49 protein-coding genes (2 of these 49 running past the window's edge) are annotated in these 57,671 nt (G+C 70.7%); 20 read left to right on the top strand and 29 right to left on the bottom strand.

Features of this window, described 5'->3' with window-relative positions:
* The 8 genes from IEY82_RS07620 to IEY82_RS07585 all read right to left on the bottom strand — a co-directional run.
* Window positions 1–1,063, bottom strand: the 5' portion of a protein-coding gene (locus tag IEY82_RS07620; RefSeq protein ID WP_189123297.1) for a serine/threonine-protein kinase. The gene continues 713 nt to the left of window position 1, outside the view; 1,063 of the gene's 1,776 nt are visible here — the first part of the coding sequence; it begins with the start codon at window positions 1,061–1,063; its stop codon lies off the left edge, out of view.
* Between the two features lie 16 nt (window positions 1,064–1,079).
* Window positions 1,080–3,188: a serine/threonine-protein kinase gene (locus IEY82_RS07615; protein WP_189123296.1), complete on the bottom strand. Its 2,109-nt coding sequence runs from the start codon at window positions 3,186–3,188 to the stop codon at window positions 1,080–1,082.
* A 141-nt stretch (window positions 3,189–3,329) separates the two neighbouring features.
* Window positions 3,330–3,845 carry a YbaK/EbsC family protein gene (locus IEY82_RS07610; protein WP_189123295.1) on the bottom strand — a complete coding sequence of 172 codons (516 nt, stop codon included), beginning with the start codon at window positions 3,843–3,845 and terminating at the stop codon, window positions 3,330–3,332.
* Between the two features lie 61 nt (window positions 3,846–3,906).
* Window positions 3,907–5,457 carry a flavin monoamine oxidase family protein gene (locus IEY82_RS07605; RefSeq protein ID WP_189123589.1) on the bottom strand — a complete coding sequence of 517 codons (1,551 nt, stop codon included), beginning with the start codon at window positions 5,455–5,457 and terminating at the stop codon, window positions 3,907–3,909.
* Between the two features lie 21 nt (window positions 5,458–5,478).
* A complete protein-coding gene (locus IEY82_RS07600; protein WP_225262377.1) occupies window positions 5,479–6,336 on the bottom strand; it encodes a M55 family metallopeptidase in 858 nt (285 codons plus the stop codon).
* A gap of 16 nt (window positions 6,337–6,352) precedes the next feature.
* Window positions 6,353–7,558 carry a DUF6395 domain-containing protein gene (locus tag IEY82_RS07595; RefSeq protein ID WP_189123294.1) on the bottom strand — a complete coding sequence of 402 codons (1,206 nt, stop codon included), beginning with the start codon at window positions 7,556–7,558 and terminating at the stop codon, window positions 6,353–6,355.
* Window positions 7,549–7,932, bottom strand: coding sequence for a hypothetical protein (locus IEY82_RS07590; RefSeq protein WP_189123293.1), 384 nt, complete (start codon window positions 7,930–7,932; stop codon window positions 7,549–7,551). Before IEY82_RS07590 ends, IEY82_RS07595 begins: the two co-directional genes overlap by 10 nt.
* Before the next feature lie 147 nt (window positions 7,933–8,079).
* Window positions 8,080–8,853: an enoyl-CoA hydratase/isomerase family protein gene (locus tag IEY82_RS07585; RefSeq protein ID WP_189123292.1), complete on the bottom strand. Its 774-nt coding sequence runs from the start codon at window positions 8,851–8,853 to the stop codon at window positions 8,080–8,082.
* A 211-nt stretch (window positions 8,854–9,064) separates the two neighbouring features.
* Between IEY82_RS07585 and IEY82_RS07580 the strand changes: the two genes are divergently transcribed.
* Complete coding sequence (locus IEY82_RS07580) at window positions 9,065–10,990, top strand: N-acetylmuramoyl-L-alanine amidase (RefSeq protein ID WP_189123291.1); 1,926 nt, start codon at window positions 9,065–9,067, stop codon at window positions 10,988–10,990.
* Here the strand turns inward: IEY82_RS07580 and IEY82_RS07575 are convergent.
* Window positions 10,953–11,849, bottom strand: a complete 897-nt coding sequence (locus IEY82_RS07575; RefSeq protein WP_189123290.1) for a MurR/RpiR family transcriptional regulator — start codon at window positions 11,847–11,849, stop codon at window positions 10,953–10,955. The two genes, IEY82_RS07580 and IEY82_RS07575, sit on opposite strands and share 38 nt — an antisense overlap.
* A gap of 59 nt (window positions 11,850–11,908) precedes the next feature.
* Window positions 11,909–14,491: an alpha-glucan family phosphorylase gene (glgP, locus tag IEY82_RS07570; RefSeq protein ID WP_189123289.1), complete on the bottom strand. Its 2,583-nt coding sequence runs from the start codon at window positions 14,489–14,491 to the stop codon at window positions 11,909–11,911.
* A 238-nt stretch (window positions 14,492–14,729) separates the two neighbouring features.
* Between glgP and IEY82_RS07565 the strand changes: the two genes are divergently transcribed.
* The 6 genes from IEY82_RS07565 to IEY82_RS07540 all read left to right on the top strand — a co-directional run bounded on the left by IEY82_RS07565 (window position 14,730) and on the right by IEY82_RS07540 (window position 26,538).
* Window positions 14,730–16,853, top strand: a complete 2,124-nt coding sequence (locus tag IEY82_RS07565) for an alpha-1,4-glucan--maltose-1-phosphate maltosyltransferase (RefSeq protein WP_189123288.1) — start codon at window positions 14,730–14,732, stop codon at window positions 16,851–16,853.
* 71 nt (window positions 16,854–16,924) lie between these two features.
* Window positions 16,925–18,625 (top strand): maltose alpha-D-glucosyltransferase, encoded by a 1,701-nt coding sequence (gene treS, locus IEY82_RS07560; RefSeq protein ID WP_189123287.1) that lies wholly within the window; start codon window positions 16,925–16,927, stop codon window positions 18,623–18,625.
* A 3-nt stretch (window positions 18,626–18,628) separates the two neighbouring features.
* A complete protein-coding gene (locus tag IEY82_RS07555; protein ID WP_189123286.1) occupies window positions 18,629–19,960 on the top strand; it encodes a maltokinase N-terminal cap-like domain-containing protein in 1,332 nt (443 codons plus the stop codon).
* Window positions 19,961–20,116: 156 nt separating this feature from the next.
* Window positions 20,117–22,312: a 1,4-alpha-glucan branching protein GlgB gene (gene glgB / locus IEY82_RS07550; protein WP_189123587.1), complete on the top strand. Its 2,196-nt coding sequence runs from the start codon at window positions 20,117–20,119 to the stop codon at window positions 22,310–22,312.
* A gap of 85 nt (window positions 22,313–22,397) precedes the next feature.
* Complete coding sequence (locus tag IEY82_RS07545) at window positions 22,398–24,263, top strand: S8 family peptidase (protein ID WP_189123285.1); 1,866 nt, start codon at window positions 22,398–22,400, stop codon at window positions 24,261–24,263.
* 304 nt (window positions 24,264–24,567) lie between these two features.
* The gene (locus IEY82_RS07540; protein ID WP_189123284.1) at window positions 24,568–26,538 is read left to right on the top strand and encodes a S8 family peptidase; all 1,971 of its coding nucleotides are present in this window, start codon (window positions 24,568–24,570) and stop codon (window positions 26,536–26,538) included.
* 60 nt (window positions 26,539–26,598) lie between these two features.
* Here the strand turns inward: IEY82_RS07540 and IEY82_RS07535 are convergent, their stop codons facing one another.
* The gene (locus IEY82_RS07535) at window positions 26,599–28,047 is read right to left on the bottom strand and encodes an AAA family ATPase (protein ID WP_189123283.1); all 1,449 of its coding nucleotides are present in this window, start codon (window positions 28,045–28,047) and stop codon (window positions 26,599–26,601) included.
* 84 nt (window positions 28,048–28,131) lie between these two features.
* Here IEY82_RS07535 and sppA point away from each other — a divergent pair, with 84 nt between their 5' ends.
* Window positions 28,132–29,829, top strand: coding sequence for a signal peptide peptidase SppA (gene sppA, locus IEY82_RS07530; RefSeq protein WP_189123282.1), 1,698 nt, complete (start codon window positions 28,132–28,134; stop codon window positions 29,827–29,829).
* A 5-nt stretch (window positions 29,830–29,834) separates the two neighbouring features.
* Here the strand turns inward: sppA and IEY82_RS07525 are convergent, their stop codons facing one another.
* The 7 genes from IEY82_RS07525 to IEY82_RS07495 all read right to left on the bottom strand — a co-directional run bounded on the left by IEY82_RS07525 (window position 29,835) and on the right by IEY82_RS07495 (window position 34,493).
* Entirely contained in the window at window positions 29,835–30,248 is a 414-nt protein-coding gene (locus IEY82_RS07525) for a type II toxin-antitoxin system VapC family toxin (protein WP_189123281.1), read from the bottom strand.
* Window positions 30,245–30,556 carry a type II toxin-antitoxin system Phd/YefM family antitoxin gene (locus tag IEY82_RS07520; protein ID WP_189123280.1) on the bottom strand — a complete coding sequence of 104 codons (312 nt, stop codon included), beginning with the start codon at window positions 30,554–30,556 and terminating at the stop codon, window positions 30,245–30,247. The genes IEY82_RS07525 and IEY82_RS07520 overlap by 4 nt, the downstream gene beginning before the upstream one ends.
* A gap of 79 nt (window positions 30,557–30,635) precedes the next feature.
* Complete coding sequence (locus IEY82_RS07515; RefSeq protein WP_225262375.1) at window positions 30,636–31,118, bottom strand: flavin reductase family protein; 483 nt, start codon at window positions 31,116–31,118, stop codon at window positions 30,636–30,638.
* Between the two features lie 40 nt (window positions 31,119–31,158).
* Window positions 31,159–32,085, bottom strand: coding sequence for an ABC transporter substrate-binding protein (locus IEY82_RS07510; RefSeq protein ID WP_189123279.1), 927 nt, complete (start codon window positions 32,083–32,085; stop codon window positions 31,159–31,161).
* Complete coding sequence (locus IEY82_RS07505; protein ID WP_189123278.1) at window positions 32,085–32,771, bottom strand: ABC transporter permease; 687 nt, start codon at window positions 32,769–32,771, stop codon at window positions 32,085–32,087. Before IEY82_RS07505 ends, IEY82_RS07510 begins: the two co-directional genes overlap by 1 nt.
* The gene (locus IEY82_RS07500) at window positions 32,768–33,442 is read right to left on the bottom strand and encodes an ABC transporter permease (RefSeq protein WP_189123277.1); all 675 of its coding nucleotides are present in this window, start codon (window positions 33,440–33,442) and stop codon (window positions 32,768–32,770) included. The genes IEY82_RS07505 and IEY82_RS07500 overlap by 4 nt, the downstream gene beginning before the upstream one ends.
* Complete coding sequence (locus IEY82_RS07495; protein ID WP_189123276.1) at window positions 33,435–34,493, bottom strand: ABC transporter ATP-binding protein; 1,059 nt, start codon at window positions 34,491–34,493, stop codon at window positions 33,435–33,437. Before IEY82_RS07495 ends, IEY82_RS07500 begins: the two co-directional genes overlap by 8 nt.
* Before the next feature lie 265 nt (window positions 34,494–34,758).
* On the opposite strand from IEY82_RS07495, the gene IEY82_RS07490 reads away from it, so the two are divergent.
* Window positions 34,759–36,198 carry a sigma-70 family RNA polymerase sigma factor gene (locus tag IEY82_RS07490; protein ID WP_189123275.1) on the top strand — a complete coding sequence of 480 codons (1,440 nt, stop codon included), beginning with the start codon at window positions 34,759–34,761 and terminating at the stop codon, window positions 36,196–36,198.
* A 56-nt stretch (window positions 36,199–36,254) separates the two neighbouring features.
* Here the strand turns inward: IEY82_RS07490 and IEY82_RS07485 are convergent, their stop codons facing one another.
* Entirely contained in the window at window positions 36,255–37,409 is a 1,155-nt protein-coding gene (locus IEY82_RS07485) for an acyl-CoA dehydrogenase family protein (RefSeq protein WP_189123274.1), read from the bottom strand.
* Window positions 37,409–38,374, bottom strand: coding sequence for an acyl-CoA dehydrogenase family protein (locus tag IEY82_RS07480; protein ID WP_189123273.1), 966 nt, complete (start codon window positions 38,372–38,374; stop codon window positions 37,409–37,411). The genes IEY82_RS07485 and IEY82_RS07480 overlap by 1 nt, the downstream gene beginning before the upstream one ends.
* 321 nt (window positions 38,375–38,695) lie before the next feature.
* Between IEY82_RS07480 and IEY82_RS07475 the strand changes: the two genes are divergently transcribed.
* The 10 genes from IEY82_RS07475 to IEY82_RS07430 all read left to right on the top strand — a co-directional run bounded on the left by IEY82_RS07475 (window position 38,696) and on the right by IEY82_RS07430 (window position 48,876).
* Entirely contained in the window at window positions 38,696–39,292 is a 597-nt protein-coding gene (locus IEY82_RS07475) for a TetR family transcriptional regulator (RefSeq protein WP_189123585.1), read from the top strand.
* 54 nt (window positions 39,293–39,346) lie between these two features.
* Window positions 39,347–40,285 carry an NADP-dependent oxidoreductase gene (locus tag IEY82_RS07470; protein WP_189123584.1) on the top strand — a complete coding sequence of 313 codons (939 nt, stop codon included), beginning with the start codon at window positions 39,347–39,349 and terminating at the stop codon, window positions 40,283–40,285.
* A 134-nt stretch (window positions 40,286–40,419) separates the two neighbouring features.
* The gene (locus IEY82_RS07465; RefSeq protein WP_189123272.1) at window positions 40,420–41,415 is read left to right on the top strand and encodes a sigma-70 family RNA polymerase sigma factor; all 996 of its coding nucleotides are present in this window, start codon (window positions 40,420–40,422) and stop codon (window positions 41,413–41,415) included.
* Window positions 41,416–41,458: 43 nt separating this feature from the next.
* Window positions 41,459–42,577 (top strand): steroid 3-ketoacyl-CoA thiolase, encoded by a 1,119-nt coding sequence (locus tag IEY82_RS07460; protein ID WP_189123271.1) that lies wholly within the window; start codon window positions 41,459–41,461, stop codon window positions 42,575–42,577.
* Between the two features lie 76 nt (window positions 42,578–42,653).
* On the top strand, window positions 42,654–43,682 hold the full coding sequence (locus IEY82_RS07455) for an MBL fold metallo-hydrolase (protein ID WP_189123270.1): 1,029 nt from the start codon (window positions 42,654–42,656) through the stop codon (window positions 43,680–43,682).
* A 25-nt stretch (window positions 43,683–43,707) separates the two neighbouring features.
* Window positions 43,708–44,382 carry a FadR/GntR family transcriptional regulator gene (locus IEY82_RS07450; protein ID WP_189123269.1) on the top strand — a complete coding sequence of 225 codons (675 nt, stop codon included), beginning with the start codon at window positions 43,708–43,710 and terminating at the stop codon, window positions 44,380–44,382.
* Window positions 44,383–44,409: 27 nt separating this feature from the next.
* The gene (locus tag IEY82_RS07445; RefSeq protein WP_189123268.1) at window positions 44,410–45,396 is read left to right on the top strand and encodes a DNA polymerase ligase N-terminal domain-containing protein; all 987 of its coding nucleotides are present in this window, start codon (window positions 44,410–44,412) and stop codon (window positions 45,394–45,396) included.
* A gap of 131 nt (window positions 45,397–45,527) precedes the next feature.
* Window positions 45,528–45,962, top strand: a complete 435-nt coding sequence (locus tag IEY82_RS07440; protein ID WP_189123267.1) for a Fur family transcriptional regulator — start codon at window positions 45,528–45,530, stop codon at window positions 45,960–45,962.
* A gap of 29 nt (window positions 45,963–45,991) precedes the next feature.
* Window positions 45,992–48,223 (top strand): catalase/peroxidase HPI, encoded by a 2,232-nt coding sequence (gene katG, locus IEY82_RS07435; protein WP_189123266.1) that lies wholly within the window; start codon window positions 45,992–45,994, stop codon window positions 48,221–48,223.
* Between the two features lie 200 nt (window positions 48,224–48,423).
* Window positions 48,424–48,876 (top strand): GNAT family N-acetyltransferase, encoded by a 453-nt coding sequence (locus tag IEY82_RS07430; protein WP_189123265.1) that lies wholly within the window; start codon window positions 48,424–48,426, stop codon window positions 48,874–48,876.
* Between the two features lie 252 nt (window positions 48,877–49,128).
* On the opposite strand, the gene IEY82_RS07425 is transcribed toward IEY82_RS07430, so the two are convergent.
* From IEY82_RS07425 to IEY82_RS07390, 8 genes are all read right to left on the bottom strand, one after another.
* Window positions 49,129–50,064, bottom strand: coding sequence for an aldo/keto reductase (locus IEY82_RS07425; RefSeq protein ID WP_189123264.1), 936 nt, complete (start codon window positions 50,062–50,064; stop codon window positions 49,129–49,131).
* Window positions 50,061–50,366, bottom strand: a complete 306-nt coding sequence (locus tag IEY82_RS07420) for an L-rhamnose mutarotase (RefSeq protein ID WP_189123263.1) — start codon at window positions 50,364–50,366, stop codon at window positions 50,061–50,063. The genes IEY82_RS07425 and IEY82_RS07420 overlap by 4 nt, the downstream gene beginning before the upstream one ends.
* Complete coding sequence (locus tag IEY82_RS07415) at window positions 50,366–51,355, bottom strand: ABC transporter permease (protein ID WP_225262374.1); 990 nt, start codon at window positions 51,353–51,355, stop codon at window positions 50,366–50,368. Before IEY82_RS07415 ends, IEY82_RS07420 begins: the two co-directional genes overlap by 1 nt.
* Complete coding sequence (locus IEY82_RS07410) at window positions 51,352–52,779, bottom strand: sugar ABC transporter ATP-binding protein (protein ID WP_225262372.1); 1,428 nt, start codon at window positions 52,777–52,779, stop codon at window positions 51,352–51,354. Before IEY82_RS07410 ends, IEY82_RS07415 begins: the two co-directional genes overlap by 4 nt.
* A gap of 50 nt (window positions 52,780–52,829) precedes the next feature.
* A complete protein-coding gene (locus IEY82_RS07405) occupies window positions 52,830–53,855 on the bottom strand; it encodes a sugar ABC transporter substrate-binding protein (protein WP_189123261.1) in 1,026 nt (341 codons plus the stop codon).
* A 65-nt stretch (window positions 53,856–53,920) separates the two neighbouring features.
* Complete coding sequence (locus IEY82_RS07400) at window positions 53,921–54,655, bottom strand: SDR family NAD(P)-dependent oxidoreductase (protein ID WP_189123260.1); 735 nt, start codon at window positions 54,653–54,655, stop codon at window positions 53,921–53,923.
* A complete protein-coding gene (locus IEY82_RS07395) occupies window positions 54,652–55,947 on the bottom strand; it encodes an L-fuconate dehydratase (protein ID WP_189123259.1) in 1,296 nt (431 codons plus the stop codon). Before IEY82_RS07395 ends, IEY82_RS07400 begins: the two co-directional genes overlap by 4 nt.
* Window positions 55,944–56,789: a fumarylacetoacetate hydrolase family protein gene (locus IEY82_RS07390; RefSeq protein ID WP_189123258.1), complete on the bottom strand. Its 846-nt coding sequence runs from the start codon at window positions 56,787–56,789 to the stop codon at window positions 55,944–55,946. The genes IEY82_RS07395 and IEY82_RS07390 overlap by 4 nt, the downstream gene beginning before the upstream one ends.
* 401 nt (window positions 56,790–57,190) lie before the next feature.
* Between IEY82_RS07390 and IEY82_RS07385 the strand changes: the two genes are divergently transcribed.
* The gene (locus tag IEY82_RS07385; protein WP_189123257.1) at window positions 57,191–57,643 is read left to right on the top strand and encodes a hypothetical protein; all 453 of its coding nucleotides are present in this window, start codon (window positions 57,191–57,193) and stop codon (window positions 57,641–57,643) included.
* Between the two features lie 4 nt (window positions 57,644–57,647).
* Here IEY82_RS07385 and IEY82_RS07380 read toward each other — a convergent pair whose 3' ends face one another.
* Window positions 57,648–57,671, bottom strand: the end of a protein-coding gene (locus IEY82_RS07380) for a response regulator (RefSeq protein ID WP_189123256.1). It continues 645 nt past the right edge of the window; only the last 24 of its 669 coding nucleotides appear in the window; the start codon falls outside the window, past its right edge; its stop codon occupies window positions 57,648–57,650.

Genomic DNA, 57,671 nt, shown 5'->3' with positions numbered 1-57,671 from the left:
GGGCCTGCGGCGCCGGCGCGGGCGGCGGGCGGTAGCCGGGCTGCGGCGCCGGGTAGCCCGCGACCCGCTGGTCGGGGCGTGGCGCGGGCGGCCGGGCCGGCATCGGCGCCGGGACGTAGGGCGGCGGCCGTTCCTCCCGCGGCCTCGGCCGGTCGTACTCGACGGGCGGCAGCAGGTCGGAGAACGTCTCCATGGCGCGGGTCCGCGCCGGCAGCTTCTTGGTGCCGTCGGGCGGGGTCTCGTGGAACGAGGTGACCGACGGGTCGAGCGCCCTGGCCATCCGGAGCAGCTCCTGGGCGCTGGGCCGGGCGGCCGGCTCGACGTCGAGCGCGCGGGAGAGCCACCCGCGCAGCCAGGCCGGCGCCTTGTCGAGCTGGGCGCGGCCTTCCATGATGTTGAAGCAGACCGCCTCGAACGTGCCGGTGCCGAACGGCGGCGCGCCCGTCGCGGCGAAGAACACCGTCGAGGCCAGCGCGTGCACGTCGGCCGCCTGGGTGATCTCCGAGTCGCGGATGATCTCGGGCGCCAGGTAGCCGGGCGTGCCGACGAACATCCCCGTCTGGGTCAGCCGGGTGGCGTTGACCAGGTGCGCGATGCCGAAGTCGATGACCAGCGGCTCGCCGTCGACCAGCATGACGTTGGACGGCTTGAAGTCGCGGTGGATCACCTCCGCGGCGTGGATCGCGACCAGCGCCTGGCACAGCCCCTGGGCCAGCCTGATGATCTCGCGCGCCTGCAGCGTGCCGTCGGTCAGCACGGTCTCCTCGAGCGTGCGGCCGGGGGCGAAGCGGGTCACGACGTAGGGCTGGCCGCCGACGAGCTCGGCGTCGAGCACCTCGGCCACGTGCGGGCTGCGCACCCGGCGCATGGTCTCGACCTCGCGCGTCAGCCGGTCGCGAGCCTTGAGGTCGGCGGCGACGTGTGGGTGCAGCACCTTGACGGCGACCTCGCGGCCCTCGGAGTCGAGGCCGAGGTGGACGACTCCCATGCCGCCCTCGCCGATCTTGCGGACCAGGCGATAGGGGCCGAGCCGTTCTGGCGCCTGGGTGTTGCCGGTGCTCATCGCCACCTTCCCCGCGTCATCCCCCGGTGTCCCCCTTCAGTCCGTTGAGTTGCTGCACCACAGGCCCGACGTCCAGCGGAGTCCATACGGCCCTCCTCGCGTTGTCCCCGAACGTGCCGTAGGCGAAGACCAGCGAGAGGGCGGCCACCGCCGCCAGAACTCCCGCGAGCACCATCGCACCTGTTCTCGAGGGTACGAGCGATGACAACGTTCTGCGCATCTGCCTGCCCGGCCCCTCCACTCCCGGGCCCGCGCAGATGGTCCACAGCGCTACCGCGGCCCCCCAGGCCAGAGCATTGTACGGGTCGGTGCCGAGGACCACGGTGAGCAGCAGCGTCACCGGCAGGCCGAGGATGAGCGCGTAGAGGACCAGGGCGAGCGTGATGCCGGCCGACTTGGCCAGCGCCCGCGGGTGGGCGAACACCCGCACCACGTCGAGGGCCGCGGCGCCGGTCGGGCGACTCGCGTTGAGGCCGGTCTGGGCCAGGTCGGCGGCGCGCAGCAGCACCGCGACGGGGATCGCCAGCACGGCCACCAGGATCGGCGCCATGACCGCGGCGACGAGCATGATGATCAGCAGCATCGCGCCCGCCACCCCGTAGGCCCTGGACCGCTGCAGGGTCTGCCCGGGGCGCACGCCCGGGATGAACGGCTCGCGCTTGGTCCGCGGGTCGGGTGGATACTGCGGCTGCGCCGGGATGTAGGGAGGCGGCGGCTGCTGGAGCGGACGCTGCGCGGGCTGCTGCGACACGGGGTTGCCCCGGCCGTAGTCGGGCAGGTCGGGCCGGACGCGCCGGGTGGGCAGGTCGAGCGGGTCGGGCGCGTCGGGTCGTACCCGACGGGTGGGCACGTCGGGCGAGTCGGGCGTGTCAGGTCGAACCCGACGGGTGGGCACGTCGGCCTCCGGCGGGAGCGGCTGGTGCCCGTGGCTGTTGACCTGCGACGGGACCTGCCACGGCTGCGACGGGCCGCTCTCGCGCTGCACCTGCCGCAGCTCCTCGGGCGTGACCCGGCGGGTCGGCCACGGATCGCCGCCGCTCTGCTCGTGCAACAGCGAGATGTACGGCTGGTCCGGCGGCCCCTGGCCGGGACCCGGCTGGGCCGGGCGCTGCTGGTCGGAGACGGGCGGGCCCTGGTTGAGCAGGCTCTGCGGAGGGGTCAGGCTGGGCGGCGGCGGCGTGAAGCGCCCGTCGTGGCCGTCGACGAGCTGCCTCGGCGTCATCGGCGGCGTCGAGATGTCGTAGGCCGGCTTGTCCACGAGCGACTGCGGCGCCGGCGGCTCGGGCCGGTCGGGGCGTGGCACGGTGGAGATCTCGTCGGGCACGCCGCTCTGCGGCTGGGGCAGCATCCGGGCGGTCTGCTCGGCCAGCTCCGCCGCCTTGGGACGCTTGGCCGGGTTGCGCTGGAAGGCGGCCTTGAGCAGCGGCTGCAGGGCCAGGGGAGCCGCGCTGACGTCGGCCTTGCCCGCGGTGATGTTGTAGAAGATCATCTCCAGCGTGCCCTTGCCGAAGGGCGGCTGGCCGGTGCCGGCGTAGAGCAGGGTGCCCGCCCAGGCGTGGATGTCGACCTCGGGCCCGGCCTCCTGCCCCTCGATGATCTCGGGGGCGAGGTAGCCGGGGGTGCCGATGAACATGCCGGTCTGGGTCAGCCGGGTCGCGTCGACCGCCTGGGCGATGCCGAAGTCGATGAGAACGGGATCGCCGTCGAGGATGAGCACGTTGCCCGGCTTGAGGTCGCGGTGGATGACGCCGACGGAGTGGACGGCGGCCAGCGCCGTCGCCACGCCATGCGCGATCTTGACCAGCGCCGGGAGGTCGAGCGGGCCGTCGTCCTTGATGATCTCGTCGAGCGGACGTCCGGGGACGTAACGCGTGACGATGTACGGGCGGTGACCCGTCACGTCGGCGTCGAGCACCTCGGCGATGTATTTGCTGCGGACCCGGCGCATGGTCTCGACCTCGCGCGAGAGCCGCCGCCTGGCGACCTCGTCACCGGCGACCTCCGCGCGCAGGACCTTGACCGCCACCTGCCGGCCCTGAGGGTCGACGGCCAGGTGGACGACACCCATGCCGCCTTCGCCGAGCCGCCTGAGCAGCCGGTAAGGGCCGAGTCGGTCATCGTTCATGGCATGAAGCACCATATCGGCTTAATCCCCGCCCACGAGATGAACCATGAGGCCACATTCCCACTCGTACAACGTTCAGATCGGGTTCAACGGTTTCCCGATCCACGGTCTCAAATTGGCCACGACTCCGAGCTCCGGCGCTCAGGTCGCGAGGGTCAGCACCTCCGCGCCCTTCAGCCGCGCCAGCGCGGCGCCGGAGACGGCGAGCTTGGATCGCCGCAGGCCGCTGCCGATGACCACCCTGGCGTGCTCGGCGACGTCGGTGTCGACGAGGATCGGCCAGTCGCCGGGCAGGCCGATCGGGGTGATGCCGCCGTATTCCATGCCGGTGAGCTCCACGGCCCGCTCCATCGGGGCGAAGCTCGTCTTGCGCGCGTCGAGATGCCGGCGCACCACGCCGTTGACGTCGACCCGCATCGTGGCCAGCACCATGCAGGCGGCGTAGCGCGTCTCGCCGCCCCGCCTGGCCGCGACGACCACGCAGTTGGCCGACTCGTCGAGGCCGACGCCGTAGCGTTCGCAGAACGCCGCCGTGTCGGCCAGCCCGGGGTCGATCTCGGCCACCTCCACGGTGTCGTCGAGCAGGCCGATGGCCTGTGCCACCGGCTCGGCCAGCAGGTCGGCCCGCTCGGTCGCGGGCCCCCAGTGCAACGTCATCCCATCTCCTCGATCGCTCTCCCAGGACCCTACGCCGGTCACGGGAGCGGCGGGCACGACGTCACGACGAGCGCATCACCCGTTCGTGCAGCTGGGTGACGGCACTGCGAGCCGACTCCATGGATCCCGCCTGCCAGGCGATCAGGTGGGTGAGCCAGTCGCCCGCGAAGTAGACCCTGCCGCTGGGACGTTGCAGAAGAGTGAAGGACGAATCAACGGCCGGCCAGCGCACCCAGCCGCCCTGGATGTGCTCCTGGCGATCCCAGGCGATCGAGACGCTCGACAGCAGGCCGGTGCGGTACTTCTCGCCGTGGATCTTCTTGCCCTGGGTGAGGGCGCGGTGCCTGCGGTCCTCCGGGGTGAGCGCGCCGTACAGCTCGGCGTGCTCGGCGGTGTTGTAGTAGCCGACCAGCAGGCCGCGCTCGGCGTGGTAGTCGTGGGACGGATACCAGATGTGCGTGATGTCGAGGTCGGTCTCGGTGACGCCGCCGTAGATCCGGTCCTCGAGCTCCCACCAGCGGGTGCCGTACTCCAGGCCGATCTTGCCGGTGGCGGCCGGCACGGGCGTCTTGAGCGCGGCGGTGATCTGGGTGCCCAGGTTGTGCGGGATCCGGGCGAGCAGGTGGGGCGGGAGGGTGGCGACGCAGTAGTCGGCCTTGATCCGGCCGCCGTCCCAGGTGACCTCGACGCCGTCGTCCAGCGTGGTGATGCCGGTGACGCGGGCGCCGGTCCTGATCCGGTCCTGGCCCACGGCCTCGGCCAGCCTGGTGACGATCGCGTCCATGCCACCGACCGGCTGGAACATCGGGGTGGCCTGCTCGTGGCCGAAGTCGTTGGTGATCGCGCGGCCGGTGCCGGCGGCGAGGACCTCCCGCAGGGAGCCGGGCAGGGCGATGGGGGTGCCGGTGTCGAGCGCCGGATATTTCACGAAACCGCGCCGGGGCGAGCCTTCGTAGTCGTGCTTGGGGCCGAGGTCGCCGAACCTGCGCAGGAAGTCGAGGAGCCGTTCCTGGTCGTCCTTGGTCAGCTTCCGGTCCAGCGCGCCGACATCTGTCGCTTTGGCGAGCAATTCGGCGACATATCCGTACATGTCGGCTCGGGCGGTACGGGCCCGCACGGTCCGGCCGTTCGTGTGCACGTACGCCTGCGCGTTGTTGTTGACGAACGTCTCGATCGGGATGCCCAGCTCCCGGCAGTAGTCCATGGCGAGCATCCACGGCGCGAGCCGCGCCGGGCCGGCGTTGAAGTACACGCCCTCCCCGAACGTGACCTCCTGCGCCGGGCCGTTCAGCTCGGTCAGCCGGTCGCCGCCGCGCAGCGTCAGGTTGCGGCCTCCGGCCTTGGCCCTCGCCTCCAGCAGCGTGCAGTCGTAGCCGGCCTTGCCCAGCTCGTAGGCCGCGGTCAGCCCGGCCACGCCGGCGCCGAGGACCACGACCGTGGCCGCTCCCCTGCCGCGCAGCGAGAAGTCACCCGGCCTGGGCGGGTCGAACGTCTTGTCCTGCTCGGCCGGCGCCAGGCCGAGGGCGCCCATGGCGGCGTACATCGCGCCCGCGCCGCCGACCGCCCCGATCCCGACGAGCAGCCCACGCCGGGTCAGCACAGCCCCTTCCATCACCGCATCTCCCGTCGCCCGTCAGCCGTAGGGACCGCTGCCACAGGCGACCTGGCCGCCGATCGTGGCGAAGATCCCGAACAGCGCCATGATCTGGGTGAAGTCGTCGGTGGTGAACTCGATGTGCCGGGCTCCGACCGCCTGCACGCCGGGGACGAGCGCCACGGCGGCCGCGATGGCGGTCGAGTTCCACTCCACCCCCAGCGTGTACGGCGGAGCCAACCGGTAGGGCGTGAAGTCGGTCAACCGGTTGAGCGCCCTGACCATGCCCTCACGGATGCGGCCCTGGGCGACGCTCGGCGGCAGCAGCTCGGCCGAGAACTTGTCGATCCCCTTCTTGACCGCCACGGTCTCGACGTCGCCGAGCAGCTCGCGCGCCTCCTCGCCGACGGCCTCGTCCCCGGTCACCAGCACGACCGGCACCCCGTGGAAGCCGGCGCAGGCCGCGACCAGCCGGGTCTCGCCGCACACCTCGCCGTTCAGGTAGACGTTCTGGATCTCCTTGCCCATCCAGGTGTGGTTGAGCACGCCGTGCGGCACGCCCGCGCGGGCGTGGTAGCCCACGAAGCCCGCCGCCTGGAACGAGCCGTCGACGCCCTGGGCCATCCGCTGGGCCTTGCCGGGGCCGCGGATCAGGGTGGCGCGCGGGTCGAGCAGGTCGATCCGCAGGTTCTTGGTCGAGCCGTGCGCGTCGTTGACCAGCACCGTGCCCGCCCCGGCGAGGAACGCGCCCTCGACGGCGGCGTTGGCGTCGGCGGTCATGAGCTCGCAGCCCCGGTCGTAGCCGCGCTTGCCGGCGTGCATCTCCTCGGGGTCGGTGAGCCCGGTCACGCCCTCCATGTCGACCGACAGGTAGACCTTCACCGTCGCCGCTCCCATCGCCAACGCTCCCCCGTCACGAGCCCCACGTCTCCACCCGGCGCCTCTCGTCGTCCGTCATGAAGCCGACGTTCGACGCCATGAACGCCGCCGCCTGGTCGCGCCACGCGGCCGGGATCTCGTCGATCGCGGGCGGGTAGCAGTGGTCGAGCCAACGGGTGGACTCCTCGCTGACGTCGAAGTACTCGAGCGTCTTGGCGAACAGGGTGCCCTCGATGCCGGGCACCCGCGCGAGGCCGTACTCGATCATCTCCTGGCCGCCGTAGGGCGGCGGCTTGAACCACTTGCGGGCCAGCGCGCGGTCGGCGGTGATGGGCGTGTCGAGCGGGCGGCGCTCGACGGCGGCCTGGATCAGCTCCTTGTACAGGCACTTGCCGCAGTCGCGGCACGGGCCGTCGGTGCCGCGCAGGCACCAGCGGACGTGCTCCTTGAGGTCGGAGCCGAGCGCCAGCCGCATGGTGACGGCCTCGCTCACCCCGCCGACCGGCAGCACGATGTGCAGCCCGGCGGCCGCGAACAGCCGCCCCCACTTCCCGTGCGGCGCCCACAGGTCGTTGTCGGGCGTGTAGCGGTGCAGGTAGCGGCCACCGCCGAGCCAGCGCGACCCCATCTCGTAACCGAACCCGAGCCCGCCCAGGTCGAGCCGGTCGGCCAGGAGCAGCGCGCCGGCCGCCACGGCGTGGTGCTCGGGGTAGCCGGGCCGGGGCTCGGCCAGGGTGTACTCCAGGTCGGACTCGACGATCGTGAGCTCCCGGCCGGTCCGCCGGGCCAGCTTGGCGAGCACGTCGGAGCGGTAGTGCGGCCACCGGTTGGGCACCCGGCGGTGCGGCACCCGCCGGAAGTGCACGAACGGCGCCTCGGGATAGACGCTCGCGGCGGCCACCGAGTCGGCCCCGCCGCTGTAGGAGATGGCCAGCCTGGCTCCGTCCGGCCGGGGCTCGGCGCCCACGGGACCGGCCTCGATCCCCCAGCCGTCGTGCAGGGCGGCGGCCACCTCGGCCGAGACGGCCCGGTCGAAGGTGATCCGCCTGCGGGTCCAGGGGGCCACGACGGTCCACGCGGCGACGGCGAACAGGTCGGGGTGCGCGTCGTCCGGGGCGCCGGAGATGACGCACGAGTTGGTCGCCAGCTTGACGGGGTGCCCGTCGGAGGCGTGGCCGGTGATCTCGTCCTCGGCGCCGAGCCGGAACGTCAGCTCGCCGCCCGCCCACGTCACACGCACGGCCGCTCCTGCGACAGGCGGGCGCCCTGCTCGGCCGGGCCGGCGGGCGTGAGGCGGGACCGGAGGTCGTCGATGGCCTGCCAGACGAGGACCTCGTTCTGCAGGACGCCGTCCAGGGCCTTGGCGGTCTCCTGGGCGAGGCGGTGCGTGTCGTCGATTCTGGCCTTGTCGGCGACGGGACCGGCGGGGCGCGCCTTGGCGTTGCGCAGGCGTTCGACCTCGGCCTGCAGGGTCACCATTTCGCGGCGGAGGGTCTGGACCTCCCAGAGAGCGTCCCTGATGTCCTGGCGATGATCAGCGATGGAGATGTAGCGAGAGTCGAACCATGTACGGACGGCCTTGCGCAGCCGAGCGGGGACCAGGACGCTCATCATGAGACGCCACGATAGTGGCAAACTCCGCTTTGTAATGACGCAGTCCCCGGACGGCAACCAAGCGCTATAAATCCCGTCATCTCACGCTGTTATGCACCGTCGTTATGCACCGTCCGCCCGGGGATCGCGAGCCGTCCGGCCCGGCCCTCAGCGGCCGGTGAACGTGGGCTTGGTCTTCTCCGCGAAGGCGGTCATGCCGATCTTGGCGTCGTCGGTGGCGAAGAGGCCGGAGAACTGGAGGCGCTCGATCTCCAGCCCGGTGTCGAGGTCGGCCTCCAGGCCCCGGTCCACCGCCTGCTTGGCCGCGCGCAGGGCCACCGCGGGCCCGCCGGCGAAGGTGGCCGCCCACTCCAGGGCGGCCTTGTGGACCTCGGCGTCGGGCACCACGCGGTCGACCAGGCCGATGGCGAGCGCCTCGGCCGCGGCGACGTGGCGGCCGCTGAAGATGAGGTCCTTGGCCCGGGCCGGGCCGATCAGGCGGGGCAGCCGCTGGGTGCCGCCCGCGCCGGGGATGATGCCGAGCTGGATCTCCGGCTGGCCGAGCTTGGCCGACTCGCCGGCCAGGCGGAAGTCGGCGCACAGGGCGAGCTCGCAGCCGCCGCCCAGCGCGTAGCCGGTGATGGCGGCGATGACCGGCTTGCCGATGCGGGCCACGGCGGTGAAGCAGTCCTGGAGGGTGCGGGAGTGGAGCGACATGTCGGCGTAGGACATGCCGGCCATCTCCTTGATGTCGGCCCCCGCCGCGAAGACGCGCTCGCCGCCGTAGACGACCACCGCGCGCACGCCGGGATCGGCGTCGACCTCGCGCGCCGCCTCTCCGATCTCCCGCTGGACCTGAGCGTTGAGAGCGTTCATCTTCGGACGATCGAGCCTGATGGTGGCGATCTGGTCAACTGTCTCTACGCGTACGAACTCACCCATGGTCGGAACATTACAAGAGCGCCTCGACGCCGGGCCCGCGGCGTGCCGGACCCCTCGGACCGGCGCGCGCCGGCGGCCGGACACGAGCGAGGTCAGGTGTCCGCCACGGGGCGTCAACTGCTGAAAAAAACCTTCGTAAAGGTCTCGTCGAGGAAGGAAAATGTTGAGACGCTGACTGCTGTCACGCCCCCCAGCAGTCAAGGAGCGGTACATGCGCAGAGCGTTGACGATCGCGGTTGTCGCCTGCCTCCCCTTAGTCAGCCTCACCGCCGTGACCTCCGCGGCGCGGGCCGCCGAGCCCGGCGACCGGCAGCAGGCGTTCGCGGCCGCGGCCGAGGAGTTCAAGGTGCCGGAGAGCGTGCTGCTCGGCGTCTCCTACCTGGAGTCACGCTGGGACGCGCACGCCGGGCAGCCGAGCAACAACGCCGGCTTCGGCCCCATGCACCTGACCGACGCGGCGGCCTACACCGGGTCCAACCACCACGGCCCGGACGAGGAGGATCCGCGCGGCGACGACGGCCGCCCGGCGGCCGGGCCCGCCGCGACCCCCGCCCCGGCGGAGCTCCCCGCCTCGCTGCGGACCATGGAGAAGGCCGCCGAGCTCACCGGCGAGACGCGCGAGAGGCTGCGCTCGGACGCCGCCGCCAACATCAGGGGCGGCGCGGCGCTGCTCGCCGACCACCAGAAGGCGCTCGGCGCGCCGCTGAGCGACGATCCGGGCGAGTGGTACGGCGCCGTCGCCCGATACTCGGGCGCCGAGGAGGCCGAGGCGGCCAAGGCGTTCGCCGACGAGGTCTACGCCACGATCGAGGCCGGCGAGGAGCGGGTCACCGACGACGGGCAGCGGGTCAGGCTGGCTCCCGTCCCCGGCCTCGGCAGGGTCGAGAAGTGGCTGGAGAGGCTGGGCCTGCGTCACACCCGCCGGGACGGCGTGGAGTGCCCCCCGACGATCTCCTGCGAGTGGATCCCGGCGGGCTACGCGGAGCTGCCGGGCGGCGGCTACGGCAACCACGACCTGGCCGACCGGCCGACGTCCCAGAAGATCGACTACATCGTGATCCACGACATGGAGGGCTACTTCGGCCCGTCGATCGGCCTGGTGCGCGACCCCGCCTACCGGGCCAGCTGGCACTACTCGCTGCGCTCCACCGACGGGCACATCGCCCAGCACATCAAGACCAGGCACGTGGGCTGGCAGGCCGGCAACTGGTACATCAACGCCAAGTCCGTCGGCCTGGAGCACGAGGGATTCCTGGCCGAGGGTCACACCTGGTACACCGAGGCGATGTACCGCACGTCGGCCAAGCTCGTGCGCTACCTGGCGCTGCGCCACGGCGTGCCGCTCGACCGGGCGCACATCATCGGCCACGACAACGTGCCCGGCACCCTCCCCAGCACGGTCCGCGGCATGCACGAGGACCCGGGCCCGTTCTGGGACTGGGCGCACTACATGAAGCTGCTCGGCGCGCCGCTGCACCCGTTCGGCGGCCCGAACTCCGGCAGCGTCATGATCAGGCCCGACTTCGCCACCAACAAGCCGTACTTCTACGGCTGCGACCGGCAGAACCCGGAGGCCGCCTGCCCGCCGCTCCCCGCGCACACCGTGTGGCTGCGCACCGAGCCGCACGCCGACGCGCCGCTGGTCAAGGACATCGGCAAGCACCCCACGGGCGAGTCCCTCTACAGCGTGTACGACCACAGCGCGCGGGCCAGCACCGGGCAGCGCTTCGCGGTGGCCGACCGCCAGGGCGACTGGACGGCGATCTGGTATCTCGGCCAGAAGGCGTGGTTCCACAACCCGGCCGCCGCGCCGACCGCCATCCCGTCGACGGGGCTCGTGGTGACGCCCAAGCCCGGCCTGGAGACGGTCCCGGTCTACGGCAGGGCCTACCCGGAGGAGGAGGCCTATCCCGAGGGCATCCCCTACCAGGCGGTCACCCCGCTGCAGTACACGTTCGCGGCGGGCGAGAAGTACACGCTGTCCGGACCGGCGGCGGCGGAGTACTACCGGGCCGTCACCTTCGACCCGGCCGGCCACACCGTGGTCCGGGGCGAGACGAGGTATCTGCAGATCCAGTTCGGGCACCGGATCATGTTCGTCAAGGCTGACGACGTGCGGGTGACGCTCGCCGGGTGAACTCCTTGACGGCGCGCCTGGTGCTCTGCAGCGCCTCCTGGGAGGAGTCGAACGTGCGCTGGGCGACGCCGACGAACACGCAGTCGACCACGAGGAGCTGGCTGATGCGGCTGGCCAGGGCGCCGGGACGGAACTCCGTCTCGCGCCCGGCCGAGATCAGCACGTGCTCGGCCAGCTCCGCGATGGACGAGCGGGGGTTGTTGGTGATCGCGACCGTGGTCGCGCCGGCCTCCCCCGCCCTCGTCAGCGGCTCGATCACGTCGGGCGTCTCGCCCGACGTGCTGATGCCGATCGCCACGTCGCCGGACCTGAGCAGCACGGCGCTGGTCAGCGCCAGGTGGGCGTCCTGGAAGGCGTGGCTGGACAGCCCGATGCGCAGCAGCTTCTGGGCGACGTCCTCGGCGACCAGGCCGGAGGCGCCCACTCCGTAGGCGTCGATCCGCCTGGCCGCGGTGATGGCGTCGACGACCAGGCCGAGCCGCTCGGAGGTGAGCTGGGCGACCGTGTCGTTGATGGCCTCGGACTCGGCCCTGGCGACCTTCTGGATGACCTCGGACAGCGGGTCGTCGGGGGCCAGGTCGCCCGGCACCAGCCGGTCGGGCTGAGCCGCCGCCGCGGCCAGCGCCAGCCGGAGCTGCGGATAGCCGGCGAAGCCGAGCAGCCTGGCCGTCCGCACGATCGTGGCCTCGCTGGTGCCGGACGCGGCGGACAGCTCGGTGATGGTGCTCCGCGCCACCGTCGCGGGATCTTCGAGGATCAGGCGGGCGACGGTCTGCGCGGCGGGCGTCAATGACGGCAGCACACCTCGGACCGTGGCCACCAGATTGTCGGCCCGCAGGCCGTTGCCGCTGTCGTCCACGCTTTCGATTATGCCGTTCCGTCAAGCTCGGTCACGCAGGGCGAGATCGTCCGGCGTGATCACCGCAACGTGCCGTTGGTCATCCCGGCCGGCTCCTCGGGCACGACGATCAGCCCCAGCTCGGCGGGCGAGGCCGCGATCTCGTGGAACGGCACCGCGCGCACCGTGTAGCCGAACGCTCCCGTGCGGTCGAGCGGGACCGTCCCCGAGTAGTGGGCCCGCCCGTCGTCGTCGACGTCGTCGGCCGCCAGCGTGAGGTAACCCGGACACAGCAGCTCGTCGTGCGGCCCGACCCTGCCGTAGGCCACCTGGACCAGCACGTCGCCGGGCTCCAGGTCGCCGAGCGCGATGGTGGCGCGCAGCTCCAGGTCGGCGCCCACCTCGGGGGCGTCGCCGACGCCCGAGGTCTCCACGTGCTCCACCCGCACGCCCGGCCACGCCTTGGTGACGCGCAGCCGCCACGCGGCGAACGCCTTGGCGGCGGCGTAGGAGTCGGCCGACAGCAGGCGGGCCGCCTTGGCGGCCGGAGTGTAGAGGTCGACGACGTAGTCGCGGAGCATCCGGGTGGCCAGCACCTTGGGCCCGAGAGAGGTCAGCGTGTGCTTGACCATCTCCAGCCACCGGCGCGGCAGCCCGTCGGCGGCCCGGTCGTAGAACCTGTCGGCCACCTCGTGCTCGATCAGGTCGTAGAGCCCGGCCGCCTCCAGCTCGTCACGCCGGTCGGGATCGACCACCCCGTCCGCGGTGGGGATGGCCCAGCCGTTGGTGCCGTCGTACCACTCGTCCCACCAGCCGTCGCGGATGGACAGGTTGAGGCCGCCGTTGAGCGCCGACTTCATGCCCGAGGTGCCGGACGCCTCCAGCGGGCGGAGCGGGTTGTTGAGCCAGACGTCGCACCCCTGGACCATGAACTGGGCGAGGGCCATGTCGTAGTCGGGCAGGAAGACGATGCGGTGGCGGACGTCGGCCTGGTCGGTGAACGTGACGATCTGCTGGATCAGCTTCTTGCCGCCCTCGTCGGCGGGGTGCGCCTTGCCCGCGATCACGATCTGAACGGGCTTGTCGGCGTCGAGCAGCAGGCTCCGCAGCCGGTCGGCGTCGCTCAGCATCAGCGTGAGCCGCTTGTAGGACGGCACCCGCCGGGCGAACCCGATGGTCAGCACGCCGGGATCGAGCACGTCGTCGATCCAGCCGAGCTCGGCGTCGGAGGCGCCGCGGGCGCGCCAGGAGGCGCGCAGCCGGGCCCTGGCCGCTTCGACCAGCCGGTGGCGGAACGTGCGCCTGATGTCCCAGATGTCGGCGTCGGAGACCTTCTGGATGCCCTCCCAGCCGCGCGCCCGCTCGATCAGCGACGGCAGCTCGCGCCCGGCCAGCTCCATCAGCTCGCGGCCGACCCAGGTGGGCGCGTGGACGCCGTTGGTGATCGAGCCGATCGGCACCTCGTCCAGGTCGAACCCCGGCCAGAGGTCCTTGAACATCTCGCGGCTGACCTCGCCGTGCAGCTCGGACACGCCGTTGACGCGCTGGGCCAGGCGCATGCCCATGACGGCCATGTTGAACCGGCCCGGGTCGGCCTCGGCGCCGAGGGCGAGGATGCGCTCCACCGGCACGGTCGGCCAGGCGTTGTCGCCGCCGAACTGCCGCTCGATCATGTCGACCGGAAACCTGTCGATGCCGGCGGGCACCGGTGTGTGGGTGGTGAACACCGTGCCGGCCCGGACGACCTCGAGCGCCTCGTCGAAGGACAGGCGGGCCTCGGTCAGCTCGCGGATGCGTTCGAGGCCGAGGAAGCCGGCGTGTCCCTCGTTGGTGTGGAAGACCTCGGGCTCGGCGTGCCCGGTGACGCGGCAGTAGGCGCGGATCGCGCGTACGCCGCCCACGCCGAGCAGGAGCTCCTGCATGAGCCGGTGGTCGGTGCCGCCGCCGTAGAGCCGGTCGGTCACGTCGCGTGCCGCGGTGTCGTTGTCGGCCACGTCGGAGTCGAGCAGCAGCAGCGGGACCCGGCCCACCTGGGCCACCCAGAGCTGCGCGTGCAGCACGCGGTCGCCGGGCAGACCGACGCGGACCTTGACCGGGGTGCCGTCGTCCTCCTTGAGCAGGGCCAGGGGCAGCCCTCCCGCGTCGAGCGACGGGTAGTGCTCCAGCTGCCAGCCCTCGGGCGAGAGCGACTGGGTGAAGTAGCCGTGGCGGTAGAGCAGGCCAACGGCGAGGATCGGCACGCCGAGGTCGCTGGCGGCCTTGAGGTGGTCTCCGGCCAGGATGCCGAGGCCGCCCGAATACTGAGGGAGCGGGGCGGCGATGCCGTACTCGGGGGAGAAGTAGGCGATGGCCCGTGCCGCGTCGGGCAGCGTTTGGTACCACTTCGGGGAGCTCATGTAGTCGCGCAGGTCATCGGCGGCGTCGGCCAGCCGTCGCAGGAAGCGGCGGTCGGCGGCCAGCTCGGCCAGGCGGCGTGGGTCGACGGCGCCCAGCAGGGCGACCGGGTCGTGCCCGACCTGCTCCCACAGCCGCGGATCGACCTCGGCGAACAGGTCTGTGGTCTCGGGATGCCAGGACCAGCGCAAATTGTGCACCAGCTCGCCGAGTGCGGCCAGTTCTGCTGGCAGGACGGTGCGGACGGTAAACCGGCGGATTGCTCTCACGTTTGTGCACCCTATGGGCTAGGAGGGACCTCACAGACCCTCACCCTCAGCAAGGACGTTCAAACCCCTTCCCCAGATGAAGCATGAAGAGCGACTATTGGGGCAACTTCCACCATTGTCGGTTCTCCCGGGGACACGGGAGGTCTATCCGCTGCTGCCCATAATTTACATGCAAGGATCGTTCCTGCCACGGAAGCCTCCGGCGGTACCGAGTGTCCCGCCGCAACCTTGAAATGCGATGATCGGAAGAATTCCCATCACGGACGTGCACCCCGTCGTCGATTGCGGGCAATGGCCCGCCAAGGCGGTCGCCGGCGAGACCTTCGAGGTCTCGGCGACCGTGTTCAGAGAGGGTCACGACGCCGTGGCCGCGGGTGTGGTGCTCACCGCGCCCGATGGGCGGCGTGGCCGGCTGAGACGGATGCGTGAGCAGGCGCCCGGCACCGACCGGTGGTGCGTCGACGTGTGCCTGCCCACCGAGGGCGACTGGTTGTTCCGGGTCGAGGCGTGGAGCGACCCGATCGCCACCTGGCTGCACGACGCCGAGATCAAGATTCCGCGCGGCATGGACGTCGACCTCATGTGCGAGGAGGGCGCCCGGCTGTTCGAGCGTGCCGCCAAGGCCGTCCGGCAGGCCGACTGCCCGGCCCCGATCGGGGGCACCACGCCGCGGGCGCGCAACGGGCACACCCCGGTCAGGCCCGGCACCGCCCGGACGTCCGAGCAGGTCAGGGCGGGTGACGGCGAGAGCGCGTGCGGGCACCGGGCCGCGCTGCTGACGATCGCGGCCACCCTGCGTGACGAGGATCTCGACCCGCGCGCCCGGCTGTCCATCGCGCAACTGCCCGAGACCGCGAGCCTGCTGGACGCCCACCCGCTCCGCGACCTGGTCACCAGGTCACGACCGCGGAAGATCAGGGTCGACCGGCGCCGGGCCCTGTACGGCTCGTGGTACGAGTTCTTCCCCAGGTCGGAGGGGGCGATCGTCAGCGAGTCGGGCGTCTCCAAGTCCGGCACCCTGCAGACGGCGGCCAAGCGGCTGCCGGCCATCGCCAGGATGGGCTTCGACGTCGTCTACCTTCCGCCGATCCACCCGATCGGCGAGACGTTCCGCAAGGGCCGCAACAACACGCTGAGCCCCGAGCCCGACGAGCCCGGCTCGCCGTGGGCGATCGGCGGCGAGGACGGCGGGCACGACGCGATCCATCCCGACCTGGGGACGATCGAGGACTTCGACCTGTTCGTCGGCCGCACCCGTGAGCTGGGCATGGAGGTCGCGCTCGACCTGGCCCTGCAGTGCTCTCCCGACCATCCGTGGGTCAAGGAGCACCCCGAGTGGTTCACCATCCGCGCCGACGGGACCATCGCGTACGCCGAGAATCCGCCGAAGAAGTATCAGGACATTTACCCGATCAACTTCGACAAAGATCCCGAAGGGATCTACGCCGAGGTCAAGCGGGTGGTGCGGCACTGGATGGATCACGGCGTGCGGATCTTCCGGGTGGACAATCCACACACCAAGCCGGTGGCGTTCTGGGAGCGGCTGCTGGCCGACGTCCATTCGACCGATCCCGACGTGATCTTCCTGGCCGAGGCGTTCACCCGGCCGCCGATGATGCGCACCCTGGCCAAGGTCGGATTCCACCAGTCCTACACGTACTTCACCTGGAAGAACTCCAAGTACGACGTCGAGACCTATCTGTCGGAGCTGGCGCACGAGACGTCGGCCTACCTGCGGCCCAACCTGTTCGTCAACACGCCGGACATCCTGCACGAGTACCTCCAGCACGGCGGGCTTCCGGCGTTCAAGATCCGGGCGGTGCTGGCGGCGGTGGCCTCGCCGACCTGGGGGGTCTATTCAGGCTACGAACTTTCGGAGAACATTCCCGTTCGCCCAGGAAGTGAGGAATATCTAGATAGCGAGAAATATCAGTACAGACCTCGCGATTGGGCCACGGCCGAGCGTGAAGGCCGCAGTCTGGCGCCATTCATCACGCACCTGAATTTGTTTCGAAGAGCCCACCCGGCACTACAGGAATTGCGTAATCTACGGTTCCACAGGGTCGACCAACCGGACATCGTCTGCATTTCCAAGCGACTCCCGGGCGCCTATGACCCGGCCACACGAAGGCACGGGATGGGCGACGTCGTTCTGGCGGTCATCAATCTCGACCCCCACCACACCCACGAGGCGACGGTCGAGCTCGATCTGCCGGCGCTCGGTCTCGACTGGAACGCGGAGTTCGTCGTCGACGATGAGCTGTCCGGCGAGTCGTATCGTTGGCGGCAGAGCAACTATGTGCGCCTCGACCCCCATATCCAGCCAGCCCACGTCCTAACCGTACGAGCCGCGCCACGGTAGACCAGAATTCAGCGGGGAGTCTTCAACGTGTGTGTCAGCGCCTCCCTCATGAACCTCGCAAGGAGGGGTTCATGAGCTCCACACCCATTCCCAACGCCTTCGACGAAGAGAAGCCTCGTGATCCCTACTGGTACAAACGCGCGGTCTTCTACGAAGTGCTGATCAGGGGTTTCGCCGACTCCAACAGCGACGGCACCGGCGACATCAAGGGCCTGATCAACAAGCTCGACTACCTCCAGTGGCTCGGCGTCGACTGCCTGTGGCTGCTGCCCCTGTACGAGTCGCCGCTGCGTGACGGCGGCTATGACATCGCCGACTTCATGAAGATCCTGCCGGAGTTCGGCGATCTGGGGGACTTCGTGAAGCTGGTCGACGAGGCCCACAAACGCGGCATGCGGGTCATCGCCGACCTCGTCATGAACCACACCAGCGACGCCCACCCCTGGTTCCAGGCCTCCCGGCACGACCCGGAGGGACCGTTCGGCGACTTCTACGTCTGGGCCGACAGCGACACGGGCTACTCCGACGCCCGCGTCATCTTCATCGACACCGAGACGTCCAACTGGACCTACGACCCGGTGCGCGGTCAGCACTACTGGCACCGGTTCTTCCACCACCAGCCCGACCTCAACTACGAGAACCCGGACGTCCAGGACGCCATGCTGGAGGTGCTGCGCTTCTGGCTGGACCTCGGCATCGACGGGTTCCGGCTGGACGCGGTGCCCTACCTGTTCGAGGAGGAGGGCACCAACTGCGAGAACCTCCCCCGCACCCACGAGTACCTCAAGCGGGTGCGCAAGGAGGTCGACCGGATCTACCCCGACCGCGTGCTGCTCGCCGAGGCCAACCAGTGGCCCTCCGACGTGGTGGAGTACTTCGGCGACCCGGTGGGCGGGGGCGACGAGTGCCACATGGCCTTCCACTTCCCGCTGATGCCGCGCATCTTCATGGCCGTACGCAGGGAGTCGCGCTACCCCATCTCCGAGATCCTGGCCCAGACCCCCAAGATCCCGGAGCACTGCCAGTGGGGCATCTTCCTGCGCAACCACGACGAGCTGACGCTCGAAATGGTGACCGACGAGGAACGCGACTACATGTACACCGAGTACGCCAAGGACCCGCGCATGCGGGCCAACGTCGGCATCCGGCGCCGGCTCGCGCCACTGCTGGAGAACGACCGCAACCAGATCGAGCTGTTCACCGCGCTGCTCCTGTCGCTGCCCGGCTCGCCGGTGCTCTACTACGGCGACGAGATCGGCATGGGCGACAACATCTGGCTCGGCGACCGCGACGGCGTGCGCACCCCCATGCAGTGGGACCCCGACCGCAACGCCGGGTTCTCCGACTGCGACCCCGGCCGCCTCTACCTGCCGGTGATCATGGACCCGATCTACGGCTACCAGGGGCTCAACGTCGAGGCCCAGCAGCGGAACAACGGCTCGCTGCTGCACTGGACACGTCGCATGATCGAGATCCGCAAGCGGCACCCGGTGTTCGGGCTGGGTGAGTTCGCCGAACTCAACTCCTCCAACCCGAGCGTGCTGGCGTTCGTCCGAGAGCTGGGAGACGACCGGATGCTGTGCGTCAACAATCTCTCGCGGTTCCCGCAGCCGGTGGAGCTTGACCTGCGCCGATTCGTCGGCGTCTCGCCTGTCGAGACGATGGGCGGCGTCCCATTTCCGGCAATTGGCGAACTTCCGTATCTTTTGACGCTCCCAGGGCATGGGTTCTACTGGTTCACCCTCCCGCCGGCGATCACCCAGGAGGAGTAAGACGTGCTTGACGAGCTCCTTGTCGCATGGATCGGTCATCAACGCTGGTTCGGCGGCAAGGGGCGCCCGATCGACCGATTGTCGGTCGAATCGGATGTCGAGCTGACCTCCGGGCTCCGGCACCTGATCGTGGCCGTGTGGCAGGAGGGCTCGCGAGACCGCTACCAGATCCTGCTCGGCCAGCGCTACGACCTGCCGGACCGCCTCGAGCACGCGGTGATCGGCCAGTTCCACGACTGGCTCCTGTACGACGCCGCGCACGACTACGAGCTCACCGGCTGGCTGCTCGACGGCATGGCCGCCGACGAGGACCGCGGCGACCTGCGGATGCGCCACACGCCCGGCGTCACCATCGACACCTCCCAGCGCAGCCTCGTGCTCGGCGCCGAACAGTCCAACACCTCCCTGGTGTACGGCGACGCCTACATCTGCAAGCTGTTCCGCCGCCTCATCCCCGGGATCAATCCCGAGTTGGAGGTCGTCGCCGCCTTGGCCGCCCGGAACGCCCCGCACATCGCGCAGCCGTACGGATGGATCGAGTGCGACCTCGACGGGACCCCCACCACGCTGGCGTTCATGCAGCGGTTCCTGCCCAACGCCAACGACGGCTGGGACCTCGCGCTCACCAGCGTCCGCGACCTGTACAACTCGGCCCCCGGCATCGGCGCCGCCGAGGCGGGCGGCGACTTCGCCGCCGAGTCCCGCCGGCTCGGCGCGGCCACCGCCCGGGTCCACCACGAGCTGGCCGAGGCCTTCCCCACGGACGTCATCGAGACGCACGAGGTCAAGCGGATGGCCGAGGGCTTCCGGCGCAGGCTCGGCCGGGCCGTGGCCGAGGTGCCGGAGCTGCGCGAGTACGTCGGGGCGCTGGAGGCCGCCTACCACCTCGTGGAGGACCTGACCGTCGAGGTGCCCGTACAGCGGGTGCACGGCGACTACCACCTGGGCCAGGTGATGCGCACGCCCACCGACTGGGTGGTGCTCGACTTCGAGGGCGAGCCGGGGCAGCCGCTCGCCGAGCGACGGGCGCTGTCGTCGCCGCTGCGCGACGTGGCGGGCATGCTGCGTTCGTTCGACTACGCCGCCCGGCACCTGCTGGCCGGCCACGCCGACGCGGCGACGCTGGAGCCGCGGGCCGACGAGTGGTCGCGGCGCAACCGCGCCGCCTTCCTGGAGGGCTACGCCGAGGCGGGCGGCGTGATCTCGGCGGACGGCCAGGCCCTGTTGCGCGCGTTCGAGCTGTCCAAGGCGGTGTACGAGGTCGTCTACGAGGCCCGCAACCGCCCCTCGTGGATCGGCATCCCGCTGGCCGCCTTCCGGCAGGACGCCTTCTGACGGTCACCCGCCGGTGGCCACCGGGCGGGTCCCTTTGTCCTGGGGCGGGGTCTGCTCCGGATAAACCCAGGATTCCCCACTTTCGGTGATTGCGACGGTGAAAGCGGGCAGTGGCTGGGTTGGACGTTCAACGTAGGGCAGGGTTGGAGCATGCCGATGAGAACAGAGCTCGACCGCCTCGCGGGCGGGGCGCACCACGATCCGCACTCGATCCTGGGCGCTCATCCCGTCGCGGGCGGCGTGACGTTCCGTACGTTGCGCCCGATGGCCGAGCGTGTCCGGGTGGTGCTCGACGACGGCACCTCCCATGACCTGAAACACCAGGCTCACGGCGTGTTCGAGGTGACCGTTCCCGGGCTCGACAAGGCGCCCGGCTACACGCTGAGCGTCCAGTACACCGGGGGCGAGCCGGTCCAGGTCCGCGACCCCTACCGGCACTGGCCCACCCTGGGCGAGGTCGACCTGCACCTGATCGGCGAGGGGCGGCACGAGCGGCTGTGGGAGGTGCTCGGCGCGCGGGTGATGCGACACCAGGACGTCCAGGGCACGGCCTTCGCCGTCTGGGCGCCCAACGCGCGGGGCATCAGGGTCGTCGGCGACTTCAACCACTGGGACGGCACCGCCTACCCGATGCGCTCGCTCGGGCGTTCCGGCGTCTGGGAGCTGTTCATCCCCGACCTGGGTGCCGGAGAGCGCTACAAGTTCCAGATCCTCGGCGCCGACGGCGTGTGGCGCGACAAGGCCGACCCGATGGCCCGGCGCACCGAGGTGCCGCCGCAGACCGCCTCGGTGATCGAGCAGTCGTCCTACACCTGGAACGACGAGAGCTGGCTGGCCGAACGCCGGGAGCAGACCCCGCAGCGGGCCCCGATGAGCGTCTACGAGGTGCATCTCGGGTCGTGGCGCCCCGGACTGTCCTATCCGGAGCTGGCCGACCAGCTCGTCGAGTACGTCCGTGACCTCGGGTTCACGCACGTCGAGCTGCTTCCGGTGGCCGAGCATCCGTTCGGCGGGTCGTGGGGCTACCAGGTCACCTCCTACTACGCGCCCACCGCCAGGTTCGGCACGCCCGACGAGTTCCGCCACCTGGTCGACCGGCTGCACGAGGCCGGCATCGGCGTGCTGCTCGACTGGGTGCCCGCGCACTTCCCGATGGACGACTGGGCGCTGGCCCGGTTCGACGGCACCCCGCTGTACGAGCACGCCGACCCGGCTCGGGGCGAGCACCCCGACTGGGGCACGTACGTCTTCGACTTCGGCCGCAGGGAGGTGCGCAACTTCCTGGTGGCCAACGCCCTCTACTGGCTGAAGGAGTTCCACATCGACGGCCTGCGGGTCGACGCGGTGGCCTCGATGCTCTACCTCGACTACTCGCGGCGCGAGGGCGAGTGGACCCCCAACGTCTACGGCGGCCGGGAGAACCTGGACGCGGTCGAGTTCCTCAAGGAGATGAACTCCGTCGTCTACCGGGAGGCGCCGGGCATCTCGACCGTGGCCGAGGAGTCGACGGCCTGGCCGGGGGTTTCGCGGCCGGTGCACCTCGGCGGGCTCGGCTTCGGCTTCAAGTGGAACATGGGCTGGATGCACGACACCCTCGCCTACCTGCGGCACGAGCCGGTGTTCCGCCAGTACCACCACCACCAGATGACGTTCTCGCTCATCTACGCCTACTCCGAGAACTACGTGCTGCCGCTCTCACATGACGAGGTGGTGCACGGCAAGGGCTCGCTGCTGGGCAAGATGCCGGGCGACGAGTGGCAGCGCTTCGCCCAGCTCAGGGCGCTGTTCGCGTTCATGTGGGCGCATCCGGGCAAGCAGGTGCTGTTCATGGGCGGGGAGTTCGGCCAGGGCTCCGAATGGTCGGAGGAGCGCGGGCTCGACTGGTGGGTGCTGGAGTTCGACGGCCACCAGGGGGTCCAGCGGCTCGTCCGCGACCTCAACCGGTTCTACCGCGAGACGCCGGCGCTCTGGGAGCAGGACACCGTCCCCGAGGGCTTCCGGTGGATCGACGCCGACGACGCCTCGGGCAACACGTTCTCCTTCGTCCGCTACGCGGCCGACGGGTCCGCGCTGGCGTGCGTGGCCAACTTCAGCGGCGCGCCGCACGAGGACTACCGGCTCGGCCTGCCGTACGGCGGGCACTGGCGTGAGGTCGTCAACACCGACGCCTACGACTACTGGGGCAGCGGCGTCGGCAATCTGGGCGGGGTCGAGGCGGTCGAGCAGGGATGTCATGGTCTGCCCTACTCCACGACGCTGCGGGTGCCGCCGCTCGGGGCGGTGTGGCTCTACCAGGATCAGCACCGGGAACAGCACCAGGATCGCCGCGAGGATGAGCTGGGAGAGTCATAAGAGTTCGCTGGGAAAGGCGTCTCAACTCTGGGCTTGACCAATAAATCGCCTTAAACTCCGAGATCACCCCCTTCTCGGAGGACGCGTGCGATTTCGCTCTCTGATCGTCTGTTCGATCCTGCTGGCTCTGGTCCCGGCCGCCCCAGCGTTCGCCGATGATCCGACACCGGCGCCGACCCCGTACCACGAGAAGCTGGAGGAGAGCCTGGCGGTCGGCGAGGGCAGCGTCCGGGCCATCGTCGAGCTGACCGGCCCGGCCGAGCGCGCGCCGGTCGCCGCCCAGGCCGCCGAGGCGAACGTGGACGTCGTGCTCCGGCCGGAGACGCAGCCGTTCATGGTCGTCGAGGGCACCGCCGAGGAGCTGGCCGCGCTGGCCGAGGATCCCCGGGTCACCTCGATCCACCGCGACCGCGCCTATCCCCCGACGCTGGCCTCCAGCCTCAAGCTGATCGGCGCCGACCAGGCGCACGCCCAGGGGTTCACCGGCGCCGGCCAGGCGGTCGCCGTCCTCGACACCGGGATCGACCGCGACCACCCGTTCTTCTCCGGCCGGATCGTGGCCGAGGCGTGCTTCTCGGCCGTCGAGACGGGCGTGACGTCGCTCTGCCCCAACGGCCAGACGTCGCAGATCGGGGCCGGCGCGGCCGACGCGGCCACCGCCAACTGCCTGGCGGGGGCGGTCAACCTGTGCGAGCACGGCACCCACGTGGCGGGCATCGCGGCGGGCACCGGCGGGGTGGCGCCGGGCGCGGGCATCGTCGCCGTCCAGGTGTTCAGCCGGGTCGACGACGAGAGCATCTGCGGCGAGCCGTCCTGCCTGCTGGCCTACGAGTCGTCGCTCCGGCTGGCCATGGAGCACGTGGCCGGCCTGTCGCAGCCCATCGCCGCGGTGAACCTGAGCCTCGGCGGCATGCCCGCCGAGGCGTCCTGCGACGACGGCGAGGAGGCCCAGGCGTTCAAGCCGGCCATCGACTCTCTGCTGGCCAAGGGCATCGCGACCGTGGTGGCCGCCGGCAACGAGTACTTCGAGGGCGCCTCCTTCCCCGCGTGCATCTCCTCGGCCGTGGCCGTCGGCGCCAACGACGACGGCGACGAGATCGCCGACTTCTCCAACCGGGGCGCGTTACTCGACCTGTTCGCGCCGGGCGTGGACATCGAGTCGTCGGTGCCCGGCGACCAGATGGCGGTCCACAGCGGCACCTCGATGGCGACCCCGCACGTGGCGGGCGCCCTCGCGCTGCTGAAGGCCCAGTCGCCGCAGACGCCCATGTCCGACCTGATCGAACGGCTCAAGACGACCGGCAGGCCGTACGCCTACCAGGCGAACGGCGTGGACGTGGTCACGCCCCGCCTCGACGTGCTGGCGGCCCTGACCGGCGCGACACCGGCGCCGACCGTCAGCCAGACGGCCGCCCCGCGACCCGACCCCCAGCCGCAGCCCGAGCCCTCCGCCGACAGCCCGTCACCGGAGCCGGCCCCCGAACCCGAGCCGACCGCGACCGACCCCGGCGACGGCCAGGCCACGCCCATCCCACTGCCGACCGTCACCGTGACGGTGACCGTCACCGCCTCACCTCCGGCCGCCGTCTGCACCAGGAGCACGACCGGCAAGCGGCTGACGGCCAAGCAGTGGGCCGTCGAGATCCACCGCGGCAGCGGCGGCATTCCCGACGCCACGCTGACCTGCTACCTCAAGCTGGTGCAGAAGGCCAGCAAGGTCTTCCCCGAGCTGACCAGGGCCTCGACGCTGGGCACGGCGTACAAGGTGGTCAAGGCCGACAAGACCGCCAGGCAGCGGCTGGACGGCGCGCTGCTGGTGGGCTGGCTGAACTGGGCGCACGGCACGAACAACACCAGGGCCCTGAAGAGCGCGGAGACCGTGCGCCTGTCGACCAAGGCGACCAGCGCCAAGCTGACGAAGGCGGCCAAGAGCCTGCGCAGGTCCGCCTGAGGCACCGTTGCGGACGGGCCACCGAGCCGCCCTCGCGGTGGCTCCTTGGAACCGTCCAAAGAGGAATCCTGCATATCCGGATAACGGACATGCGTCTTTGGTAGGGCGGAGATAAGGTCCCTCACTACACTCTGGCCCCGTACGCACCATCAAGTGGGGATTTTTCCGGCCAGTGGCCGAGACGAGCGAGCGTCACGGGGGTTTCGTCATCACGATTCCGCAGCTCGGTCTCGACGCGTCCCGCCGTTCGGGTGTCCCCCTCCAGTCCGTCCGAGAGACGGACGGTCGACCCCCCGGAGGAAGAGTGAGACTACGGTCTCTGCTGGTCAGCGCCTTAGCCCTGGCCACGGCCTCGGCCGCGCTCGTCGCGGCCCCGGCCCAAGCGGCCACCGCTGACGACCCTGCCGTCAGCTCCCAGCTAACGGCCGAGGTCAAGAAGGAGGGAACGGTCCGTTCGATCATCGAGCTGAAGCCTGGGTCCAGTGTCAACGCCGTCGCCTCGACCACTGACAAGGCGTCCGCCAAGGCCGACGTCATCGAGGAGAAGAAGGCGGCCGACTTCTTCGTCGCCGAGCTCGACAAGAAGGCCCTGGACGAGCTCAAGAAGGACGACCGCATCCAGGCGATCTACAAGGACGAGCTGAGCGCCCCGTCCCTTGACGTCAGCACGAAGCTGATCGGCTCCGACAAGGCCAACGAGGCGGGCTGGACCGGCAAGGGCCACACGGTCGCGGTGCTCGACACCGGTATCGACCGGGACCACCCGTTCTTCGCCGGCCGGATCGTGGACGAGGCCTGCTTCTCGACCAACTTCGCGGGCGACAAGGCCACCTCGCTCTGCCCGAACGGGCAGGCCACCCAGCAGGGCGCCGGCGCGGCCAACGCCGAGACCGCCAAGTGCGTCGTCCAGGGCGCCAACATTTGCTATCACGGCACCCACGTGGCGGGCATCGCCACGGGCAAGAAGACGACGGGCGCCCCGTCCAACGGTGTCGCCCCCGAGGCGGGCGTCCTGCCGATCCAGGTCTTCAGCCGGTTCGACAGCGACGACCTGTGCGGCGCCGGCAAGAGCCCCTGCCTGCTGAGCTACACCTCCGACCAGATGTTCGCCCTCGCCTACGTCGCGCTGGTCGCCAAGGCGCGCAACGTCGTCGCGGCCAACATGAGCCTGGGCGGCGGCGGCCCGTACTCCAACCACTGTGACACCGGCTCCATGACCGCCCGGAAGGCGCAGTTCGACGTCCTCCTCGCGCGCGGTGTCGCGCCGGTCGTCGCCGCGGGCAACAACGGGTTCGCCAACGGCGTCTCCTCCCCCGCCTGCGTCTCCAGCGCCATCACCGTCGGGGCCACCGACGACCACGACGCGCTCGCGACCTTCACCAACCGGGGCAAGCTGCTCGACCTGTTCGCGCCCGGCGTGGAGATCAACTCCTCGGTGCCGAACAACGCCTACGGCGTCATCGGCGGCACCTCGATGGCCGCCCCGCACGTGGCCGGCGCGTTCGCGGTGATGAAGCAGGCGCACCCGAACCTGAGCATCCGCCAGATCCTGGCCAAGCTGCAGGCGACCGGCAAGCCCATCACGTACGGCCAGGTGACCACCAAGCGGATCGACCTGGCCAAGGCGACCCCGCCGAAGGCGACCCCGACGCCCACCCCCACGCCGACCCCGACGCCCACGGTGACCCCGACCGGCAAGCCCACCACCACGCCGACGGCCACTCCGACGAACAAGCCGACGGTCAGGCCCACCGTGAAGCCGACCGTGAAGCCGACCCCGACGGTGCCCCCCACGCACACGCCGGCGCCGACCAGCGACCCCGACCCCCGGATCATCAGCATGGATCCCGACCCGGAGCCCGTGCCCGACACGTGCACGCGCGGCCGTGGCACCAAGCCGCTGAGCTCGAAGGCGTGGGCGCGGGAGATGCTGAAGACCCAGGGCAGCCTGCCCGACCGGACCCTGCTGTGCTACCTGTCGATCACGCAGAACGGCAGCTCGGTCTTCCCCGAGGTCAGCAACGCCGCGACGCTGGGCAAGGCGTACAAGGTGCTCAACCCCAAGAGCAAGAGCGCCAAGGCCCTGCTCGACCGTGAGTTGCTGGCCGCCTGGCTCAACTACTCCCACGGCGTCTACAACGCCTCGGCGAAGGTGCACGGCAACACCACGCTGAAGAAGGCGATCGGCGTCGCCGAGAAGTACCGCGTCAAGGGAGGCACGGCCGCGCAGCTCAAGAAGACGGCCGTCTACCTCTACAAGCACGTGAACAAGTAACCCGATCACATGCAGGGGCCGGTCCCGGAAGGGGCCGGCCCTTCGTGCGTCCAGCCCCACTCAGCCGTAAAGGTCCGTGAGGCCGACCAGGTGAACGCCCTGTCGCCCGTCGGCGATGTCCGGCTGGAATCCCGCACCGCTGTAGCAGGTCAGCACCGTGTCACGGGTGTCGTATCCCTTCACCGCCAGCAGGTCTCGGGCGCGCCGCAGCCGCGCCACGTGGCCGGCCGTCATGATCGTGTCCCACTTGACCTCGCCCAATGACAGAATCCGCCGCGGCCGGCCGGGCTCGTCTGGCGCGAGGACGGCCACGTCCACCTGGATCTGCGTCCGGTTGCCCGGGTCGGCGACCGTGCCCGCGGCGACCTCGCCGGGAAGCTCACCGAAGACCTCGGCCCCCACGGACATGGCCCATTCGCGGCAGATGCCTTCGAAGTGCGGGCCCGCCACCTGCGACAGAAAAGTGCTCTGGGAGTTGCGCCAGGCCGCGTCTCTGTCGCCACGATCGAGCCGGGTCCACTCGCGTCGCATGACCGCCTCGTAGAAGACGATCAGCGGCTCGCGGATGCGGTAGAGAGTCTTCCCCTTCCTGAAGGCGTCGGCCTCCCGGGCGATCAGCTGGGAGTCCTCCAGGACCGATAGCGGATGTCCGATGTCCGTGGACTTGCGGCCGATGCATCCGGCGATGCCGCCTCGGGTGGCGCTGCCAGAGGCGATGGCGCCGAGCACGGCGTGGTAAAGGGCGGTGTCACGGATGTCGGCCTCCTCCGCCAGCAGGTATCGGGCCTCACGGAAGAGGGGGGTCTGCGGATTCAGCACCGTCCGCCGCACCCAGGAGCCGAAGTCGTCCAGCGAATCAGGCGCGTCCCCGGCCACGAACTCCCGGCGGTAGGCGGGGGTGCCGCCAACGACGGAGTGGACGAGAACAGCGAGACGGGGGTCGTCGATGTTCCAGAACCTGGCCGCGGTCCGGTAGTCGAACGGCTTGATCACCAACTCGAGACTGGCCCGCCCGCGCAACGGCGCGCTGCCGGACAGGAGCCGCCCCATGACCGCCATGGCCGAACCACACAGGAGCAGGCGCGCTTCGCCGCGTCGCGCGTGGCCTCTGGGGTCGAGAGCGTGCTGGAGCAGCGAGGGCAGCGAAGGTGACGCCTTGCTCAGGTAAGGGAACTCGTCGATCACGATGAGCCCTCGCGGTATGGCGGTGTACATCCGCTCCAGCGCTTCGTCCCAGCTGTCGAACGCGTAACGACCGCCCCCTGTCTGGGCGGCCAGCGCCTGGCCGAAGCGGGCCAGCGCCTCTGCCTCGGTCGCCTCAGTGGCGGCGAAGAAGAATCCGCTGACCTCGCTCGCCAGCGCGTCGAGGAGAAAGGTCTTGCCTTGGCGACGCCTGCCACTGACGATGCCCAGCCGTACGTCGGGATTGGCCGATGTGGCGAATCCAGCCAAACCCTCCCACTCGCGATCACGCTCGAAGACGTGCTCGGGCTTCACAAGAGACTTCACAGTAGAACTATATCCCTTAGTGGCATACACCTAAGATGTATAGTTCTAAGCATAGGTCCGAGATGTGTCGCTTAGGGTGGCTTCATGGACGCAGGCAGAGCGATCTTCGACACTGTTGACAGGCTTCGCCAGCGGCGCACCGCCCCGCTGGTGCTCGAGCTGGACCTCACCGAGGGGCTCACGGAGGGGCCGCCGGCCGATCCGGTCGCCGCCCTGCTGTCCATGCGCAAGCCCCGCCTGGCCGACGTGCTGTCGGGGCTGAAGCGGGCCCGCGACGACTCGCGGGTCAAGGCGCTGATCGTGAAGATCGGCGGTAACCCGCTGGGCCTGGCCATGGTGCAGGAGCTGCGCGAGGCCGTGACCCGGTTCCGGTCCTCGGGCAAGCTCACGGTCGCCTTCGGCGAGACGTTCGGCGAGTTCGGCGGCGGCACCGTCCCCTACTACCTGGCCAGCGCCTTCGAACGGGTCTACCTCCAGCCGAGCGGGGACGTGGGGCTGACCGGGGTGGCCATGGAGCAGCGCTTCGTCAAGGGCGCCCTGGCCAAGCTGGGCGTCGACTACGAGATGGGGCAGCGCCACGAGTACAAGACCGGGGCCAACACCTTCACCCAGGACCACATGACCGAGCCCCACCGCGAGTCGATGGGCCGCATCGTCGAGTCGGTCCTGGACCAGCTCGTCGCGGGCATCGCCGAGGGGCGCCGGCTCGACCCGGCCAAGGTGCGCGAGCTCGTCGACCGCGGGCCGTTCATCGGAACCGAGGCCCTGGAGGCCGGGCTGGTCGACCGGCTGGCCTACCGGGACGAGGTCTACGACGAGGTCAAGCAGGCCGCCGGAGCCGACGCCCACCTGCAGTTCGTCTCCCGCTACGCCAGGAACGCCGCCGTCCGCAAGCTGCCGCATCCGACGGCCGCCGGCATCGCGCTGGTCCACGGCAACGGCCAGATCCGCTCCGGGCGCTCCGGGCGCAGCCCGCTCGGCGGCGGCGGCGCGATGGGCTCCGACACGGTCAGCGCCGCCCTGCGGGCCGCCCGGCGCGACGAGCACGTCAAGGCCGTGGTGTTCCGGGTCGACAGCCCCGGCGGCTCCTACGTCGCCTCCGACACCGTCTGGCGCGAGGTGGTGCTGACCCGCAGGGTCAAGCCCGTGATCGTGTCGATGGGCGACCTGGCGGCCTCCGGCGGCTACTTCGTCTCGATGGCCGCCGACGTGATCATCGCCCAGCCCGGCACCCTGACCGGCTCGATCGGCGTGTTCGGCGGCAAGCCGGTGCTGACCGAGCTGCTGGAGAAGATCGGCGTCAACTCCGAGCTGGTCGCCGAGGGGGCCAACGCCGGGATGTTCTCCACCTCGCGCGGCTTCTCGCCGGAGCAGTGGGAGCGGGTCAACGCCTGGCTCGACCGGATCTACGACGACTTCGTGGGCAAGGTCGCCGAGTGCCGCGACCTCAGCCGGGAGCGGACCCACGAGCTGGCCCGGGGCCGGGTCTGGACCGGCGCCGACGCCCAGGAGCGGGGGCTGGTCGACGAGCTGGGCGGTCTGGAGGACGCGCTGCGGCTGGCCCGCGAACGCGCCCGCCTGGCCGACGACGCGCCCGTGCGCCTCTACCCCCGGCTCAACCCGCTGGAGCGCCTGCGCGGCCCCGAGTCGAGCGAGGACAAGGCGGCGGCGCTGGCTCGGGTCCGGGTCGACGCCTGGGGTCCGCTGGCCCGCCTGTCGGCCGAGCTCGGCCTCCCAGCCGCCGGCCCCCTCGCCCTCCCGGGTTGGTACGCGATCCGCTGAACCGCTCAGCGGCAGTCGGGATGCGTCACCTTCTCCGCGGTCAGCAGGCTCTCCAGCCCCTTGAAGTCGCTGGGGTTGACGGTATAGAGCGGCAACTGGTTGGCGATGGCCACGGAAGCGATCAACAGGTCCGCCATGCTTCGGCGCGGATTGCGGCCCACGGCCTGTACAGCCACGTAGACCCGGCCGAAGGCGCGGGCAGCCGCGACGTCGAAGGGGATGGGTTCGAATTCCGATTCGGCTCGGCTGAGGACGTCCTGGCGATTGACTTGCTCGACCGCGTCATGGGAGACGATCGGCCCTACGGCGAGCTCAGCCAGAGTGATGGTGCTGATGGCTTGCTGCACCGGTAGCTCGGTCAATTCGAGATCCTCAAAAAGGATCAGGATGTTCGTGTCGAGAAGTCCTCTGGTCGTCACTCGCCGTCCTCCTGCGGCCTACGCCGGGCTCGCTCGTAAGGATCGTAATCTTCCTGATCGAAGGCAGACCGTACGTCTTCGCGAAATTTCTTGTCGTCCAGAACCGGCGCTCCGGCGAATACCGCTGCCACACGTTCGCGCGGGACGAACGTGCGGCGGCGGCTGATCGGGGTGACCGTAGCGATCTTGCGTCCGTGACGCGTCAGCGTGAACGTCTCTCCGCGTTCGATGGCGTCCATGATCTCACCAGCGCGGTTCTTCAGGTCACGCTGGTTGATCTCAGGAGGCTCGCGCCAGGCTTCGCTCATATCGCCAGGCTACTCCGCCCAGTCCACACCGTGCCACGGTGTGGCACTTTGTGGAGAAGGTGGCCTTGCTCCTGAATGTTCAGGGGCCCATGGGGCGGTAGCGGGCGCGCAGCCGTACCAGGGGCTGGAGGGCGGGTGTGACGTAGTCGACCGCGAGCAGGCGGGCGATGAACAGCGCGTGGTCACCCGCGGGCACCACCTGGGTGGTCTCGGCCTCCAGGGCGGCGACGCCGCCCTCGACCACCAGCGCGTCGGAGTGCGGGCCACGATGGTGGGGCACGCCGGCCACGAGGTGGCGGGCGCTGGGACGGCCGGAGGCGGCGAAGCGGCTGGCGATCGCGGCCTGCCCGGCCGACAGCAGGGACGCCGCCCAGCGGTCCTGGCGCAGCAGCACCTCGGCGAGGTAGCCGTGGGTGCCCAGGCTCACCAGGACGAGCGGGGGCTCCAGCGAGACCGACATCAGCGCCGACACCGTCGCCCCCAGGTCGTCGCGGTCGTCGCGCACGGTGATCACGGCCACGCCCGCCGCGAGCTGGGCCATCGCCTCGGTGAACTCGCTCACGGCCAGGGCCCCCCGCGGAAGGGGACCCTGGCCGGGCGGGTCAGCCGAGGCCGTTCGTGCTCAGCCATTCCTTGGCCACCGTGGCGGGTTCGTCCTTGTTGACGCTGATCTTCTGCATCATCTCAAGCAGCGACTCGGTCGTGAGCTTGGCCGAGACCGTGTTGAGCGTGGTCGTGATCGTCTCGTTGGCCGCGGCCTTGTTGACCAGCGGGGTGACGTTCTGGGCCGGGAAGATGTTCTTCGGGTCCTGCAGCGGGACGAGGTCGTTGGCCGTCATCTTGGGGTCGGTGGAGAAGACGTTGCCGACCTGGATCGAGCCGTCCTTGATGGCGTCGGCCGTGGTCGGGCCGGTCGCCTTCCACTGCTTGAACTCCAGCCCGTACACGTCCTTGAAGCGGGCCTCCCAGCGCTTCTTGAACTCGGGCGGACCGCCGACGATCATGTCCTTCGACACCTTGGCCAGGTCCTCCATCGTGGTGAGCGACTGCTTGGCCTGGGTGTCCTTGGTGATCGACAGGGTGTCCTTGTCCTCGGCGGGCGAGGAGTCGAGGGCCTGGAGCTCGGCCGGGAGCTTCTCCTTCAGCGCGGTGTTGACCTCGTCGGTGGTCGCCGCGGTGTTCTGCAGGTCGATGAAGGCGAGCAGGTTGCCGTTGTATTCGGGGACGATGGTCAGCCCGCCGCTCTTGACCTGGTCGTAGACCACCTCACGACTGCCGATGCGGGGCTTCTCCTCGACCTCGACGCCCTTGGCCTCCAGCGCCTGGGCGTAGATCGAGCCCAGCAGCACGCTCTCGTCGAAGTCGAACGAGCCGATGACGGCCTTGCCGCCGCCGCCGGCGGGGGCCGAGCCGCTGGGGGCCGCGCTCGTGGTGTCGAGCGGGTTGCCGCCGCTGCCGCCACTCCCGCAGGCGGTCAACGTGAGCGCCGCGGACAGGAGCAGCGCCGCGGCGCCGAAAGTGCGTCTCATCACAATCTTCCCTTCTTGGGGGTTATCAGGCGTTGGCTCACCCCAGGCGAGACCGTTGCCCGCTGTACGAGCATGAACACGATCTGCACCACGAGCGCGAACAACACGATCAGTACGGAACCACCGACCACGCCGGCGTAATCCTTGGTCGCGAAACCGTCGATCACGAACCGGCCGAGCCCGCCGAGCCCGGTGTAGGCGGCGACCGTCGTGGTCGCCACCACCTGGATCGCCGAGAGGCGCAGGCCGAGCAGGATCAGCGGCAGCGCCACCGGCACCAGCACCCGGCCGAGCACCTGCCCGCCGGTGAGCCCCATGCCGTAGGCGGCGTCACGCAGCTCCGGGTCGACGCCCCGGATCCCCTCGAACGTGTTGACCAGGATCGGCGGCACCGCCAGCAGCACCAGCGGGATGATCACCGGCAGGATGGAGGCGGTGCCGAGCAGCAGCACGAACAGCACCAGCAGGCCCAGCGTGGGCAGCGCCCTGGCCAGGTTGGCCGTGACGACCACGAGCAGCCCGCCCTTGCCGGTGTGGCCGATCAACAGCCCGAGCGGCACCGCGACCAGCATCGCGAGCACCAGTGCCAGGGCGGAGAACTCCAGGTGTTCCAGCAGCCGCGCCGGGATGCCGTCGGGGCCCGACCAGTTGGCCGGGTCGCCGAAGAAGTCGGTGAGCCAGCTCACGTGGCCCTCCTCGCCCGTACCCACGGGGTGAGCAGCCGCTGCGCGAGGACCAGGAGGCCGTCGGCGACCAGCGCCAGCAGCACGATCAGCGCGATGCCGACGATCACCGGGGGCAGGAACGGGTTCTGGTAGGCCCGGGTGAACAGCATGCCGAGGCCGCCCTGGCCGATCAGCGCTCCGACACTGACCAGGCTGATGCTGGAGACGGCGACCACCCGGAGCCCGGCGAGCACGACGGGCGTGGCGATCGGCAGCTCCACCTGGACCAGGCGGCGCAGCGGCGTGAAGCCCATGGCCACCGCCGACTGGCGCACGTGCTCCGGCACCGCGCCGAGCCCGTCGACCACGGCGGGGATGAGCACGGCCATGGCGTAGAAGGTCAACGGGATGATCACGGTCAGCTGGGACAGGCCGGTGACCGAGATCAGCAGCATGAAGACCGGCAGCGACGGCAACGCGTAGATGACGTTGAACACGCCGGCCGTCGGCTGGTAGAGCCAGCGCCAGCGCACGCTGGCCAGCCCGAGCGGCAGGGCCAGCAGCAGCCCGGCCACGATCGGCACCAGCGACATGACGAGATGGTCGCCGAGCAGGTCCCTGATGCTGCCGACCCGCCCGGTGTCCCAGTTGCGCGCGATCCACTCCCAGAGTGTGGGCGGCCCGTCACCCATCGGCCGCCTCCGTGAGAGCCTCGTCGAGCGCCTCCCGGGTGGCCACGCCGACGACCCTGCCCTCGCCGTCGACGGCCACCGCGCAGCCCGACGGCGACAGCAGCGCCGCGTCGAGAGCCGAGCGCATGGAGTCGTGGCCCGGCCTGAAGGTGCCGTACGGCTCCAGGGTGCCGGGCCGATCGCGGGAGACCCAGCCGAGCGGCCGGTCGTCGGCGGTGACGACGAGCCGCCACGGCTCGTCCGCGGGGTCGTCGGACCCTTCGGTGACGGTCAGGTCGGTGCGCAGCCGCATGCCCTCGGTCGAGACGAACCGCAGCCGCCGGATCCCCCGGTCGCGGCCGAGGAACTCGCGGACGAAGTCGTCGGCGGGCTCCGACAGCAGCGTCTTGGGGTCGGCCAGCTGCGCCAGCCTGCCGCCCACGCGCAGCACGGCCACGCGGTCGCCCAGCTTGATGGCCTCGTCGATGTCGTGGGTGACGAAGACGATGGTCTTGTTCAGCTCGGCCTGCAGCCGGATCAGCTCGTCCTGCAGGCTGGTGCGGACGATCGGGTCGACCGCGCTGAACGGCTCGTCCATCAGCAACACCGGCGGGTCGGCGGCCAGCGCCCTGGCCACGCCCACGCGCTGTTGCTGCCCGCCGGACAGCTGGAACGGGTAGCGCTCGCCCATCGCCGGGTCGAGCCCGACGCGTTCGAGCAGCTCCATGGCCCTGGAGCGGGCCTTCTTCCGATCCCAGCCGAGCAGGTAGGGGACCGTCGCGATGTTGTCGACGATCTTGCGGTGCGGGAACAGGCCGGCCTGCTGGATGACGTAGCCGATGCCGCGGCGCAGCGTCGGCGGATCGATGCCCTGCACGGGCACGCCGTCGAGGAGGATCCGGCCCTCCGTGGCGTCGATCATCCGGTTGATCATCCGCAGGGACGTCGTCTTGCCGCAACCCGAGGGGCCGACGAACACCGTGATCTCGCCTGTCGGCGCCTCAAGACTGAGCGCGTCGACGGCGACGGTGCCGTCTGGGTAGCGTTTGGTGACAGCGTCGAATGTGATCACGCGCGACCTCTCGCATAGTGGCAGGGCCGCGACCCCCCTGCCACGACCGCCCATGATCTATTACCCGACAACCTTATGGGGAAATGAGCCGACCTGTCGCATCGCCCCTTGCTTAAACGCTTCACGCACCAGGGTCAATTCGGAGCGAAACCGGACCCGATAGGTGCGCCACCCTGGCTTAGTTGGCATGATTGCCTTACCCAATCTTGACGCCGCCTCTCCACCCCCCGGCAATCCCGCATTTGAAGCAAGAGGAACCGGCCCCGTGACACAGCCGCTCACCGATCAGCGCCCGCGCGCCGACCTGGTCACAGAGCTTTACGACCGTCACGCCGCCGGGCTGTTCGCCTACTGTGCTGACCAGCTCGGCGACCACGGCTCCGCGGCCGACGCCCTCGCGACCGTCCTCAGCGGCGTCTCCGCGACGGCGCCGCCACGCGCGGCGCTCTACGCGTTCGCCCGCCGCGAGATCCACCGGCGTGACGTCGTCTACGCACCTCCCGTCGTCGACCCGCTCACCGACCCGGCCTCCGCGCTGGTCGAGCGGACCCTCCGCGACCTGCGCCCGCACCAGCGCGAAGTGCTGCTGTTGAGCGAGGTCTGCCGGCTGGGCCGCACCGAGCTGGCCTGGGTGCTCGACGTGGCGCCCGACACCGCCGAGGAGCTGGCGATCAGCGCCGCCCACCGCTACCGGCAGCTGCTCGGCATGGCGCTGGCCGCCACCGGGGCGCGGGTGCCGAAGCCGGTGGCCGACGTCTACGGCGCGCTCAGGGTCGCGCCGCTCCGCGACGTGCTCGGCCGCCTGCCGTGGCCCTCGCCGCCCGCCTCCCTGCGCGTCCACTTCGCCGGCTCCCGTACGGCCGGCGCCGCGCCGATGTTCGTCAAGCCCCGCTGGCCCGTGCCGCCCCGCTGGCCGCTGCCGCTGAGCGAGCCCGATCCGGCGACGAGCACCGCCATCTTCCCCGCCGAGCTGCTGGCGCCCCCCTCCCCGGCGCGGGTCCCGGAGCACGACGCGACCACGGCGCCGATGCCGCGGCTGCGCGACCCGATGGCGCCGACCGACACCTCCGGGCTCGGCCGGGCCTTCTCCCGGCCACGCGAGCGGCCGTTCTTCCTGTCGGCTCCCGTGCGGGACGACGTACGTCCGGCGGCCGAGCCACACGCGACGGGCGACGTCCTCATCCACCGCGGCCCCGTCACCCCGCCGCCGGCCGGCGAGGGCCCGCCCGGCGACCTGTTCGCGCCCAAGCGGCCGGCCGACGAGCCGGTCTACCGGATGCCGCTGCCCGAGGAGTTCACCCGGCCGCCCGACCCGCCGCGCGCCCGGCAGACCGGCGCCCGCGACACCGGCGCCCCCAAGCGCTCCGACGGTTCGCCCAGCTCCACCCGCTCCACCAGCCGGCCACCCACCGACCGCGCGGCCGAGCGCGGCGACCGGAAGATCGACGACGCCCAGCGGCCCTCGGGCCCGCAGGCGCGACGGCCCTCGGGCGCCCAGGCGCGGCGGCCGGTCGCCGGCCAGCGCGGGAAGGCCGTGCCCAAGCCTGGCGCCCGTAAGCCCGGCAAGCCCGGCAAGCCGAAGCCGAAGGCCCGCAAGCGCAGGCGCGGTCACCACGACTGGGCGTGGGAGCTCGTCGGGTTCCTGCTCTGCGTGGCCATCGCGATGATCGTGTTCTTCTCGATGCCGTCGCTCATCGGCCCCTGATCACGTCGGGCCGGCGGCCGGCCCGACGGCCGCCGGCTCGCGCGACCTCCCGTGGGTCACCGGGGCGGTCGCGGCAGGTTCAGCCCCAGCATGGCGATCAGCTCCCGCTGCACCTCGTTGACCCCGCCGCCGAAGGTCAGCACCATCGCGCCCTTGACGCCGATGTCGATCCGCTCCATCAGCTCGGCCGTCTCCGGGTCGGACGGGTCGCCGTAGCGGGCCAGTACGTCGCAGACGATCCTGCCGATCTCCATGTACCGCTCCGAGGCGTAGACCTTGGTGGCGGAGGCGTCCGGAGCGCCCAGCCAGCCGAGGTCCATGTTCGCCGCGACCTGCCAGTTGAGCAGCTCGTTCGTACGGAAGTAGGCGCGCACCCGGCCGAGCGCCCGCCGCACCTCGGGCACGTCCACCAGCCCCGTGCGGCGCGCCCAGGCGGCGAAGCGGTCGTAGGTCTGCCCCAGGTTGCCGGCCGGGCCGAGCGTGACGCGCTCGTGGTTGAGCTGGTTGACGATCAGGTCCCAGCCCTTGTCCACCTCACCCACGACCATGCCGACCGGGACGCGGACGTCGGAGTAGTAGGTGGAGTTGGTGTGGTGGCGGCCGTCCATGGTGATGATCGGCGTCCACGAGTAGCCCGGGTCGTCCGTCGAGGCGATCATCATGGTGATGCCCTTGTGCTTCTTGGCCGTGGGATTGGTGCGGGCGGCCAGCCAGATGTACTGGGCGTGGTGGGCTCCGCTGGTGAAGATCTTCTGGCCGTTGACGACGTAGTGGTCGCCGTCGAGCACCGCCGTGGTGCGCAGCGCGGCCAGGTCGGTGCCCGCCTCGGGCTCGCTGTAGCCGATCGCGAAGTGGCACTCGCCGGCCAGGATGCGCGGCAGGAAGGCGTCCTTCTGCTCCTGGGTCCCGTACTCCATGAGGGTCGGACCGACGGTGCCGACGGTGATGAGGGGGTACGGCACGCTCGCGCGGGCGATCTCGTTGGCGAAGATCTGCTGCTCGACCGGCCCGTAACCGCTGCCGCCGTACTCCTTGGGCCAGCCGGGGCCGAGCTTCCCGTCGCGGCCGAGGCGGCGGCAGTGCTCCATGTACGCCTCGCCGAACGGGTCGGCGTGGATCTTGCGGCGGTCGTCGGCGGTGATGCAGTTCTGGAAGTACTCGCGCAGCTCGTCGCGGAGTCTGCGCTGTTCGGGGGTGAGGTCGATCAGCATCAGGCGAGCGCTCCGATCAGGTCGAGCTGGGCGTCCTGACCGCCGAGCAGGTGCGACAGGTGCTTGGCCTGGGCGAAGTAGCGGTGCAGGGGGTAGGTCACGTCGAGGCCGAGGCCGCCGTGCAGGTGCTGGCAGGTGTAGAGGGCCCGCAGCGCCTCGCCGACGTGGAAGGCGGCGACGGCGAGGTCCTCCTCGGCCGGCAGCCTCTGGCCGAGGCGCCAGGCGGCCGACCAGAGGGCCACGTCGAGCGCCCGTCCGGCGATGTAGACGTCGGCGATCTGCATGGTGACGGCCTGGAACTCGGCGAGCGCGCGGCCGAACTGCTTCCTGGTCCTGATGTAGCCGGTGGTCAGCTCCAGCGCCCCGGCGAGCACGCCGCTCGCCTGCGCCGCCACGGCGACGGTGAAGATCTGCCGGATCTCCGTGACGGCCTCGGGACCGGCCACGCGTTCGGCCGGGGTCCGGTCGAGCACGATCGTGGCGGCCGGCTCGCCGGTGGAGGTGTACTCGGGGCTCGACTCCGGGGACTCGACCAGGAACACGCCCTCGTCGGCGGTCACCAGGGCCCACGACTCCAGATAGGGCACTCCGGTCTTGCGCCCCGTCAGCACCCAGCCCTCCGGGGTGCGGTCGGCGGTGGTCACCGGGAGGTCGGCGAGCGCCCGGCCGGGCTCCCGGTGGGCGACGGTGACCGAGCGGGTCTGCTGGTGGCGGGTGCCGTACCTGCTGAGGGCGAGCGAGCCGGCCAGCGCGGGCAGCGCGGGCAGGGCCGCGGCCCGCGCGCCGACCTCGCGCAGCACGACCGCCATCTCGACGGGGCCCAGCCCTGCGCCGCCCGCCTCCTCCGGCACGCACACGCTCAGCAGCCCGGCCTCGCGCAGCCGTTCCTCCGTCGCCTCCTTGGCGAGCAGGTCGGCGGCCAGCCTGCGCAGGTCTTGCTGGGTCTCGTCCAGATTGAAATCCATCGGGCCTCCGTCTCGTGGAGCGGACCGGGTCGCTCGTGCCCGGCCTCCGGCGGCGCGTGGCCCACGTTTCCGCGGTCATGGAGACCTCCAGCGAGCGCCCAGTCGACCGAAACGCAAACTAGAACAGATTCTAATATCTGTCCAGGGGCCCGGCGTGCCGATAAGTCTGGATATATCCCTGTAACGGGGTGGACATGCATCTATACGGGTTCTTTGTGACCCGCGAGTAACAAGCCGCGCTGTCCAGAAATCAGATAACGTGTTCTTATGCGCAGTCCGCACGCGACCATTGCCGTGCCCCCCGGCGACAGCGAGGGGACCATGGAGAGTCATCCCACCCCTGCCGGGCACAGCGTCCGGACGCGGAGCCAGCACCAGCGCCGCAAGCGCATCGTGCAGGCCGCCGCCGCGCTGGCCTCGCGCGGCGGCGTCGAGGCGATGCAGATGCGCACCGTCGCCGAGCGCGCGGGCGTCGCGCTCGGCACCCTCTACCGCTACTTCCCGTCCAAGATGGACCTGGTGGTCGCGGTCGTCGGCGAGGAGATCGACCTGCTGGAGAGCAGCATCGAGCGCCGCCCGCCGAGCGCGTCCACCCCGGCGGGCCGCGCGGTCGACGTCCTCATGCGCGCCACCCGCGGCCTCATGCGCGAGCCCGAGCTCGCCGACGCGCTCATCCGCTCGCTGATCCTGGCCGAGGTGGAGACCCCGTTCGGCGACCGCATGACCGGCCTGCTGCTCCGCGTCGCCGCTGACGGGCTGTCGCAGGAGCAGGCCACCGAGGAGCAGCTCACCCTGGCGAGCTCGCTGTCCAGCGTCTGGGTGCACGAGCTGCTGGAGATGCTCCGCGGCCGGCGTGGCTACGAGCAGATCCAGCGCCGCATCGAGATCGCCGCCGAACGCCTCATCACCGACATCTGACCCGGCCCGTCCGTCCCCCGATGATCATCGGCGGTCTAGGCTGGCGGCATGAAGATGCGCGCGATCAGCCAGGACTCTCTGGGCGGTCCGGAGGTGCTGAAGCTGACAGAGGTCGACCGGCCAGAGCCGGGCCCGACCGAGGTGCTGGTGCGAGTGCACGCGGCCGGAGTCAACCCCACCGACTGGAAGACCCGCGAGAGCGGCGGCCTGCTCCAGGCCCGGCCGCCGTTCGTGCTGGGCTGGGAGGTCTCCGGCGTGGTCGAGGCCGTCGGCCTCGGCACGACCGTCCACCAGCCGGGTGACGAGGTCTTCGGGATGCTGCGCTATCCGCAGGGCAACGGCGCCTACGCCGAGTACGTGGCCGCGCCCGCCCGGCATTTCGCCCGCAAGCCCGCGGGCGTCGACCACCTCCACGCGGGCGCGATCCCGCTCGCCGGGCTGACCGCCTGGCAGGCGCTCGTCGACACCGCCGGTGTCCGGGCGGGCAGCCGCGTGCTCGTGCACGCGGCCGCGGGCGGCGTGGGCCACCTCGCCGTCCAGATCGCCAAGGCCAGGGGCGCGTACGTGATCGGCACCGCCAGCGCCGCCAAGCACGACTTCCTGCGCGGGCTCGGCGTCGACGAGCTCGTCGACTACCGCGCCGAGGACTTCGCCGAGGTGGTGCGCGACGTCGACGTGGTGCTCGAGACCATCGGCGGCGACTACGGGCCGCGCTCGCTGCGGACCATGCGCGAGGGCGGCACGATCGTCTCGCTCACCATCTCACTGCTGGACGAGCGCCTGCACGCGATGGCGGCCGAGCGCGGCATCCACTCGGCGGCCATGCTGGTCGAGCCCGACCACGCGGCCATGCGGTCACTCGCCGCCCTGGCGGAGGCCGAGCGGCTGCGGGTCGAGCTGGCGGCCGTGCTGCCCCTCGCGGAGGCGGCCAAGGCCCACGAGCTGGGCCAGTCGGGCCGCACCACGGGCAAGATCGTGCTCAGCGTCCCGTAGTGATCGTGCTCAGCGGCGCGCGGTGAGGCGTACGCGGGCGGCGCCAGCTGCCATGAGTCGTCCGCTTCGCCCGTGGAGACCGGGGCCGCCCGAGGACTCATCGGACTGTCGGTGCCGCCGTCTATACAGGAGGGATGACCGACAAGCCATCGAACGAGGACTTCCTCAGGCTGGCTGATCCGCTGCGCCGCGAGTTGCTGGCCCACTGCTATCGGATGCTGGGGTCGGTGCACGACGCCGAGGATCTCGTCCAGGAGACCTACCTGAGGGCCTGGCGGGCCTACGACAGGTTCGAGGGGCGTTCCTCCCTGCGCACCTGGCTCTATCGCATCGCCACCACGGCCTGCCTGACCGCGCTCGACAGCCGGAGCCGCCGGCCGCTGCCCACCGGGCTGGGCGCGCCGAGCTCCGAGGCCACCGCGCCCCTCGCCGAGCGGCCGGAGCTGCCGTGGCTGGAGCCGGTGCCCGACGGCATGGTGGGCGCCGACGACCCGGCCACGATCGTCACCTCGCGCGAAAGCATCCGGCTGGCGCTGATCGCGGCCCTGCAGCACCTGCCGCCCCGGCAGCGCGCGATCCTGATCCTGCGCGACGTGCTCAGGTGGCGGGCCGCCGAGGTGGCCGAGGCCCTGGGCACCACCACGGTCGCCGTCAACAGCGGCCTGCAGCGGGCCCGCGCCCAGCTCAGCGAGGTGGCACCGAGCCTCGACGATCCGGCGCGGCCGCTGTCCGCCGAGCAGCGGGCCCGGCTCGACCGCTACATGGCGGCCTTCGAGCGCTACGACGTGGCCGCGATCGTCGAGCTGCTCACCAAGGACGCCGTGTGGGAGATGCCGCCCTACACGGGCTGGTGGCAGGGGCCCGAGAGCATCGGCAGGCTCATCGCGGCCAACTGCCCGGCCAGCGGGGCGGGCGATCTGCGGCTCGTCCCTGTCGCGGCCAACGGCCAGCCGGCGTTCGCGGTCTACTTCCGCGAGGGCACGGGCTATCACGCGTTCGCCGTGCAGGTGCTCACCATGACCGGCGAGGGTGTCAGCCATGTGGTGATGTTCTTCGACCTTGACCTGTTCGACACGTTCGGGCTGCCTCGTACGATGCCGGCCGCCGACCGGGCTTCCGCGTCAAAGTAGAACGCGTTACAGTCTGGACCGGAGCATCATTCTGGAGGCGACTGTGAGCACACCTGTGATCGTCGAGGCCGTACGCACCCCGATCGGCAAGCGGGGCGGCTGGTTGTCCGAGCTCAAACCACAACAGGTGCTGGCCGCGGCGCTGGGCGGGCTGATCGATCGTTCCGGGCTCGATCCCGCGCTGGTCGGGCAGGTGTTCGCCGGATGCGTGACCCAGGCGGGCGAGCAGGGCGGCCATGTGGGGCGGCACTCCTGGCTCTACGCCGGCCTGCCCTACCAGACGGGCGTCACCACGGTCGACGCCCAGTGCGGCTCGTCGCAGCAGGCCGTGCACCTCGCGGCGGCCATGGTGCGCGCCGGGGTGATCGACGTGGGCATCGGCTGCGGGGTCGAGGTGATGAGCCGGGCGCCGCTGGGCAGCAACGTGCTGCCCGCCGATCCCCGCCCCGACGACTGGAGCATCGACCTGCCCGACCAGTTCACCGCCGCCGACCGCATCGCGCGGCGGCGCGGGCTGACCAGGGAGCGGCTCGACTGGTTCGGCGCGCGGTCCCAGCGACTGGCGGCCAAGGCGTGGGCCGACGAGCGGTTCGAGCGGGAGATCGTGCCGGTCGGGTCCGTCACCCGCGACCAGGGCCTGCGTGAGACCACGGTCGAGGGGCTGGCCAAGCTCAGGCCGGTGCCCCATGAGGATTCGCTGCACACCGCCGGCACGTCGTCGCAGATCTCCGACGGAGCGGCGGCCGTCCTGGTGATGAGCGAGGAGGCGGCGCTCCGTCACGGCCTGCGGCCCCGTGCCCGCATCCTGGCCCAGGCCCTGGTGGGCTCGGAGCCCTACTACCACCTCGACGGGCCGGTCGACGCGACCGCCAAGGTGCTCGAGGCGGCCGGCATGACGATAGGCGACATCGACAGGTTCGAGGTGAACGAGGCGTTCGCGTCGGTGGTGCTGTCGTGGGCGAGTGTGCACCTGCCCGACCTCGACCGCGTCAACGTCAACGGCGGCGCCATCGCGCTCGGCCATCCGGTGGGCGCGACCGGCGCGCGGCTGCTCACGACGGCGCTGCACGAGCTGGAGCGTTCGGACTCCACGACCGCTCTGGTCACGATGTGCGCGGGCGGCGCGCTGGCCACGGCCACGATCCTTGAGCGGATAACGTGACACACCGGAAATTCCGTATCCGTCCCCCGGCCTTCTCCTCCAGACTCGAACCACACGCACGCTCTACGGGGGACACGTGACGAGAAAGACCCGACGCCGGCCGTACCTTGAGCAGCGTCCGCAGGACCTCGGCGGCGGGGTGTGGAGCGTGCCGGTGCCGATCCCCGGCAACCCGCTCGGCTACACCCTCGTCTACGCCGTCGAGTCACCGAAGGGGCCGGTGCTGATCGACGCCGGCTGGAACCATCCCGACGCCTGGGAGGCGCTGCACGGCGGGCTCGGCTCCCTGGGCATCGACATCGCGACGGTCAGGGGCGTGGTCGTCACCCACTTCCACCCCGACCATGCCGGGCTGGCCGGTCAGGTCAGGGAGACGTCCGGCGCCTGGATCGCGATGCACGAGGCCGACGCCGCGCTGGTCCGGCTCATGCACGGCCTGGCCGACGGCGAGCACCGCAGCTTCCAGGCCGACATGCTGCGCCGGGCCGGCGCCGACCCGGCGGAGGTGGACGTCGCCACCGCCCAGCGCCCCAAACCACCCGCACCGCCCGACCGCGAGCTGCGCGACGGCGACCTGGTCGACCTGCCCGGCCGCAAGCTGCGGGCCGTGCACACGCCCGGCCACACTCCCGGTCATATCTGCCTGCACCTGGAGGACGCCGACCGGCTGTTCACCGGTGACCACGTCCTCCCCGACATCACCCCTCACGTCGGCATCTATCCGTACGATCGCGATGATGTCGATCCGCTGGGAGAGTTCCTCGGCTCCCTGGAGCGGATCGGCGACATGGGCCCGCTCGACGCCCTGCCGGCCCACGAGTGGACATTTCCCGATGCGGCAGCGCGAGCCACCGAGATCCGTCAGCATCACGAGGAGAAGCTCACCGAGCTTCACGCGCTGCTGGCCGAGCGGCCGGAGCCGCAGACCATCTGGGAGGTCGCCGCCATGATGACCTGGAACAGACCCTGGGACGACCTGTCCCCCATGTTGCGCGGCATGGCGGCCGGCGAGGCCGCCGCCCACCTGCGCGCCCTGGAGGCGCGTGGGGCGATCAGGCGGGTCAGCGGAGGCCAGCCCGTACGGTTCCAGGCCATAGACTCCTAGACATCCGATGTCTAGGGAGAAAAGCGTGGCGGTCACCGACGCGGCCATCGACAAGATCAAGCAGATGATCCTCTCCGGCGAGCTGACGCCCGGCGACCGGCTGCCGAAGGAGGCCGACCTGGCCGAGCGCCTCGGCCTGTCTCGCAACTCGCTGCGCGAGGCCGTCCGCGCGCTGGCCCTGATCAACGTCCTCGACGTGCGCCAGGGCGACGGCACCTACGTCACCAGCCTGGAGCCGCGGCTGCTGCTCGACACCATGTCGTTCGTGCTCGACCTGCACCGCGACGACACCGTGCTGCAGTTCTTCGAGGTGCGCCGCATCCTCGAACCCGCCGCCACGGCGATGGCCGCCAGGTCGATGACCGACGCGGAGATCGAGGAGCTCCGGGTGATCCTCGAGTCGTTGCCCGCCTCCCCCACGATCGAGGAGCTGGTCGCCAACGACCTGGAGTTCCACCAGCGAATCGCGCTGGGGTCGGGCAACAGCGTGCTGTGCTCGTTCATCGAGAGCCTCTCCGGGCCGACGACCCGGGCCCGGATCTGGCGCGGCCTCACCCAGGAGGGCGCGCTGGACAAGACGCGCGAGCAGCACACCGCGATCTACGAGGCCATCGCCGCCCACCAGCCCGACCTGGCCCACTCGTGGGCCACCGTGCACGTGGCGGGCGTGGAGTCCTGGCTGCGCAAGGCCCTCGCCTGACCGGACCTCTCGGGGTAGTACACCGGTGTGGCTGACAGACTCGACCGGTATCGGAGCAAACGCGACGCCGGCCGCACCCCCGAACCCGTCCCTGCCGAGCCCGTCCCCGCCGACGCCCCCGCACCACGCGACGGCGACGCGTTCGTGATCCAGGAGCACCACGCGCGGTCGCTGCACTGGGACCTGCGGCTGGAGCGCGACGGCGTGCTCGCCTCCTGGGCCGTGCCCAAGGGCCTGCCCGGCGACCCCGGCACCAACCACCTGGCCGTGCGCACCGAGGACCACCCGATGGAGTACCTCACGTTCCACGGCGAGATCCCCCGGGGCGAGTACGGCGGCGGCACGATGACGCTGTGGGACCAGGGCACCTACGAGACGGAGAAGTGGTCCGACCGCGAGGTCAAGGTGGTGCTGCACGGCGCCCGAGCCTCGGGCCGGTTCGTGCTGTTCCAGACGAACGGCAAGAACTGGATGATCCATCGGATGGATCCCCCGGTCCACGACCCCTTGCCGCCGTTGGACCCCATGCTTCCGGCCGAGCGCTCCCGGCTGCCGCGCGACGCGGGGACGTACGCGTTCGAGTTCGCCTGGGGCGGTGAGCGCGTCCTGGTGCCGATCGAGGGCGGCCGGACCGACGCGGCGCGGCGGCATCCGTGGCTGAGACCGCTGGCGGAGTCGTTCGGCAGCCGCACCGCGGTCCTGGACGGCGAGGTGGTCACGCTGGGCGGCGGCGAGGTGCTGGTCTGCTACGACCTGCTCTACGACGACGGGCGCTCCCTGGTCGCCGAGCCCTACACGGCCCGCCGGGCCGCGCTGGAGGCTCTCCACCTGTCGGCGGCCCGCTGGCAGACCGCCCCCTCCTGGCCGGGTCAGGCCGCCCCGGTGCGGCAGGCGGCCCGCGAACAGGGCCTGCCCGGTGTCCTCGCCAAGCGTCTCGACTCGCCCTACGAGCCCGGTCCGTCCACGGCCTGGATCTTCGTGCCGAGTCGCGCGGCGAAACCGCCGCGCGACTGACGCGTCAGCCGACGCCCGCACCTCCCGGGACGTGACGCGGAACGACGTCCGCCCCCTCCCGGAAGGTGAGATAAGACTTGGATTGTTCGTTAACTTGTATCGTTCGTGTTTATGGCTGTAGGTTGGGCCCCATGAGCGCACCCAGGACTCCGGCCGCCGAGGAGCTACGCGGTGCCGGCCTTCGGGTGACGGCCGCCCGCGTCGCACTGCTCGAGACCGTCCGCGACGGTGACCACCTCGACGTCGAGACGATCGCCTCCGGCGTGCGCGATCGGGTGGGCCATGTCTCCCTCCAGGCTGTGTACGAGGCCCTCCACGCGCTCACCGCGGCGGGGCTCGTGCGCCGCATCGAGCCGGCCGGCAGCCCGGCCCGGTTCGAGGGGCGGGTCGGCGACAACCACCACCACGTCGTGTGCCGGTCGTGCGGTGTCGTCGCCGACGTCGACTGCGCGGCCGGCGAGGCGCCCTGCCTGACAGCGTCCGACGACCACGGCTTCTCGATCGACGAGGCCGAGGTCATCTACTGGGGCCTGTGCCCCGCTTGTTCCACCGCCAGCAGTTCCTGAGCACCTGTCTCGAATTCCGGAAGGATTCCATGTCCGAGAACCATGACGCAATCGTCACCGACCCCAAGCCTGAAGGCGAAGGCGGCTGCCCGGTCGCGCACGAGCGCGCCCCTCACCCGACTCAGGGCGGCGGAAACCGCCAGTGGTGGTCGGACCGGCTCAACCTGAAGATCCTCGCCAAGAACCCCGCCGTGGCCAACCCTCTGGGTGCGGAGTTCGACTACGCCGAGGCGTTCAAGTCGCTCGACCTCGCGGCCGTGAAGCAGGACATCGCGCAGGTGCTGACGACCTCGCAGGACTGGTGGCCCGCCGACTTCGGCAACTACGGCCCGTTCATGATCCGGATGGCGTGGCACAGCGCGGGCACCTACCGCATCAGCGACGGCCGCGGCGGTGCCGGGGCCGGTCAGCAGCGCTTCGCCCCGCTCAACAGCTGGCCGGACAACGCCAACCTCGACAAGGCCCGCCGCCTGCTGTGGCCGGTCAAGAAGAAGTACGGCAAGAGCCTCTCCTGGGCCGACCTCATGGTCCTGGCCGGCAACGTCGCCCTGGAGTCGATGGGCTTCAAGACCTTCGGCTTCGCCGGCGGTCGCGCGGACGTCTGGGAGCCTGACGAGGACGTCTACTGGGGCCCCGAGTCCGTCTGGCTCGACGACCAGCGCTACACCGGCGACCGGGAGCTCGAGAACCCGCTCGCCGCGGTCCAGATGGGCCTCATCTACGTCAACCCGGAGGGCCCGAACGGCAACCCGGACCCGCTGGCCGCGGCCCGCGACATCCGTGAGACGTTCCGCCGGATGGCGATGAACGACGAGGAGACGGTCGCCCTGATCGCGGGCGGTCACACCTTCGGCAAGACCCACGGCGCCGGCCCGGCCGACCACGTCGGCCCCGACCCCGAGGCCGCCCCGCTGGAGGAGCAGGGCCTCGGCTGGAAGAGCACCTTCGGCAGCGGCAAGGGCGGCGACACGATCACCAGCGGCCTGGAGGTCACCTGGACCTCGACGCCGACGAAGTGGTCCACCAACTTCTTCTGGAACCTGTTCGGCTACGAGTGGGAGCTGACGAAGAGCCCGGCCGGCGCGCACCAGTGGCGGCCGAAGCACGGCGCCGGCCAGGACTCGGTGCCCGACGCGCACGACCCGTCGAAGCGTCACGCGCCGTCCATGCTGACCACCGACCTCGCGCTCCGGTTCGACCCCATCTACGGCCCGATCTCGCGGCGCTTCTACGAGAACCCCGACGAGTTCGCGGACGCCTTCGCCCGCGCCTGGTTCAAGCTGACCCACCGTGACATGGGCCCGGTCTCGCGCTACCTCGGCCCGGAGGTCCCGGCCGAGACGCTGCTGTGGCAGGACCCGCTGCCCGCGGCCACGTACGAGCAGATCGACGCCGAGGACATCGCCTCCCTCAAGGCGCAGATCCTCGCCTCGGGCCTGTCGGTGTCCGAGCTCGTGTCCACCGCCTGGGCGTCTGCGGCGTCCTTCCGCGGCAGTGACAAGCGCGGTGGCGCCAACGGCGCGCGCATCCGCCTGCAGCCGCAGAGCGGATGGGAGGTCAACGACCCCGACCGGCTCGCGACGGTGCTGCGCACCCTGGAGGGCGTCCAGGAGAGCTTCAACTCCGCCCAGACCGGCGGCAAGCAGGTCTCGCTCGCCGACCTGATCGTGCTCGGCGGCGTCGCGGCCGTCGAGCGGGCGGCCAAGGACGCCGGCTTCGACGTCCAGGTCCCCTTCACGCCGGGCCGCGTGGACGCGTCGCAGGAGCAGACCGACGTCGAGTCGTTCGACGCCATGGAGCTGACCGCCGACGGGTTCCGCAACTACCTCGGCAAGGGCAACCGGCTGCCGGCCGAGTACCTCCTGCTCGACCGGGCCAACCTGCTGACCCTGAGCGCCCCCGAGATGACGGTCCTGGTCGGTGGCCTCCGTGTCCTGGGCGCCAACCACCAGCAGTCGCCGCTCGGCGTCTTCACCGCGACCCCCGGGGCGCTGACCAACGACTTCTTCGTCAACCTGCTCGACATGGGCACGACGTGGAAGGCGACGTCCGAGGACGCCGGCACGTTCGAGGGTCGCGACGCGGCCACGGGCGAGGTCAAGTGGACCGGCAGCCGGGCCGACCTCGTCTTCGGGTCCAACTCCGAGCTGCGCGCGCTCGCGGAGGTCTACGCGAGCGACGACGCCAAGGCGAAGTTCGTGAACGACTTCGTCGCGGCGTGGGACAAGGTCATGAACCTCGACCGGTTCGACCTCGCCTGATCATCCCTGATCAGGGATGATCACGCCTGATCACGCCTGATCCCAACGTCCAGGCCGGCCCGCGCGGGCCGGCCTGGACGTCTTCGTTCCGCGCCGGACGACCCGCTGGGCGCGTTCGGCGCGGGCCTTCGCCGGATTCCGGCTCGCGGCCACTTCCAGCCGCGGGAGGGTGCGGCCTGCCCCGGTGGGATACTCGCCGGATGCGGATCGACGAGCTCTCCCCCGACAGCTCCCTCGGTGAGGAGCTGCTGACGTTGCAGCGCGCCGCGTACGCGGTGGAGGCGGAGATCATCGGCGACGACCGGATCCCGCCCCTGCACGAGAGCCTGGACGAGCTGCGCTCGAAGCCGCTGCGCTGGCTGGGCGCGGTGGACGACGACGGACGGCTGGCCGGGGCCGTGGCCTGGGCGGAGACGGCCCGGGAGGTGGACGTCGACCGGCTGGTCGTCCATCCTGGCGCGCACCGGCGCGGTGTCGGCAGGGCCCTGGTCAAGGAGGTCATGACCAGAGCGGGTGAACGCCCGGTCGCGGTGTCCACCGGCCGCGCCAACCTGCCCGCCCGCACGCTCTACGAACGGCTCGGGTTCGCGCTGCGGGGCGAGGACGAGGTGATCCCCGGGCTGTGGGTGGTCCACTACGCCTTTCCCGGCTGAACCACCGACAGCGGCCTGTCCTACGCGGCCGATCCCCACCTCCATGGCGACCGATTCACCATCAGTGGGGCGACCAACGCACCACGAAACCAGCGACCAACGCACCACCAGCCCTGCGACCAACACACCACAGAACCAGCGACCAACGCACCACGACCCGTGCGACCAACGCACCACAGAGCCGGCGACCATCTCACCGCACAGGTCGGTGTTCGGGGGACGGCGGGCGGGTCGCGCCCGCCGGATCGTGGGTTACGCCTTCTCCTGCTGAGCCTGTTCCAGGGCGGGCCAGAGGGCGTCGGGGATCGGTCGTCGCCAGAGGGCCGCGTTGGCGGTGATCTCCTCGGGGGCGCGGGCGCCCACCACGATCGAGGCGACCGCCGGATGGCGCAGCGGATAGGCCATCGCCGCCTGCGGGAGTGTCACGCCGTACGACTCGCAGATGGCGGCGAGGCGCCGGGCCCGGTCGAGCAGGGGCGCGGGGGCGGGCCGGTAGTCGAAGGTGCCGGATGGGGTCGGCGTGGCCAGCAGGCCGCTGTTGAAGACCCCCGCGGCGAGCACCCGGACCCCGCGCTCCGCGCAGGCGTCGAGCAGCGGGAGGCCCGAGCGGTCGAGCAGGGTGTGACGCCCGGCGAGCATGACCAGGTCGATGGCGGTCTCCTGGACGAACCGCAGCGGCGTCCGCCACTGGTTCATGCCGACGCCGATGGCCTTGACCACGCCCTGGGCGCGCAGCTCGGCCAGCGCCGGGTAGGCCTCGGTGAGCGCCTGCTCGATGTGCTCGTCCGGGTCGTGGATGAGGGCGATGTCGACGGACGGCACGCCGAGCCGGGTCAGCGACTCCTCCAGGGAGCGCAGTACGCCGTCGCGGGAGAAGTCCCACCGGCGCTCGAAGTCGGCGGGCACGTCGAAGCCCTCGTCATCGCGGCCGTGACGGCCGTCCCTGCCGGCTGGGACGAGCAACCGGCCGACCTTGGTGGAGAGCAGGTAGCCGGACCGGCCGGCGAGCGCCGCTCCCAGACGGCGTTCGGCCAGCCCGAGCCCGTAGTGCGGCGCGGTGTCGAACAGCCGGACGCCGCCGTCCCAGGCGGCGTCGACCGTGGCGCGGGCCTGCTCGTCGGTCACCGCCTGGAACAGGCCGCCGATCGGGGCCGTGCCGAGCCCGAAGCGGGGCAGCTCGATCGTCACGTCAGCTCCCAGACCAGCGTGAGCCCGCCCGTGCCCTTGTCGAAGTCGCCGTCGAGCAGCTGGTTCATCCGCCGCTGCCAGGCCTGGTCGGCGGGGTGGTCGCGCAGGGCGGCCTGCAGGGCGGCGTAGTCGTCGACCTCGACGAAGTGGAACAGGTCGAGGCCGTCGCGGTAGATCCGCCAGGAGCGCAGGCCGTGCTCGCGCATGGCCTGCTCCAGCTCGGCGGGGACGCTCGCGTGCTCCCGGTCGTAGATCTCCTCGCAGCCGGGCTTCAGCCGGGTGCGGAGCGCGAGTCGTTGCATCAGTCCTGCGCCTTCCCACCCGCGACCCGGCTGATCATGAGGGCGACCAGGATGATGAAGCCGTAGACGACCGGCTGCCAGAAGCCCGAGACGCCCTTGAGGGTGAGGATGTTCTGCACCAGGCCGATGACCAGCACACCGGTCAGGGCGCCGAGGATGGTGCCCTTGCCGCCGTCCATGCTGACGCCGCCGATGACGGCCGCGGCGAACACCATGAAGATCCAGCCCACGCCCTGGCCGGAGCCGACGGCGCCGAGGCGTCCGGTCTCCAGCACGCCGGCGAGCGCGGCCAGCATGCCGCCCAGGATGAACACGCCCCACAGCACCCGGTCGACCCGGATGCCGGCGGCGCGGGCGGCGTCGGAGTTGCCGCCGATGGCGTAGAGGGAGCGGCCGACCCTGAAGTAGCCCAGCCCGACCATGCCCGCCACGAACAGCACGCCCGCGATCCAGACGGAGGCCGGCAGGCCGAGCCAGGTGGCGCTGCCCAGGTAGAGCATCGACTCGGGCAGCTCGAACAGCGTCTTGCCCTCGGTCGGGCCCAGCTGCAGGCCGTGCACGATGATCTGCATGGCCAGCGTGACGATGAACGCCGACAGCTGGAACTTGATGATCAAAAATCCGTTGACCGCCCCGATCGCCGCGCCGACCAGCAGGCAGAGCGGGATCACCAGCATGCCGGGCAGGCCGAGCCCGAACCCTCCGGCGGTCGCCGGGATCACCAGCATCACCGCGAGGGCCGGGGCCATGCCGACGGTCGACTCCAGCGACAGGTCGAACTTGCCGGAGATCAGGATCATCGCCTCGGCCAGCACCAGCAGCGAGATCGACGCCTGCTGCTGGAGCACGTTCGTGAGGTTGCCCGTGGTCAGGAAGATCGGGTCCAGGAACGCGCCCACGATCAGCAGGAGCACGATCACGGGCACCAGGGTCAGGTCACGAAACCTGCCCAGCCGCAGCCTGGGGGCGGGCGCAGTCAGTGTGGTCACGGTTGAATGCCTTCCATAACGGCCACGAGCTCGTGGTCGGTCCAGCCACGTGGCACGTCTTTCACGATCCTGCCGTGGAACATCACCAGCACGCGGTCGCAGATGCGCAGGTCGTCGAGCTCGTCGGAGACCACCACGGCTCCGGCGCCCCGCTCGACCGCGTCCTCGACGGCGCCGAGGAGGGCCTGCTTGGCCTTGACGTCGACGCCGGCGGTCGGGTTGATCACGACCAGCGCGGCCGGGTCGTCGACCAGCGCCCGCGCGAACACCACCTTCTGCGCGTTGCCGCCGGACAGGTCGCCGACGGGCTGGTCGGGCCCCTCGGTCTTGATGTCGAGTTCCTTGATGAGTTGTACGGCCTTGCCGCGCCGCTTCGCCGGCGAGACGGTGCCGAACCGGCCGAGCCTGCGGGCGATCGGGATGGTCGCGTTCTCGCCCACGGACAGCAGCGGGACGAAGCCCTCGTGGTGCCGGTCCTCGGGTACGAAGCCGAGCCCGGCCTTGAGCGCGGCGGGGACGTCGCCCGGCTTGACGCGGGCGCCGTTGACGACGACCGTGCCCGAGTCGGCCTTGCGGAGCCCGACGAGGGTCTCGGCCACGCCGACCTTGCCGCTGCTGGCGGAGCCGGCCAGGCCGACCACTTCCCCTGACCTGACGGAGAGGTCGACGTCCTGGTAGCGGCCGGCCAGCGTCAGCCCCGCCGAGGACAGCACGACCTTCTCTCCCGGTGTGCGGGTGCGGGACTCGTACGCGACCGTGGCCTCGCCGGTCATCGCCGTGACCAGGTCGTCGTGCGGCAGGTCGGCGACCGGCCGGGTCAGGACGTGCCGGGCGTCTCGGAAGACCGTGACGCTCTGGCAGATCTCGTAGACCTCGTCCAGGTGGTGGGAGATGTACATCATGGTCACGCCCTGCTCGCGCAGCGCCCGCATGCGGACGAACAGGCGCTCGATGGCGGGGCCGTCCAGGCGGGCCGTCGGCTCGTCGAGAATGATGAACCGCGCGCCGAACGACAGCGCGCGGGCGATCTCCACCAGCTGGCGCTGCTCGACGTCGAGGTCACCGGTGAGCGCCTCGGCGTCGACGTCCACCTCGTAGGTGGCGAGCAGCTCGCGGGCCCTGGCCCGCAGCGCCCTCCATTTGATCATCCCGCTGTCGGTCTGGCGGTTGAGGAACAGGTTCTCCGCGACCGTCAGGGTGGGGATGATCGTGGGCTTCTGGTAGACGCAGGCGACCTGCCGTCGCCACGCGTCCCGGTCCGCCAGGGCGGGCGCCGCCTCTCCCGAGAACAGCACCTCGCCCGCGTCCGGCCGCTGGAGCCCGGTGAGGATCGACACCAGGGTCGACTTGCCCGCGCCGTTCCTGCCGAGCAGCGCGTGGGTCTCGCCTTCGGCGATCGCGATGCTCGCGCCGTTCAACGCCACAGTCGAACCAAAGCGTTTCACGACATTTCGGGCTTCAACATGAGTTTTCATTACTTGACCTGGTTGCCCCAGAGAGCCGGGTCGTCCACGTTCTCCTTGGTGACCAACGGCGAGGGCAGCTGGTCCTCAAGACCGTTGGGCAGCTCGATGATCGTGCTGCCGTGGTCCGTCGGGCCCGGCTTGAAGGTCTTGCCCTCCAGCGCCGCCTTGGCGTAGAAGATCGCGTACTTCGCGTAGAGGTCGGCAGGCTGCGACATCGTGGCGTCGATCTCACCCTTGCGGATCGCCTCGAACTCCTGCGGGATGCCGTCGTTGGAGACCACGAAGATGTGCTTGGGGTCCTCCGGCGCGACGAGCAGGTTCTTCTGCTTCAGCACCTGCAGCGTGGGCGCCAGGTGCACGCCGCCGGCGTGCATGTAGACGCCCTTGACGTCGGGGTGCTGTTCCAGGCGGGTCTGCAGCATGGACGCGGCCTTGCTGCCCTCCCACTCGGTCGGCTCGTTGAAGACCGTGATGCCGGGGAACTTCGTCTTCATGCACTCGCCGAACGCCTCGGCGCGGTCGCGGCCGTTGATCGAGCTCAGCGCGCCCATCAGCTGGACGACCTTGCCCTTGCCCTCGAGCTTCTCGCCGAGGAACTCACAGGCCCTGGTCCCGTACGCCCGGTTGTCGGCGCGTACGACCATGTAGACCTTGCCCTTGTCGGGCCGGGTGTCGACCGACACGACGGGGATCTTCTTGTTCTCCAGCGTCTTCAGGGTGGTGGCGATGGCGCCGGTGTCCTGCGGGGCCATGATGATCGCCTTGGCGCCCTGACCGGTCAGCGCCTGGACGTTGTTGACCAGCTTGGACACGTCGTTCTGGGAGTTGGTCGCCTGCATCAGGTCGGCCTTGAGCTCGCCGGCCATCTGCGGGACGTACTTCATGTAGGAGTTCCAGAAGTCGGAGTCGGCTCGCGGGTGGTCGACGCCGATCTTCCCTCCACCGCCTCCTTCGCTCGCCGTCGGGGTGCTGTCACCACACGCGGCGATGACCGCCAGGAGGGCCGCGCCTGCGACCACGGGGCCGATCTTCATCGTTGGGGGTTACCTTCCTCGTCGGGCCGGCACCCCGCGCGGGGGCGACCCTGAAATGTGATGTCTCAGCTGGTGGGCCGGAGCCTGAGCCCCTGCATGCCACCGTCGACCGCGAGGGCGGTGCCGGTGGTCGCGCCGGCCTCCGGACCGGCCAGGTAGGCGATCGCCGCGGCGACCTCCTCCGCGCTGACCAGGCGTCCCATCGGCTGCCTGGCGTTCAGCGCCTGACGTTCGGCCTCGGGGTCGTCGGCCTTGTCGAGCAGCCTGCCGATCCACGGGGTGTCGGCCGTGCCGGGGTTGACGCAGTTGACCCGGATCCCCTCGCGGACGTGGTCGGCCGCCATCGCGAGGGTGAGCGACAGCACCGCTCCCTTGGTCGCGCTGTAGAGCGCCCGCGCGGGCAGTCCGGCGGTCGCCGCGATCGAGCAGGTGTTGACGATCGAGGCGTGCTCCGACCTGCGGAGGTACGGCAGGGCCGCCCGGCTGACCCGGACCATGCCGAGCACGTTGACGTCGAACACCCGCTGCCACTCGCTGTCGGGGTTGTCCTCGACCGTGCCCTGTGCGCCGATGCCGGCGTTGTTCACGAGCACGTCGATGCCGCCGAGCCGCTCGGCGGCCTCCGCCACCGCCGCCCGCACCGCGGCGTCGTCGGTGACGTCGGCCCGGATCCCGACGAACGGCTCGCCGGGCGGGTCGAGGTCGAGGCAGGCCACCTTCATGCCGCGCTCGGCCAGCAGTTTCGCGGTGGCCAGGCCGATGCCTGAGCCGCCGCCGGTGACGATCGCTCTGAGACTCATGCGTCCTTCCAGACCTCGCCACCCGGGAAGCTGTGGGCGGCGATCGACTCGGGGTGCATTTCCGCGCTGAAGCCCGGCGCGGTGGGGGTGACGTACCTGCCGTTGTCGATGACGACGGGGGTGACGAAGTGCTCGTGCAGGTGATCGACGTACTCGATCACCCGGCCGTCCGTGGAGCCGCTGACCGCGACATAGTCGAACATCGACAGGTGCTGCACCAGCTCGCACAGCCCGACGCCACCGGCGTGGGGGCAGACCGGGATGCCGAACCTGGCCGCGAGCAGCAGGATCGCGATGTTCTCGTTGACCCCGCCGACTCGTGCGGAGTCTATCTGCAGGTAGGAGATGGCTCCGGCCTGCAGCAGCTGCTTGAACACGATCCGGTTCTGCACGTGCTCGCCGGTGGCGATCGGAACGGGCCTTACGCCCTCGGCGATGGCGGCGTGGCCGAGCACGTCGTCGGGGCTGGTCGGCTCCTCCACCCAGTGGGGGTCGAACTCACGCAGCGCGCCGATCCACTCGATGGCGGAGGCGACGTCCCAGCGCTGGTTGGCGTCGATCGCGATCGGGAAGTCGGGCCCGCAGACCTCGCGGGCCACGCTGAAGCGGCGGCGGTCGTCTTCGAGGTCGGCCCCGACCTTGAGCTTGATCTGGCCGAACCCCTCGTCCAGGGCCTCCTTGCAGAGCCGCCTGAGCTTGTCGTCGTCGTAGCCGAGCCAGCCAGGGGAGGTGGTGTAGGCGGGGTAGCCCTCGGCGCGCAAGCGGGAGATCCGCTCCTGCTTGCCGTCCTCGGCCCGCCTGAGAATGTCCAGGGCCTGCTCCGGGGTCAGCGCGTCGCTCAGGTAGCGGAAGTCGACCAGGCCGACGATCTGCTCGGGCGTCATCTCCGACAGCAGCAGCCAGACCGGCTTGCCCTCCCGCTTGGCCCGCAGGTCCCACAGGGCGTTGACCACGGCCGAGATCGCCATGTGCATGACGCCCTTCTCCGGCCCCAGCCAGCGCAGCTGCGAGTCGTCGACCATGTCCTTGTAGAGCGCGCCGAGGTCCTCGACGTCCCTGCCGATCACGTACGGCTCCAGCGCGCTGATGGCGGCGGTCTGCACGTCGTTGCCACGGCCGATGGTGAACGCGAACCCGTGCCCCTCGAACCCGTCGTCGGTGGTGAGCACCACGTAGGCGGCCGAGTAGTCGGGGTCGGGGTTCATCGCGTCGGAACCGTCGAGGTCGCGCGAGGTGGGGAACCGGACGTCGTGCGTCTCCATCCGCACGATCCGGTAGCCGGGAGCCGTCATGCCTGGCCCACGGCCTGCCGCTGCCGCCCGAGCCCCTGGATCTCCAGCTCCATCACGTCGCCGGCCCGCAGGTAGGGCTGCCCCGGCAGGCCCATGGCCACCCCCGCCGGGGTGCCGGTGTTGACCACGTCGCCCGGCTCCAGCACCATGAACTGGCTCAGGTAGCGGATGATCTCGGCGACGTCGAAGATCATGTTCTTGGTGTCGCCGTCCTGCCGACGCTCCCCGTTGACCCAGAGCCTCATGGCCAGCGCCTGCGGGTCGGCGATCTCGTCGGCGGTGACCAGCCAGGGCCCCAGCGGGTTGAACGTCTCGCACGACTTGCCCTTGTCCCACTGGCCGCCGCGCTCCAGCTGGAACTCGCGCTCGGAGACGTCGTTGGACACCGCGTATCCCGCGATGACGCCGAGCGCCTCCTCCCGGCTGCCGAGGTAGCGGGCCCGGCTGCCGATGACGACGGCGAGCTCCACCTCCCAGTCGGTCTTCACGCTGCCCCGGGGCACCAGCACCTCGTCGTACGGCCCGATCATGGTGTCGGCGGCCTTCATGAACACGACCGGCTCGGCGGGCGGTTCGGCGCCGGACTCGGCGGCGTGGTCGCGGTAGTTGAGGCCGATGCACACGATCTTCCCGGGGCGCGCGATGGGGGCGCCGACGCGCAATCCCTCGGCGTCGATCACGGGCAGCGCGTCGCGCTCCAGCGCGTCGTGGACGCGCGCCACTCCCCCGGAGGCGAGGAAAGCACCGTCGATCTCGGGCTCCCCGATGTCGCGCAGGTTTCCGGCGGCGTCCATCACCACCGGCCGCTCCTGGCCGACAGGTCCTACTCGCAGCAGCTTCACACCGCATCCCCACAGTCATACATCGGATGTCTCAGCCCCCGATGCTGCTGCCCCGCCGTAACGATGTCAATACCCCAACACTGGAAACATCGGACCAGTGAGACTTTTTACCGAAGTCCCTGTACGTACAGCACCCGGAGGGTCTCCACCAGGAGAAACGACGTCCCGCCCGCTCACGGCGCATATCGCGGCGTCTGACGGCGAGCTGTTCGTGACCGCCAGAGACCCGATGACTCGAAGCAGTCGCCGCCTGCGTGGTGACACGATCTTCGATGATGGCGGTACCGCGAGGGGTGGAGGCCCGTAGACCAGGAGGGGTAGCGCGAAGTTCAAGTGCTGAGCTGATGGCAGTCGTGGTTCAGGAGCCTTTACTGGGTGCACCGAACCCCTGCGGAGGTTTCATGAGGATCAAACGCGTTCTGGTCGTCCTGGTGACGGCCATGGCCACCCTGGCCCCCGCGGCCGACGCGCAGGCCGCCGACCTGTCGTGCGGGAACAACATCTGGCCCTACAACTTCCCCGGAACCAACGACTGGGTGGCCAAGAAGTCGGGCCCGAGCGGCTACGGCTGGGTCCACCTCTATCGCAAGAACACCAACCGGTACGGCTGGATCTACTGGGTGTGGGGCGATCGGCTCCGCGGCGGCGACACCGTCGCGCTGGACTGGACCTACCAGGGTGTGGTGAAGAACTGCCACGCCACCGTCCCCAGCGGGTACGACTCGGTCACGTCAGCAGCGGTCAACGAGGGCACCGAGGGCCGCTACTTCCGCGGCTGCGTGAAGACCACTTCCTGGGATTGCACCTCCTGGGGCAACAGCAGCGACCCGGGCCCGGAGTGGGATCTGGACTAGGCGGTCACTCAGGGCCGGGACGCGGGTT

Origin of the sequence: Nonomuraea cavernae (assembly GCF_014646355.1) — a bacterium.
GTDB classification, from domain to species: Bacteria; Actinomycetota; Actinomycetes; order Streptosporangiales; family Streptosporangiaceae; genus Nonomuraea; species Nonomuraea cavernae.
The sequence above is the reverse complement of the archived record's forward strand: the minus strand, read 5'-3'. Positions and strand labels throughout refer to the sequence as shown.

Bases quoted from the DNA above. Each gene is read 5' to 3' on its own strand.
- IEY82_RS07585 (WP_189123292.1), bottom strand. From the start codon at position 8,853: ATGGGTGAGTTCGTACGCGTAGAGACAGTTGACCAGATCGCCACCATC.
- IEY82_RS07465 (WP_189123272.1), top strand. From the start codon at position 40,420: ATGACCGACAAGCCATCGAACGAGGACTTCCTCAGGCTGGCTGATCCG.
- IEY82_RS07440 (WP_189123267.1), top strand. From the start codon at position 45,528: ATGAGCGCACCCAGGACTCCGGCCGCCGAGGAGCTACGCGGTGCCGGC.
- IEY82_RS07475 (WP_189123585.1), top strand. From the start codon at position 38,696: ATGGAGAGTCATCCCACCCCTGCCGGGCACAGCGTCCGGACGCGGAGC.
- IEY82_RS07520 (WP_189123280.1), bottom strand. From the start codon at position 30,556: ATGAGCGAAGCCTGGCGCGAGCCTCCTGAGATCAACCAGCGTGACCTG.
- IEY82_RS07430 (WP_189123265.1), top strand. From the start codon at position 48,424: ATGCGGATCGACGAGCTCTCCCCCGACAGCTCCCTCGGTGAGGAGCTG.
- IEY82_RS07480 (WP_189123273.1), bottom strand. From the start codon at position 38,374: ATGGATTTCAATCTGGACGAGACCCAGCAAGACCTGCGCAGGCTGGCC.
- IEY82_RS07385 (WP_189123257.1), top strand. From the start codon at position 57,191: ATGAGGATCAAACGCGTTCTGGTCGTCCTGGTGACGGCCATGGCCACC.
- glgB (WP_189123587.1), top strand. From the start codon at position 20,117: ATGAGAACAGAGCTCGACCGCCTCGCGGGCGGGGCGCACCACGATCCG.
- IEY82_RS07600 (WP_225262377.1), bottom strand. From the start codon at position 6,336: ATGGGAGCGGCGACGGTGAAGGTCTACCTGTCGGTCGACATGGAGGGC.
- IEY82_RS07580 (WP_189123291.1), top strand. From the start codon at position 9,065: ATGCGCAGAGCGTTGACGATCGCGGTTGTCGCCTGCCTCCCCTTAGTC.
- IEY82_RS07485 (WP_189123274.1), bottom strand. From the start codon at position 37,409: ATGCTGATCGACCTCACCCCCGAACAGCGCAGACTCCGCGACGAGCTG.
- IEY82_RS07590 (WP_189123293.1), bottom strand. From the start codon at position 7,932: ATGATGAGCGTCCTGGTCCCCGCTCGGCTGCGCAAGGCCGTCCGTACA.
- IEY82_RS07510 (WP_189123279.1), bottom strand. From the start codon at position 32,085: ATGAGACGCACTTTCGGCGCCGCGGCGCTGCTCCTGTCCGCGGCGCTC.
- IEY82_RS07400 (WP_189123260.1), bottom strand. From the start codon at position 54,655: ATGAGTCTCAGAGCGATCGTCACCGGCGGCGGCTCAGGCATCGGCCTG.
- IEY82_RS07420 (WP_189123263.1), bottom strand. From the start codon at position 50,366: ATGCAACGACTCGCGCTCCGCACCCGGCTGAAGCCCGGCTGCGAGGAG.
- IEY82_RS07565 (WP_189123288.1), top strand. From the start codon at position 14,730: ATGATCGGAAGAATTCCCATCACGGACGTGCACCCCGTCGTCGATTGC.
- sppA (WP_189123282.1), top strand. From the start codon at position 28,132: ATGGACGCAGGCAGAGCGATCTTCGACACTGTTGACAGGCTTCGCCAG.
- treS (WP_189123287.1), top strand. From the start codon at position 16,925: ATGAGCTCCACACCCATTCCCAACGCCTTCGACGAAGAGAAGCCTCGT.
- IEY82_RS07615 (WP_189123296.1), bottom strand. From the start codon at position 3,188: ATGAACGATGACCGACTCGGCCCTTACCGGCTGCTCAGGCGGCTCGGC.
- IEY82_RS07395 (WP_189123259.1), bottom strand. From the start codon at position 55,947: ATGACGGCTCCCGGCTACCGGATCGTGCGGATGGAGACGCACGACGTC.
- IEY82_RS07500 (WP_189123277.1), bottom strand. From the start codon at position 33,442: ATGGGTGACGGGCCGCCCACACTCTGGGAGTGGATCGCGCGCAACTGG.
- IEY82_RS07610 (WP_189123295.1), bottom strand. From the start codon at position 3,845: ATGACGTTGCACTGGGGGCCCGCGACCGAGCGGGCCGACCTGCTGGCC.
- IEY82_RS07470 (WP_189123584.1), top strand. From the start codon at position 39,347: ATGCGCGCGATCAGCCAGGACTCTCTGGGCGGTCCGGAGGTGCTGAAG.
- IEY82_RS07405 (WP_189123261.1), bottom strand. From the start codon at position 53,855: ATGAAGATCGGCCCCGTGGTCGCAGGCGCGGCCCTCCTGGCGGTCATC.
- katG (WP_189123266.1), top strand. From the start codon at position 45,992: ATGTCCGAGAACCATGACGCAATCGTCACCGACCCCAAGCCTGAAGGC.
- IEY82_RS07605 (WP_189123589.1), bottom strand. From the start codon at position 5,457: ATGGAAGGGGCTGTGCTGACCCGGCGTGGGCTGCTCGTCGGGATCGGG.